At 67.7% G+C, this 54737-nt stretch carries 53 protein-coding genes and 3 pseudogenes (1 of these 56 running past the window's edge); 31 read left to right on the top strand and 25 right to left on the bottom strand.

Features of this window, described 5'->3' with window-relative positions; translation table 11 throughout:
- Nucleotides 1-1714 carry the 3' portion of a penicillin-binding protein 1A gene (locus VBO01S_RS10700; RefSeq protein ID WP_062473814.1) on the top strand. Its footprint begins 680 nt before the window's first position, so 1714 of the gene's 2394 nt are visible here — the last part of the coding sequence; the start codon falls outside the window, past its left edge; its stop codon occupies nt 1712-1714.
- A gap of 110 nt (nt 1715-1824) precedes the next feature.
- Nucleotides 1825-2430 (top strand): hypothetical protein, encoded by a 606-nt coding sequence (locus tag VBO01S_RS10695; RefSeq protein WP_062473812.1) that lies wholly within the window; start codon nt 1825-1827, stop codon nt 2428-2430.
- Nucleotides 2431-2435: 5 nt separating this feature from the next.
- On the opposite strand, the gene creC is transcribed toward VBO01S_RS10695, so the two are convergent.
- Both creC and creB read right to left on the bottom strand, forming a co-directional pair.
- Nucleotides 2436-3878, bottom strand: coding sequence for a two-component system sensor histidine kinase CreC (creC, locus tag VBO01S_RS10690; protein ID WP_062473809.1), 1443 nt, complete (start codon nt 3876-3878; stop codon nt 2436-2438).
- Nucleotides 3875-4669 carry a two-component system response regulator CreB gene (creB, locus tag VBO01S_RS10685; protein ID WP_062473807.1) on the bottom strand — a complete coding sequence of 265 codons (795 nt, stop codon included), beginning with the start codon at nt 4667-4669 and terminating at the stop codon, nt 3875-3877. The genes creC and creB overlap by 4 nt, the downstream gene beginning before the upstream one ends.
- Before the next feature lie 568 nt (nt 4670-5237).
- Here creB and VBO01S_RS10680 point away from each other — a divergent pair.
- Nucleotides 5238-6188 (top strand): YcjF family protein, encoded by a 951-nt coding sequence (locus VBO01S_RS10680; protein ID WP_062473806.1) that lies wholly within the window; start codon nt 5238-5240, stop codon nt 6186-6188.
- A 10-nt stretch (nt 6189-6198) separates the two neighbouring features.
- Here the strand turns inward: VBO01S_RS10680 and cueR are convergent, their stop codons facing one another.
- Nucleotides 6199-6618: a Cu(I)-responsive transcriptional regulator gene (gene cueR / locus VBO01S_RS10675; RefSeq protein WP_062473804.1), complete on the bottom strand. Its 420-nt coding sequence runs from the start codon at nt 6616-6618 to the stop codon at nt 6199-6201.
- Entirely contained in the window at nt 6618-6812 is a 195-nt protein-coding gene (locus tag VBO01S_RS10670) for a heavy-metal-associated domain-containing protein (RefSeq protein WP_062473802.1), read from the bottom strand. The genes cueR and VBO01S_RS10670 overlap by 1 nt, the downstream gene beginning before the upstream one ends.
- A 161-nt stretch (nt 6813-6973) precedes the next feature.
- Between VBO01S_RS10670 and VBO01S_RS10665 the strand changes: the two genes are divergently transcribed.
- Nucleotides 6974-9235, top strand: a complete 2262-nt coding sequence (locus tag VBO01S_RS10665) for a heavy metal translocating P-type ATPase (RefSeq protein WP_062473800.1) — start codon at nt 6974-6976, stop codon at nt 9233-9235.
- A gap of 12 nt (nt 9236-9247) precedes the next feature.
- Here VBO01S_RS10665 and VBO01S_RS10660 read toward each other — a convergent pair whose 3' ends face one another.
- The 4 genes from VBO01S_RS10660 to VBO01S_RS10645 all read right to left on the bottom strand — a co-directional run bounded on the left by VBO01S_RS10660 (nt 9248) and on the right by VBO01S_RS10645 (nt 12318).
- Complete coding sequence (locus tag VBO01S_RS10660; protein ID WP_255221095.1) at nt 9248-9736, bottom strand: GNAT family N-acetyltransferase; 489 nt, start codon at nt 9734-9736, stop codon at nt 9248-9250.
- Between the two features lie 94 nt (nt 9737-9830).
- Nucleotides 9831-11123 (bottom strand): beta-ketoacyl-[acyl-carrier-protein] synthase family protein, encoded by a 1293-nt coding sequence (locus tag VBO01S_RS10655; protein ID WP_062473798.1) that lies wholly within the window; start codon nt 11121-11123, stop codon nt 9831-9833.
- Complete coding sequence (locus VBO01S_RS10650; RefSeq protein ID WP_062473796.1) at nt 11120-11407, bottom strand: phosphopantetheine-binding protein; 288 nt, start codon at nt 11405-11407, stop codon at nt 11120-11122. The genes VBO01S_RS10655 and VBO01S_RS10650 overlap by 4 nt, the downstream gene beginning before the upstream one ends.
- A 29-nt stretch (nt 11408-11436) precedes the next feature.
- Nucleotides 11437-12318 (bottom strand): alpha/beta hydrolase, encoded by an 882-nt coding sequence (locus VBO01S_RS10645; RefSeq protein WP_062473794.1) that lies wholly within the window; start codon nt 12316-12318, stop codon nt 11437-11439.
- 114 nt (nt 12319-12432) lie between these two features.
- On the opposite strand from VBO01S_RS10645, the gene VBO01S_RS10640 reads away from it, so the two are divergent.
- Together VBO01S_RS10640 and VBO01S_RS10635 are read left to right on the top strand one after the other, a co-directional pair.
- Entirely contained in the window at nt 12433-13122 is a 690-nt protein-coding gene (locus VBO01S_RS10640) for a response regulator transcription factor (RefSeq protein WP_056574813.1), read from the top strand.
- An 8-nt stretch (nt 13123-13130) separates the two neighbouring features.
- A complete protein-coding gene (locus VBO01S_RS10635) occupies nt 13131-14516 on the top strand; it encodes a sensor histidine kinase (protein ID WP_062473793.1) in 1386 nt (461 codons plus the stop codon).
- A gap of 4 nt (nt 14517-14520) precedes the next feature.
- Here VBO01S_RS10635 and VBO01S_RS10630 read toward each other — a convergent pair whose 3' ends face one another.
- From VBO01S_RS10630 to gstA, 11 genes and pseudogenes are all read right to left on the bottom strand, one after another.
- Entirely contained in the window at nt 14521-14997 is a 477-nt protein-coding gene (locus tag VBO01S_RS10630) for a GNAT family N-acetyltransferase (RefSeq protein ID WP_062473790.1), read from the bottom strand.
- Nucleotides 14994-15479: a RidA family protein gene (locus tag VBO01S_RS10625; protein ID WP_062473788.1), complete on the bottom strand. Its 486-nt coding sequence runs from the start codon at nt 15477-15479 to the stop codon at nt 14994-14996. The genes VBO01S_RS10630 and VBO01S_RS10625 overlap by 4 nt, the downstream gene beginning before the upstream one ends.
- Before the next feature lie 117 nt (nt 15480-15596).
- The gene (locus tag VBO01S_RS10620; RefSeq protein WP_062473785.1) at nt 15597-15845 is read right to left on the bottom strand and encodes a hypothetical protein; all 249 of its coding nucleotides are present in this window, start codon (nt 15843-15845) and stop codon (nt 15597-15599) included.
- A 61-nt stretch (nt 15846-15906) separates the two neighbouring features.
- Nucleotides 15907-17121, bottom strand: coding sequence for a pentapeptide repeat-containing protein (locus VBO01S_RS32370; protein WP_157627339.1), 1215 nt, complete (start codon nt 17119-17121; stop codon nt 15907-15909).
- A gap of 3 nt (nt 17122-17124) precedes the next feature.
- On the bottom strand, nt 17125-20343 hold the full coding sequence (locus VBO01S_RS10610) for a metallophosphoesterase (RefSeq protein ID WP_062473782.1): 3219 nt from the start codon (nt 20341-20343) through the stop codon (nt 17125-17127).
- Between the two features lie 677 nt (nt 20344-21020).
- Nucleotides 21021-21494: pseudogene (locus VBO01S_RS33510) on the bottom strand (DUF4123 domain-containing protein); the annotation flags it as partial.
- Nucleotides 21495-21508: 14 nt separating this feature from the next.
- Nucleotides 21509-24012: pseudogene (locus tag VBO01S_RS10605) on the bottom strand (type VI secretion system Vgr family protein).
- A 140-nt stretch (nt 24013-24152) separates the two neighbouring features.
- Nucleotides 24153-25256, bottom strand: coding sequence for an alkene reductase (locus VBO01S_RS10600; RefSeq protein ID WP_062473778.1), 1104 nt, complete (start codon nt 25254-25256; stop codon nt 24153-24155).
- A gap of 86 nt (nt 25257-25342) precedes the next feature.
- On the bottom strand, nt 25343-27166 hold the full coding sequence (locus tag VBO01S_RS10595; protein WP_062473777.1) for an acyclic terpene utilization AtuA family protein: 1824 nt from the start codon (nt 27164-27166) through the stop codon (nt 25343-25345).
- Nucleotides 27163-27963, bottom strand: a complete 801-nt coding sequence (locus tag VBO01S_RS10590) for an enoyl-CoA hydratase/isomerase family protein (protein WP_062473775.1) — start codon at nt 27961-27963, stop codon at nt 27163-27165. Before VBO01S_RS10590 ends, VBO01S_RS10595 begins: the two co-directional genes overlap by 4 nt.
- Nucleotides 27964-28104: 141 nt before the next feature.
- On the bottom strand, nt 28105-28713 hold the full coding sequence (gene gstA / locus VBO01S_RS10585) for a glutathione transferase GstA (RefSeq protein WP_062473773.1): 609 nt from the start codon (nt 28711-28713) through the stop codon (nt 28105-28107).
- Nucleotides 28714-28903: 190 nt separating this feature from the next.
- On the opposite strand from gstA, the gene VBO01S_RS10580 reads away from it, so the two are divergent.
- The 9 genes from VBO01S_RS10580 (at nt 28904) to VBO01S_RS10540 (ending at nt 37054) form a co-directional block, all read left to right on the top strand.
- Nucleotides 28904-29089, top strand: a complete 186-nt coding sequence (locus tag VBO01S_RS10580) for a DUF1328 family protein (protein WP_013538518.1) — start codon at nt 28904-28906, stop codon at nt 29087-29089.
- Nucleotides 29086-29973 carry a transglutaminase-like domain-containing protein gene (locus VBO01S_RS10575; RefSeq protein WP_370680774.1) on the top strand — a complete coding sequence of 296 codons (888 nt, stop codon included), beginning with the start codon at nt 29086-29088 and terminating at the stop codon, nt 29971-29973. The genes VBO01S_RS10580 and VBO01S_RS10575 overlap by 4 nt, the downstream gene beginning before the upstream one ends.
- A gap of 197 nt (nt 29974-30170) precedes the next feature.
- On the top strand, nt 30171-32156 hold the full coding sequence (gene mnmG / locus VBO01S_RS10570) for a tRNA uridine-5-carboxymethylaminomethyl(34) synthesis enzyme MnmG (protein ID WP_062473769.1): 1986 nt from the start codon (nt 30171-30173) through the stop codon (nt 32154-32156).
- Complete coding sequence (gene rsmG / locus VBO01S_RS10565) at nt 32153-32797, top strand: 16S rRNA (guanine(527)-N(7))-methyltransferase RsmG (RefSeq protein WP_062473768.1); 645 nt, start codon at nt 32153-32155, stop codon at nt 32795-32797. Before mnmG ends, rsmG begins: the two co-directional genes overlap by 4 nt.
- 114 nt (nt 32798-32911) lie before the next feature.
- Complete coding sequence (locus tag VBO01S_RS10560; protein WP_062473766.1) at nt 32912-33526, top strand: LysE family transporter; 615 nt, start codon at nt 32912-32914, stop codon at nt 33524-33526.
- Between the two features lie 29 nt (nt 33527-33555).
- Complete coding sequence (locus tag VBO01S_RS10555) at nt 33556-34476, top strand: ParA family protein (protein ID WP_062473764.1); 921 nt, start codon at nt 33556-33558, stop codon at nt 34474-34476.
- A 48-nt stretch (nt 34477-34524) separates the two neighbouring features.
- On the top strand, nt 34525-35070 hold the full coding sequence (locus VBO01S_RS10550; RefSeq protein WP_062473762.1) for an RBBP9/YdeN family alpha/beta hydrolase: 546 nt from the start codon (nt 34525-34527) through the stop codon (nt 35068-35070).
- The gene (locus VBO01S_RS10545) at nt 35070-36023 is read left to right on the top strand and encodes a ParB/RepB/Spo0J family partition protein (RefSeq protein ID WP_062473760.1); all 954 of its coding nucleotides are present in this window, start codon (nt 35070-35072) and stop codon (nt 36021-36023) included. Before VBO01S_RS10550 ends, VBO01S_RS10545 begins: the two co-directional genes overlap by 1 nt.
- A gap of 131 nt (nt 36024-36154) precedes the next feature.
- On the top strand, nt 36155-37054 hold the full coding sequence (locus VBO01S_RS10540; protein WP_062473758.1) for a CsgG/HfaB family protein: 900 nt from the start codon (nt 36155-36157) through the stop codon (nt 37052-37054).
- 87 nt (nt 37055-37141) lie between these two features.
- Here VBO01S_RS10540 and VBO01S_RS10535 read toward each other — a convergent pair whose 3' ends face one another.
- On the bottom strand, nt 37142-38566 hold the full coding sequence (locus tag VBO01S_RS10535) for an FAD-binding oxidoreductase (protein ID WP_062473756.1): 1425 nt from the start codon (nt 38564-38566) through the stop codon (nt 37142-37144).
- A 76-nt stretch (nt 38567-38642) separates the two neighbouring features.
- Between VBO01S_RS10535 and VBO01S_RS10530 the strand changes: the two genes are divergently transcribed.
- From VBO01S_RS10530 to VBO01S_RS10515, 4 genes are all read left to right on the top strand, one after another.
- Nucleotides 38643-39143: a DinB family protein gene (locus VBO01S_RS10530; protein ID WP_062473753.1), complete on the top strand. Its 501-nt coding sequence runs from the start codon at nt 38643-38645 to the stop codon at nt 39141-39143.
- Between the two features lie 14 nt (nt 39144-39157).
- The gene (locus VBO01S_RS10525; protein ID WP_062473752.1) at nt 39158-39757 is read left to right on the top strand and encodes a cob(I)yrinic acid a,c-diamide adenosyltransferase; all 600 of its coding nucleotides are present in this window, start codon (nt 39158-39160) and stop codon (nt 39755-39757) included.
- Nucleotides 39754-40110, top strand: a complete 357-nt coding sequence (locus VBO01S_RS10520) for a hypothetical protein (RefSeq protein ID WP_062473750.1) — start codon at nt 39754-39756, stop codon at nt 40108-40110. The genes VBO01S_RS10525 and VBO01S_RS10520 overlap by 4 nt, the downstream gene beginning before the upstream one ends.
- Nucleotides 40111-40406: 296 nt before the next feature.
- Nucleotides 40407-40931: a class IV adenylate cyclase gene (locus VBO01S_RS10515; protein ID WP_062473749.1), complete on the top strand. Its 525-nt coding sequence runs from the start codon at nt 40407-40409 to the stop codon at nt 40929-40931.
- Here VBO01S_RS10515 and VBO01S_RS10510 read toward each other — a convergent pair.
- Nucleotides 40898-41275: a MerR family transcriptional regulator gene (locus VBO01S_RS10510; RefSeq protein WP_062473748.1), complete on the bottom strand. Its 378-nt coding sequence runs from the start codon at nt 41273-41275 to the stop codon at nt 40898-40900. The two genes, VBO01S_RS10515 and VBO01S_RS10510, sit on opposite strands and share 34 nt — an antisense overlap.
- A 95-nt stretch (nt 41276-41370) precedes the next feature.
- Between VBO01S_RS10510 and VBO01S_RS10505 the strand changes: the two genes are divergently transcribed.
- On the top strand, nt 41371-41829 hold the full coding sequence (locus VBO01S_RS10505) for a hypothetical protein (RefSeq protein ID WP_062473747.1): 459 nt from the start codon (nt 41371-41373) through the stop codon (nt 41827-41829).
- Here the strand turns inward: VBO01S_RS10505 and VBO01S_RS10500 are convergent.
- On the bottom strand, nt 41807-42451 hold the full coding sequence (locus VBO01S_RS10500) for a GDSL-type esterase/lipase family protein (RefSeq protein ID WP_062473746.1): 645 nt from the start codon (nt 42449-42451) through the stop codon (nt 41807-41809). The genes VBO01S_RS10505 and VBO01S_RS10500 overlap by 23 nt on opposite strands.
- 162 nt (nt 42452-42613) lie before the next feature.
- On the opposite strand from VBO01S_RS10500, the gene VBO01S_RS10495 reads away from it, so the two are divergent.
- The 6 genes from VBO01S_RS10495 to VBO01S_RS10470 are packed head-to-tail and all read left to right on the top strand — an operon-like array spanning nt 42614 to nt 48811.
- Nucleotides 42614-43804, top strand: coding sequence for an ABC transporter substrate-binding protein (locus VBO01S_RS10495; RefSeq protein WP_062473745.1), 1191 nt, complete (start codon nt 42614-42616; stop codon nt 43802-43804).
- Nucleotides 43805-45634, top strand: a complete 1830-nt coding sequence (locus tag VBO01S_RS10490) for an ABC transporter permease (protein ID WP_062473743.1) — start codon at nt 43805-43807, stop codon at nt 45632-45634.
- A 17-nt stretch (nt 45635-45651) separates the two neighbouring features.
- A complete protein-coding gene (locus tag VBO01S_RS10485; RefSeq protein WP_062473740.1) occupies nt 45652-46209 on the top strand; it encodes an OsmC family protein in 558 nt (185 codons plus the stop codon).
- Nucleotides 46193-47041, top strand: coding sequence for an ABC transporter ATP-binding protein (locus tag VBO01S_RS10480; RefSeq protein ID WP_062473738.1), 849 nt, complete (start codon nt 46193-46195; stop codon nt 47039-47041). The genes VBO01S_RS10485 and VBO01S_RS10480 overlap by 17 nt, the downstream gene beginning before the upstream one ends.
- Nucleotides 47038-47883, top strand: coding sequence for an ABC transporter ATP-binding protein (locus VBO01S_RS10475; protein WP_082818083.1), 846 nt, complete (start codon nt 47038-47040; stop codon nt 47881-47883). Before VBO01S_RS10480 ends, VBO01S_RS10475 begins: the two co-directional genes overlap by 4 nt.
- A 34-nt stretch (nt 47884-47917) precedes the next feature.
- Nucleotides 47918-48811, top strand: a complete 894-nt coding sequence (locus tag VBO01S_RS10470) for a VOC family protein (RefSeq protein ID WP_062473736.1) — start codon at nt 47918-47920, stop codon at nt 48809-48811.
- Between the two features lie 9 nt (nt 48812-48820).
- On the opposite strand, the gene VBO01S_RS10465 is transcribed toward VBO01S_RS10470, so the two are convergent.
- Nucleotides 48821-49243, bottom strand: a complete 423-nt coding sequence (locus VBO01S_RS10465; RefSeq protein ID WP_062473733.1) for a winged helix-turn-helix transcriptional regulator — start codon at nt 49241-49243, stop codon at nt 48821-48823.
- A gap of 110 nt (nt 49244-49353) precedes the next feature.
- Between VBO01S_RS10465 and VBO01S_RS10460 the strand changes: the two genes are divergently transcribed.
- Together VBO01S_RS10460 and VBO01S_RS10455 are read left to right on the top strand one after the other, a co-directional pair.
- On the top strand, nt 49354-49944 hold the full coding sequence (locus tag VBO01S_RS10460) for a dihydrofolate reductase family protein (RefSeq protein WP_062473731.1): 591 nt from the start codon (nt 49354-49356) through the stop codon (nt 49942-49944).
- A 146-nt stretch (nt 49945-50090) separates the two neighbouring features.
- Nucleotides 50091-50552, top strand: a complete 462-nt coding sequence (locus VBO01S_RS10455; protein ID WP_062473730.1) for an RcnB family protein — start codon at nt 50091-50093, stop codon at nt 50550-50552.
- 90 nt (nt 50553-50642) lie between these two features.
- On the opposite strand, the gene VBO01S_RS10450 is transcribed toward VBO01S_RS10455, so the two are convergent.
- A complete protein-coding gene (locus VBO01S_RS10450; RefSeq protein ID WP_062473728.1) occupies nt 50643-50909 on the bottom strand; it encodes a hypothetical protein in 267 nt (88 codons plus the stop codon).
- A 113-nt stretch (nt 50910-51022) separates the two neighbouring features.
- Complete coding sequence (locus VBO01S_RS10445) at nt 51023-51967, bottom strand: CysB family HTH-type transcriptional regulator (RefSeq protein ID WP_062473726.1); 945 nt, start codon at nt 51965-51967, stop codon at nt 51023-51025.
- A 177-nt stretch (nt 51968-52144) separates the two neighbouring features.
- Between VBO01S_RS10445 and VBO01S_RS10440 the strand changes: the two genes are divergently transcribed.
- The 3 genes and pseudogenes from VBO01S_RS10440 to VBO01S_RS10430 form a co-directional block, all read left to right on the top strand.
- Nucleotides 52145-52747, top strand: coding sequence for a TetR/AcrR family transcriptional regulator (locus tag VBO01S_RS10440; protein WP_062473724.1), 603 nt, complete (start codon nt 52145-52147; stop codon nt 52745-52747).
- A 216-nt stretch (nt 52748-52963) separates the two neighbouring features.
- Nucleotides 52964-53863 (top strand): alpha/beta fold hydrolase, encoded by a 900-nt coding sequence (locus VBO01S_RS10435; RefSeq protein WP_062473722.1) that lies wholly within the window; start codon nt 52964-52966, stop codon nt 53861-53863.
- Nucleotides 53864-53953: 90 nt separating this feature from the next.
- Nucleotides 53954-54737: pseudogene (locus tag VBO01S_RS10430) on the top strand (WG repeat-containing protein); the annotation flags it as partial.

Genomic DNA, 54737 nt, shown 5'->3' with positions numbered 1-54737 from the left:
CAACCCGGTGGCCAACCCGCGCCGCGCGCGGGCGCGCCAGCTCTACGTGATCGACCGCATGCACGAGACCGGCTTCATCACCGCCGAACAGGCGGCCGAAGCCAAGAAGGAAGAGCTGCACCTGCGCGACGCCGCCGACCCGAACCGGCTGCACGCCGAGTACGTGGCCGAGACGGTGCGCCAGATGATGTACGCGCAGTACGGCGACAGCATCTACACCAGCGGCATGAAGGTCTACACCTCGCTGGTGGCGGCCGACCAGGCGGCGGCGTACAAGTCGCTGCGCAAGGGCATCATGGATTACGAGCGCCGTCAGGTGTACCGCGGCCCCGAGAAGTTCGTCGACCTGCCGGCCAGCGGCCAGAAGGAGATCGACGAAGCGGTCGACGAAGCCCTGGCCGAGCACCCCGACAACGGCGACGTGATCTCGGCCGTGGTGCTGGAAGCCAGCGCGAAAGAAGTGACCGCGGTGCGCGCCAACGGCGAAGCCTTCGAGATCTCGGGCGAGGGCCTCAAGCCCGCGCAGTCCGGCCTGGCCGCGAAGGCGCCGCCCAACATCAAGATCCGCCGCGGCGCCGTGATCCGCGTCGCGAAGACGCCGAAGAACACCTGGGAGATCACGCAGCTGCCCGAGGTGGAGGGCGCCTTCATCGGCATGGACCCGCGCACCGGCGCCATCACGGCGCTGGTCGGCGGTTTCGACTTCGGCAAGAACAAGTTCAACCACGTGTCGCAGGCCTGGCGCCAGCCGGGTTCGAGCTTCAAGCCCTTCATCTATTCGGCCGCGCTCGAAAAGGGCTTCACGCCCGCCACCGTGGTGAACGACGCGCCACTGGTGTTCGATGCCGCCGCCAACGGCGGCCAGCCCTGGGACCCGAAGAACTTCGACGGCGGCTTCGAAGGCCCGATGCCGCTGCGCAACGCGCTCATGAAGTCGAAGAACCTGGTCACGCTGCGCGTGCTGCAGTCGATCGGCGCGCCCTACGCGCAAGACTGGGTCACCAAGTTCGGCTTCGACAAGGACAAGCACCCGGCCAACCTGCCGATGGGCCTGGGCGCCGGCTCGGTCACGCCGATGCAGATGGCGGTGGGCTATTCGGTGTTCGCCAACGGCGGCTACCGCGTGAACCCGTACCTCGTGACGCGCGTGACCGACCTCAAGGACAAGGTGCTGATGGAAACCGAGCCCCCGGTGCTCGACGAAAGCCGCCGCGCCATTCCCGCGCGCAACGCCTTCATCATGGAATCGCTGCTGCAGAGCGTGGTCAAGGGCGGCTCCGGCTTCAAGGCCTACCAGGCGCTCAAGCGCGACGACCTGTACGGCAAGACCGGCACCACCAATGACTCCTTCGACACCTGGTTCGCGGGCTTCCAGCCCACGCGCGTGGGCATCGCCTGGGTCGGCTACGACACGCCGCGCCAGCTCGGCGTGCGCGGCGAGACCGGCGGCAGCCTGAGCCTGCCGATCTGGATCGGCTACATGCAGTCGGCGCTGCGCGGCGTGCCCGTGACCCTGCCGGCCGAACCGCCCGGCGTGGTGAGCATCGACGGCGAGTGGTACTTCGACGACTTCACGCCGGGCCACAACGTGGCGAGCCTGGGCCTGGAAAGCGCCGAGCAGCCGATCCAGCCGGTGGAAGTGCTGACGGGCGCGCCGGTGGGGGCTCCGCCGCCGCCTGAAGAACGCAACCGCATCCTCGATTTCTTCCGCTAGCCAGCGGCGAGATCACCCAAAGACGCGGGGGACGCGCGGTGCCTACACTCGGTGCCGCGGCCCCCGCTTCTTTTTTTGTCTCTTCTCTTTTCTCCCCTTTTCTCGCATCCATGGAAATCCTCACCCTGGTGGCCCTGATCGCCGCCGGCTTCTACATCCTCAAGTCCAAGGAACAGCGCCAGCGCATCGCGCTGCTCGGTCGCCATCTGGGCCGCTACCAGATCGAGAAGCTGATGGAGAGCCTGACCCAGGGCTACCTGCGCTGCCTCGGCGAAGACGACGCCGAGCGCCGCCAGCAGATCTGGCACCTGCTCGACGCCACCGAGGAAAAGCTCGCGGGCCAGTTCGAGACCTTCGCCGCCGAACTGGCGCGCGAACCCGAAGCCGACACGCGCGTGAGCCGCCTGCCCGTGGCCTTGCCGTTCGCCACCACGCTGTTTCCGTCCGCGAGTTTCGACCTGCGCGAAGCGCTGCGCATTCATGCGCGCGGCATCGCGGGCGTGGCGAAAAATGCCGCCGGCCGCTCGCCGAAATCGAAGGCCTTCACGATGTCGGCCGAGCTGTTCCTGATGCAGCACACCTGCCACTGGTTCTGCAAATCGAAGGCCGTGGCGTCGGCGCGCATGCTGGCGCGGCACCAGACCTCATACGAGCAGCTGCTCGACGCGGTGAGCCCCGAGACGCGCGAGGCGTATCGCGCCCTGGTCGGTCAGTGATTCGGTCAGTGGTGCGTTGACAGCAGCGGCAGCGTGAGCGTCGCCACGGCGCCGCCGCGCGTCGCATTGCCCAGGTCGATGCGGCCCCGGTGCAGGGTCGCGATTTCCTTCACGAATGCCAGGCCCAGTCCCGTGCTCTTCTTCTGGCTGTGCGGCCGGGCGAGCGAATAGAACTTCTCGAAGACTTTTTCCTGCGCGTAGTCCGGAATGCCCGGGCCGTGGTCGCGCACGTTGATGCGCGCCAGGCGCGAGGTGGTTTCCAGCGTCAGCAGCACCTCGCTGTCGGGCGGTGAAAAGTCGAGTGCGTTGTCGAGCAGATTGCTGATCGCGCGGCGCAGCAAAAACGGATCGCCCTCGACGCGCGCAGGCTCTCGAATATTCACGATCAGGCGGATGTTGCGTCGCGACGCAGCGGGTTGCGCGCTGGCGGCAATGTCTTCGATGAGCGGCCCCAGCGCCACCGGTTCGGTGCGGTCCAGCGTGCGCCGCGTCTCGAGCGCGGTGAGCTCCATCATGCGGTCGACGATTTCCTGGATGCGCTGGGTTTCGCGTTCGATGTTCTTCAGGAAACGCTCGCGCTGGTCGTGCGGCATCTGCGGCTCCTGCAGGAGCTCGGCCGCGCCGCGGATGGCCGAGAGCGGGCTCTTCACTTCGTGCGTGAAGGTCTGCACGTAGTCGGCCACGTAGTTGCGCCCGGTGAGCGCATCGCGCATTTCGCCGAAGCCGGTGCGCACGGCATCGACCGCGCGCCGCGCCATGCGAGACAGGCTCAGGCTGCGCTGCGCGCGCACCCAGGTCCAGTAGTCGCGGATCAGGCCGAAGGGCCGCACCAGCCACACCGAGACGATCACGGTGAGCAGCAGCAGCGCCAGCGCCGAACCCACGCCGACCCAGATGGTGCGCACGCGCGCGTCCTCGACGAACTGGCCGAAGCTCTGCACCGGCTTGCCGACGCTGACGACGCCGACGATCTCGTCGTTCCAGCGGATCGGTGCGCCGACGTACATCACGGAAGTGCGCGGGTCGCCGTCGACGTCGCGCGAGGTGCGCGCGCCGTACAGGCCGCCGAGCGTGCGCTTCACGTCGCTCCACTGCGAGTAGTCGTTGCCCAGGTGGCGGCCGAGCGAATCGAACATCACGCGGCCGGTGCGGTCGGTGACGTACACGCGCAGCTCGACCCGGCTCTTGTGCAGGTTGTAGATCTGGGCCGAGAACTCGCGCGTGTAGACGCTGCGAAACAGCGGCTCCAGCCGCGCGGTGTTGATGGCGCCGGCGATCACGTCCTGCTCGACCAGGCTGGCCATGAGCTGCGAGGTCTCGACCAGCGATTCCTCGGCCGACTCGCGGTAGCGCGGGTCGATGTCGGAAACGACGCGGTACAGCAGGAAGGCGATGCCCGCCGTGTAGATCAGCAGGATGCCAATGAAGATCCGGGTCCGGCGCGTCATTCCCTGCTGGCAGGCAGATCTTCGTGCAGCGCGTAGCCGGTGCCGCGCAAGGTGCGGATCGGCTCCACCTCCGGCGCGATGGTCTTGAGCTTGGCACGCAGCGTCTTGATGTGCGCGTCGACCGTGCGGTCGAAGCTGTCGCTGGCGTCGTCCCAGACGAGTTGCAGCAGTTCGTCGCGCGTGAACACGCGCCCCGGGCGCTGGACCATGAGTTTCAGCAGGCCGTATTCGTAACGCGAGAGTTCCAGCAGCCGTCCGTAGTAACGGATTTGCATGCGCTCGCTGTCGAGCGCAAAGGGGGTTGCGGGGGTCTGTGGCGCCGCTGAAGGCGGCGCCGGCGCGTTTTGATGGGGTACCCCATGAATCGGCGCTGCGGCCGCTGGCGGGCTTCCTGGGCCGTTTCTGGCGCTGCGCCGCAGGATGGTCCGCACGCGAGCGACCAGCTCGCGGGGTGAAAACGGCTTGGCAATGTAGTCGTCCGCACCCAGTTCGAGGCCCACCACGCGGTCTATTTCGTCGCTGCGGGCCGTCAAAAACACCATCGGTACCTCCGGGCCGCCCATCGACTGATTCAGCGCCTGGAGGCGTTTGAAGAGCTCGAAGCCGTTCAGGTCGGGCAATCCGATGTCCAGGATCGCGAGGGCGGGGCGCTCCTGCGCGAACTGCGCGATGGCTTCTTCGGCCGTGGCGCACCAGATCGGCTGGAAACCGTCGCTGCTCAAAACGTACTGGAGCGTGTCGGCGATGCCCGATTCGTCTTCGGCAATCAGGATCCGGGGTTTGAAGCTCATCCGGCGATGTTAGCGAGGGCCACGGACCACCCGTGCCCGGTTTTTCGCCCGAGGCGCCGGCGACCGGCGCGGCCTTTCGCGGCTTTTTTTTCGGGCGCGGCTTTTCCTCTTCCTGTCTTCTTATTCTTCTTATTCAAATTAGTAGTAGTAGATAAGGGTCGCACCCGTCTGTGGAAAGGTCGCTTTTTCCTTGACGTGACAACGACTTGTCATGCCCGCGTCACTGTGCGCACCCGCGCTTCCGTGGTGTACCCGCAACTTGGACAACATGGGGTAACCCGCCGGCCCTGTGGATAACCGATGGCTTGTGCAAAAACTCTCCCCAGAGTTGTCCTTTGACAGCCTTCGGGAATTCTGCGAAAGGCGGTTTTCGGGTCGAGAAATTCATTGCCTGTTAATTGAGCAGGTTGTAGATTTCCCTTGAAAATCAATGACTTGCAACGCCCCTACAGAGCAGTGCCGGGGTTATCCACAGAGTTGCCCCAGTTTTGTGGGGAGAACGCGTGGAGGAACCTTCGGGCGCTGCGCGGACCCAATCGGCTCCTTCACATGACGAAAAAACTCGAACATGACACCTTCTGAAACAAAAGCGATCGTCACCTTGAGCCTGCTGGCGGCCTTCGTCGATGGCGAAAAGCACGAGCGCGAGCGTGCCGAGATCAAGCGCATTGCCGAGGGCCTGTCGCAGGCCGACGGCGTGAACCTGCCGACGATCTACCAGGACGTGCTGATGAAGCGGGTGTCGCTGGCCTCGGTGGCCGGCGAGCTGAAAAGCGCCGAGTCGCGGCAGCTGGCGTACGAGATGGCGGTGTGCATGTGCGACGCCGACGGCGTGCAGTCGGAGCCCGAGCGGCTCTTCCTGATGGACGTGCGCAGTTCGCTCGGCCTGGACGCCTCGGCGGCGCAGTTCTCGCAGCGGGCGGAAGACATTGCCGCCGCGGTGCCGGCGGCTGTGGCGGTAACGGCTGCAACTGCGGCGACCCCCGCGGCGCCGCAGGCGCCCGACAGCACCGAACTCGACCGCGCGATCCTCAACGCCGCCATCCTCAATGGCGCGCTCGAGCTGCTGCCCGAGACGCTGTCGACCATGGCGATCATTCCGCTGCAGATGAAGCTGGTCTACCGCATCGGACAGGCGCACGGCTACCAGCTGGACACCGGCCACATCAAGGATTTCCTGGCCACCGTGGGCGTGGGCCTGACCTCGCAGTACCTGGAGCAGGCCGGGCGCAAGCTGCTCGGCGGCCTGCTGGGCAAGGTCGGCGGCGGTTTGCTGGGCGGCCTCGGCAAGCAGGCCGTGAGCTCGGGCATGAGCTTCGCGTCGACCTATGCGCTGGGCCACGTGGCCAAGCGCTACTACGCGGGCGGCCGCACGCTCTCCACGCAGATGCTGAAGGACGCGTTCTCCAGCGTGGTGAAGGAAGGGCAGGGCCTGCAGACGCAGTACCTGCCGGCGATCCAGGAACGCGCGCGCACCCTCGACACGAGCCAGGTGCTGTCGCTGGTCAAGAACGCCTGAGCCTCGCGGCTCAAACCTGACTCAGATCGTCGAGGATCGGGCAGTCGGGCCGCGCATCGCCATGGCAGCAATGCACGAGGTGCGCCAGCGTGCTGCGCATCGACTGCATGTCGGCGATGCGCTGTTCCAGTTCACCCAGGTGCTTTTGCGCGATGCGCTTGACGCTCGAGCTGGCGCGGCGGCGGTTGTGCCACAGGCCGACCAGTTCGGCGATTTCCTCCATCGAGAACCCCAGGTCGCGCGAGCGCTTGATGAAGCGCAGCGTGTGGATGTCGGCGTCGTTGTACTGGCGGTAGCCGCTCTCGGTGCGCGCCACCGCGGGCAGCAGGCCCAGGCCTTCGTAGTGGCGCACCATGCGCGCCGACACACCCGACAGCCGCGCGGCCTCGCCGATGGCGACCTGGCGGCCGTGGGCGGAGGTCGCCGTCATCATTGAACGGTGTAGCCGGCGTTCTCGATCGCGACCACGATGTCCTGGCGCGGCTGCTGGCTCAACACGTCCACATGACCGGTTTCGAGATCGACCGTGACCTGCGCGTGCGGGTCGACCGTCTGTACCGCGTCCTGCACCGCCTCCACGCAGTGGTTGCAGCTCATGCCGGAGACCTGGAATTTCTGGCTCATCGTCGTTGCTCCTTGTCGGAATGAATGAAGGGTGGAAGGATTGAACACCCGAATCGGGGACAACGCCAGTTTCAACCCTCTCACGATGTCAACGTCCAGCCAAGGGCTTTGAAGCCACCGCGCTTGACCTTGCCATGGTGTCAGGCTTTAGCCTCGGGACCATGGAACACATTCAGCCTCAACCTTCCGCGGCCGCCGCCACGCTGGACCTCTCGGTCGGCGGCATGACCTGCGCCTCGTGCGTGATGCGCGTGGAGCGCGCGCTCAAGAACGTGCCCGGCGTGCAGAACGTGAGCGTCAACCTCGCCACCGAGTCGGCCCGCATCGTGGCCACCGGCGGCGAGGACATGGCCCTGCTGCTGCGCCGCGCCGTGCGCGCCGCCGGCTACGAGCCGCGCGCCGAAAGCACCGCGCAGGACGAGGCCGCCGCGCTGTCGCCCTGGCACGGCTTCATGCCCGTGGCCATCGGCCTGGCGCTGTCGATTCCGTTGATGGCGCCGATGCTCGGCGACCTGGTCGGCCAGAGCTGGATGCTGCCGCCCTGGGTGCAGCTGCTGCTGGCGACGCCGGTGCAGTTCTGGCTCGGCGCGCGCTTCTACCGCGCGGGCTGGCATGCAGCCAAGGCCCGCACCGGCAACATGGACCTGCTGGTGGCGCTGGGCACCAGCGCGGCCTTCGGCCTGTCGCTGTGGCTGTGGTGGCGCGCCGCCACCGGCGAGCATGCGGAGCACGGCATGGTGCCGCACCTGTACTTCGAAGCCTCGGCGGTGGTGATCACGCTGGTGCTGCTGGGCAAGTGGCTCGAGGCGCGCGCCAAGCGCCAGGCCACCTCGGCGATCCGCGCGCTGCAGCAGCTGCGGCCCGAAGTGGCGCACCTGATCAACGCACGCGGCAAGGAAAGCGACGTGCCGCTGGCCGAGGTGATGGTCGGTGACCGCCTCGCCGTGCGCCCCGGCGAACGTGTGCCGGCCGATGCGCGCGTGCTCGAAGGGCAGTCCGAAGTCGACGAATCGATGCTCACGGGCGAACCGCTGCCGGTGGCCAAAAACCCCGGTGATGCGCTGACCGGCGGCGCCGTGAACGGCGACGGCCGCATGGTGATCGAGGTGCGCGCGGTCGGCGCCGAGAGCGTGCTGGCACGCATCATCCGGCTGGTCGAGGACGCGCAGGCCGCGAAGGCGCCGATCCAGCGCATGGTCGACCAGGTGGCGGCGGTGTTCGTGCCGGTGGTGCTGGTGATCGCGCTCGTCACCTTCGCGGGCTGGATGGTCGCGGGAGCCGGCGTCGAGACCGCGCTGATCCATGCGGTGGCGGTGCTGGTCATTGCCTGTCCCTGTGCGCTGGGCCTCGCGACGCCGGTGGCGGTGATGGCGGGCACGGGTGTGGCCGCGAAGCACGGCATCCTCATCAAGGACGCGCGGGCTTTGGAAATTGCACACCGCGTCGACACCGTGGCCTTCGACAAGACCGGCACGCTGACGGTGGGCCGGCCGGTGCTCACGGCGCTGCTGCCCGCGGCCGGTGCACTGGCGAAGGAGAACGACCTGCTCGCCACGGCCGCCAGCCTGCAAGGCGGCAGCGAACATCCGCTCGCACGCGCCGTGTTGTCTGCCGCCGCCGAACGCGGCGTACAGGCGCCGCCGCTCGGTGCGATGCAGGCGATGCCGGGGCGCGGCGTGCGCGGTGAAGTCAACGGCACGACCTGGGCCATCGCCAGCCTGCGCTGGTGCCGCGAACTCGACGCGATGCCGGCCGAAGCCTACATCGAACGCCTGCAGTCGCAGGGCGCCACGGTGTCTGCGCTGCTGCGCTTCGATGATGCGGGTTCCGCGCATGTGCAAGCGCTGCTGGCTTTCGCCGACGAGCCGAAGCCGCAGGCCGCCGAAGCGATCCGCACCTTGCGCGGGCGCGGCCTGCGCGTGGTGATGATCTCGGGCGACAACCTGCGCGCGGCGCAGGCGATGGCCGCGCGCCTGGGCATTCCGGCCGAGGACGTGCGCGCCGACGTGCTGCCGGCCGACAAGGCCGAGCAGGTGAGTGCATTGCGCAAGAACGGCCACGTGGTCGCGATGGTTGGCGACGGTGCCAACGACGCGCCCGCACTGGCCGCGGCCGACGTGGGCATCGCGATGGCGCCGTCGGGCGGCGGCACCGACGTGGCGATGGAAGCGGCCGGCATCACGCTGATGCGCGGCGACCTCGCGCTCGTGGCCGAAGCGCTCGAGCTCTCGGGCCGCACGGTGGCGAAGATCCGGCAGAACCTGTTCTGGGCCTTTGCCTACAACGTGGCCGGCATCCCGCTCGCGGCCTTCGGCTTGCTGAGCCCGGTGGTGGCCGGCGCGGCGATGGCGCTGTCGAGCGTGAGCGTGATGGCGAATGCGCTGTTGCTGCGGCGCTGGAAGCCGAAGCACCAACAACATTGATCCGACAGCGGATCAGTCGAACAGCAGCGCCATCAGGTGCTCGTCGATGAAGTCCGCCTCACCGGCCCGGCGGTAGAACTGGCGCAGCGTGCCTTCCTGCACGAAGCCCAGCCGGGCATAGAAACGCAGGGCCGTGGCGTTGTCGCTCTCGGCCATCAGCTCGACGCGGCGAACGCCTTCGGCCTTCAGCCGCGCGAGCACGTCGGTCACCATGGTCTGCGCGATGCCACGGCCATGCAATGTGGGATCGACCGCGAGCGTGCCCAGGCTCGCCACATGCTGTGCACGGCCTGGGTAGCGCGTGACGCGGTAGAAGCCGGCGAGCCGGCCATCGACTTCGAAGATGAAGAAGCCACCGCTGTCGAGCAAGCCCTGGAAGATCGGGCGAAAGTTATCGCGTGGCATCGGGTCGTAGCCCAGGTAGGGCACGACCCGCTCATGCATGTAGAGATCGAAGACGGCGTCGAAGTCCGAGGGGGCGGCAGGGCGGTGCAGGGGCATGTCGCGCTTCTTCCGTGAGGTCTGCAGGGCAGGATGCGGCCGAGCATAGCAAGGCGGTGCCGACGACCGCACCGCTTTTGTCCTCCCCCGAAGCTCAGCCCTCCGAGACGCGCCGGCTCGCAACGATCACCGCGTTGGTGCCGCCGAAGGCGAAGGAATTCGACAGCACATGGCGCAGCCCCCGCGCCTCGCGTGCCGCGCCGCGCACGAAGTCGACGTTGCCGAACCTAGCATCCGGCGTGTGCAGGTGGGCGATGGGCGGCAAGGTCTCGCGGGCCAGTGCGCGCAGTGCGGCCACGAGTTCGATGGCACCGCCGCCGCCCAGCACGTGGCCGTGGATCGCCTTGGTCGCGCTGACCGGTGCGGCGTCGCCGAACAGTTCGCCGATCGATGCGGCCTCGGCCGCATCGCCCGCGCTCGTCGCCGTGCCGTGGGCGTTGATGTGGCCGATGTCCGAAGGCACGAGCCCGGCGTCGCGCAGCGCGGCACGCATCGCGCGCACCTGGCCGGCCGGGTCGGGATTCGTGATGTGCGTGCCGTCGCAGTTGCTCGCGTAGCCGCTGAGCACGAAGGGCTGCGCGCCGGCGCCACGGGCGCGTGCATGGGCTTCCGATTCGAGCACCAGTGCCGCCGCGCCCTCGCCGATGGCAAAGCCCGCGCGGTCGCCCGAGAACGGACGGCAGGCGGTGGCGGGCGCATCGGCCGGCGGCGGGGCCATGACGCGCATCGCGTGCCAGCTGGCCATCACGCCGGGCGTGAGCATCGCGTCGTGGCCGCCGACGATGGCGATGTCGATCCAGCCGCCGCGGATGGCGCGCATGGCTTCGCCGATGGCCACTGCGGACGAAGCACAGGCGCAGGCATAGGCCAGCGCCGCGCCGCGCGCGCCGAAGTGCAGCGCCAGTTCGGCGACCGCGGCGTTGGGCATCACGGTGAGCACGGTGGTGGGGCGCATGCGGCGCTGTTCGCCGTAGAGCGCGCGCGTGGTGGCGTCGAAAGTGCCGGCGCCGGCCAGGCCGCTGCCCCAGAAGACGCCGAGGCGGTCGCGGTCGATGGCGTCGAGGTCCAGACCGGCATCGACCGCGGCGTCTTGTGCTGCGGCCAGGGCCATCGCGGTGCCACGGTCGAGCGGCAGGCGCGAGGCGCTGCGCACGCTGCTGGCGTCGAAGTCGCAGGTGGCGGCGGCGATCGCCATCGGGTCCATGCCGGGGATCTCGAGGGCCTGCGCGCGCACCGCGGAGCGGCCGGCGAACAGCGCGTCGTCGAAGGCCTCGATGCTGCGTCCGAGCGGCGTGATGAACCCGAGCCCGCTCACGTGCACGGGTGCGGCGGCGGTGTGGGCCGTGGCGGTGGCCGCCAGCACGGCATGGGCGGCGCCGCTGCTCATGCGGCCGCTGCCATGGGTTCGGCGCGTGCGGCGGCGGCTTCGCCCTCGGCATCGATCACCTCGCACAGCCGCTGCAGCGTGATGCCGGCCTCGCGCGGGTCGAGCCGGTCTTCGGGAATGCGCAGGTGGAAGGCGTCTTCCACCGCGAAGACGAACTCCATGAGCGCGAGCGAATCGAGACCGAGGTCCGACAGCGCGGTGGCCGGCGAGATGTTTGCGCGCGCGACGCGGAAGTCGGTCTCGAGGATGGTGGCGATGCTGTTGAAGGTGGGAGAGGACGACATGGGCGGGTTCCTTTCGGTCTGGCCTGGGGTCAGGCGTGGAGAACAAGTCCGCGGACGCGGAACACGGGTTCGGGCACCGGGCCGTGGGCCACGGTCTCGGCGAAGGCGAGGGTCTCGCGCACGACCTGCTGGCGGTCGTTGTCGATGCTGATCATGTGGTAGCTGTTGTTCAGGACCACGGTGCGCAGCGAGGCGCAGCGCAGCCCGCGCACCAGCAGGTCGAGGTTGGACAGGCTGGCCACCTCGTCCTCGCGCGCATGCAGCGCCAGCACCTGCTCGCACTGCACGTCGTTCAGGCGTCGCCGCACGTGGCGGATCAGCCGGTCGTGCTCGCGCAGGTGGCCCACGCCGATCACCGCGCTGCCGGCACGCGAGACCTGGCGATGGCGCAGCTCGCGCTCGATCCAGGTGCGCACGCGCTCATTCTTCACGCCGTAGGGCGGGCGCTCGCGGTACTGCCAGAAGCGGCCCAGTGGCGTGTAGAAAGCCAGCGGCAGCAGGAAGCGCGTGCGCGGCACGGCCCAGCCGTCGAAGCGCAGCGTGGTCGACATGAGCACCAGCGCGTCCACCTCGCGGCCGCAGCGGATGGCGCCGCCCAGGGCCAGCGAGGCGCCGGCCGAGATGCCGACCAGCATCACGCGGTCGTGCGTGCGCCGCAGCGCCTTCACGTGCGCCTCGAGGGTGTCGAGCCAGCGCTCGAAGGGCACGGCCTGCTGCAGCGGCGCGGCGGCGTCGAACGAGTAGCCGGAGATGCAGAGCGGCTGCACCGCATACCCGTGGCGCTGCAGGGTCGATTGCACGGTCAGCAGCTCGTCAGGCGTGCTGCATAAACCATGCAGCAGAACCACCGCGGTGCGCTGCACGGCGGGGGACACCAGGCTCAAGGGATCGGAGGGATCGCGTGCACTCATCGGAAGGTGTGTCGTATGCTCATGTCGCGTTTATCGCGGTGAGCGACTGACCGGCCGCTGACGCGTCCATCGCCAGGGCAGACCCACAAATCACCCACCACTCATTCACTCACCATGCGAATCCTGCTTGTGGAAGATGACACCGTGCTGCGCGACGTGATGCTGCGCAGCCTCGCCGACGCGGGCCATCGGGTCGACGTGTCGACCAACGTCGAGGACGCCGACCACCTGTGGCGCGTGCAGCCCTTCGATGCCGTGCTGCTCGACCTCAACCTGCCCGCCACCGCCAGCCCCACCAGCGGCCTGGCGAGCGGCCTCACGGCCTTGCGACAGGCGCGTGCGCGCGGCGACCGCACGCCGGTGCTCGTGCTCACGGCGCGCGGGCGCACCGAAGAGCGCATCGCCGGGCTCGACGCCGGCGCCGACGACTACCTGGGCAAGCCCTTCGATCTCGCCGAGGTGGAGGCACGGCTGCGTGCATTGGTGCGGCGCGCCAAGGGCACCGAAGACATCGTGGTGCTCGGCCAGCTCAAGCTCGACCGCAAGGCGCGGCGCTTCGCGGTCGCGAACGCACCGCTTGATCTGCCGGCGCGCGAGTTCGAGGTGCTGTGGGAACTCATGAGCCCGCCGGGGCGCACCGTGAGCAAGCGGGCGCTGTCGGACAAGCTCTCGGGCTTTGACGAATCGCTGGGCGACAACGCGCTCGAGGCCTTCATCTCGCGCCTGCGCAAGAAGCTGCTCGGCTCGGGCGCGGGCATCCGCACGCTGCGCGGCATCGGCTACCTGCTCGAAGCCGAGGTGTGAGGCCGCCCGTGAGCGAGGCCACCCCACCGGTCACGCGCACTGCACCTTCGCTCACGCGGCGCGTGCTGCGCAACGTGCTGGTGCCGCTGGCGCTGACCTGGATGGCCGGTGCGGTGATCGCGCTGGTCATCGCCAACTACTTCTCCGAGCAGGCCTTCGACCGCGGCATGCTCGACGACGCCTATGCGCTGTCGGCCAACGTGCAGGCCGGCGAACGCGGCATCGAGCTGCTGCTGACGCCGCGCGAAGTGGCGACCGTGCTGTTCGACCAGACCGACAAGGTCTACTTCTCGGTGCAGCGGCTCGACGGCACGCCGATCTCGGGCAGGGTCGACCTGAAGGCACCGCTGCCCGACGAAGGTTCGCGCTACCGTTTTTCCGATATCGATTACGACGGGAACGTGCTGCGCGCCGTGGTGCTCGATCACGACGCCGAGCCCGGCCTGCACATGCCCTACCGCGTGATCGTGGCGCAGACCACGTTGAGCCGCGCCGCACTGGTGCAGCGGCTGCTGTTCTATGCCATGGCGCCGCAGGTGCTGCTGCTCGTGCTGCTGGCCGTGTGGCTCTGGCACGGCATCCGACGTGACCTGCGTCCGCTCGGCGAGTTGCAGCGTGCGCTCGACACCCGCGACGTGCGCGACCTCTCGCCGGTGACCGTGGCGCAGACCTCGAAAGAACTGCAGCGCCTGGGCGATGCCGTCAACGCGCTGTTCGACCGGCTGCGCCACAGCGTGCGCGCGCAGCGCGAGTTCGTGGGCAACGTGGCGCACGAACTGCGCACGCCCCTCGCAGGCATTCGCGCGCTGGCCGAGTACGGGCTCGCGCAGCACGACACCGAAGTGTGGCGCGAACAGCTCACGCGCGTGTCCGAACGGCAGGCGCGCGCGAGCCACCTCATCGACCAGCTGCTCGCGCTGGCATTGGCCGACGAGGCGCGCACCGACCTGCAGCGCACGCCCGTGTCGCTCGACATGCTGGCCGAGCAGACCGTGCTGCGCCACCTCGCACGCGCCGATGCACGCGGCGTCGACCTGGGCGCGCGTGGCCTCGACGACGGCGTGACGGTGCTTGCAAACGAAGCGCTGGTGGAGGGCATCCTCGACAACCTGATCGACAACGCGCTGCGCTACGGCGGCCGCACCATCACCGTCGAACTCGCCGGCCGCACGCTGAGCGTGATCGACGATGGGCCCGGCATTCCGCTCGAGGCGCAGCGCGACCTCATGCAACGTTGGGCGCAAGGGCCCGCGGGCCAGAAGCTGGGGCAGGGCGCGGGGCTGGGGCTGTCGATCGTGGCGCGCTATGCCGAGCTGCTGGGGGCCGAGTTGCGTCTCGACGCCGCGGAGCCCAATGGCCTGCGCGTGAGCGTGACCTTCGGGGACGACGCCTGACCATTCACGCGCTTGTCAGTGGCTTGCGCAGATAGATGCGCGTGCGCCCGTCGAGCGATTCGCGCCGGAACTCGACATAGCCGATGCGCTGGTAGAGCGCGAGGTTCTCGGTCATCTTCTCGTTCGTGAACAGGTAGATCGATGCGTGGCCCTGGCGCAGCGCTTCGCGCTCGGCCAGTTCGAGCAAGGCGCGACCCGCGCCGCTGCCTTGGTGGTCGGGGTGCACCGCGATCACGTCGATGAGAAAGCCCTCGTCAGTCACGTCGAGCAACAGCGCCGCACCGATCTGCGAACCCTTGCGCTCGGCCACCCACACCTGCAGATGGGCGATGGCCTGCGCGTAGTCGCGCGTCATCGGCCGCGGCGTGAGGCCCAGGCGCGGGATGTAGGTGCGGAAGGCCTCGACCGCGCATGCGGTGACAGCCGCCACGTCGTCGGCGGTGGCACGGCGCAGATGCCAGGGTGCAGCGTTGTCGCTCACGCGTCGAACTCGACCTCGCCCTCGATCTCCACCGGGATGCCGAAAGGCAGCTCGGCCATGCCCACGGCGCTGCGCGCATGCGCGCCGGCCTCGGGACCGAAGAGCTCGAGGATCAGATCGGAAAACCCGTTGATGACCGTCGGCTGCTGCTGAAAGCCGGGTGCCGAAGCGACCATGCCGAACACGCGCGTCCATGCGGTGATGCGGTCCAGGTCGCCGAGCGCGCGCTGCAGGCTGCCGAGCATCGCGAGCCCGGTGAGGCGCGCGGCGGTGTAGCCCTGCTCGACGGTCAGCTCTGCGCCGAGCTTGCCCAGCGGTGCAGCGATGCGGCCGTCGGCCGTGAGCGGGCCGTGGCCCGAGACGATCGCGCGCCGGCCGATGAGGCGGACGAACTGGAAGGGGAGGATGACGCCGGGAGGTGGCGTCACGGCAGGAGGAAGGACGAGGCCCAGGGCGTGGAGGCGTTCGGCAATGCGCGTCATGGTGAAGATGCGTGCGGCAAATGACCAAGGGTACGCGCGGCGTGCTGCGAAGGCAATTTGGGCGTTTTGCGGCTCACGGCGGGGAGACACTGCCGTGGGTGCGGCCAAGAGCACCGGCTATCGAGTGCCCATCCAGTTGCTGCCGAGTGACAGGTCCTTGCTGAAGATCAGGAGGGTGCCCCAAAGAAGAAAAGAGGCACAAAGCAGGCAGATGATGAAGATCAGAGCGCCTGCGAAGCTCGCAAATCCTGCCTTGTCTCGTGCCATCTTGAACCCGAGCACGATGCCACCCACTAGCAACCCAAGAAGAAGCCATGGGATGCCGCATAGAAGAAGGAAAAATGGATCTGCAAAGCAGCCAGTCATGTCGGTTCGATGTGGCAGCCGTCGAGCTTGCACATGCCTATTTTTTTGGCGTGGGGGCGGTTCATTGCGGCAGCTTGATGTTGGAGCCGTCGAGCTTGAGACCGCTCAGCTTCTTCAGGTCGGTGCCACCGGTTTTCTTGAATTCATGGACCTGGGTGTTGGACAGGTCCAGGGTCAAGGCAAAGGCGGCCGAGCTCAGTTCCAGCTTGCCGATGCGGGCATCGTTCAAGCGCACGGAGTTCGCTTCGAATTCCTCCAGAAGCAGATGCGCCGCATGGGCGTACTGCAGGTCAAGCCGGGTGAACTTGCTCTTACGAAAAAAAAGGGACTCGGTATGTGGGCCGCCGCCGATGTCCACGAGGATGTTGCCGCCAAGGATGGAGGTGTTCTCGATCAGCACCTCCTGGGCGTCATTGCTGGCGAGGCTGAAAGCGAACTTTTCGCCTGATGCGGGAGGAGTGAATTGGCTATCTCGCACTGCGAGGCGCTTAGCGCCCTTGATGATCGCCTCGACGCTGCCGCCACGCACGCGCTCGATCAGTAGTTCGTCCTTGATGGTGGCGCCAGCCAAGTCGAGCATTTCGATGACGGTGTCGCGGATGGTGAGAGATCGGATGAGCGCAGGAGCCAATCGAAAGCGACCCCGTAGCTTGCAGTTCTCGATCAGGACGAGAGAGCCTCCTCCGTCTTTGCTGATGCCGCAGTGAATGTCTTCAAACTCGCACTCGCGCATCAAGTGCTCCGTTTCTCCTGAAAGATTGGTTCGTCTGGCCTTGCATCGAATAAACGAGACGTCTCCGTAGGCACCAAAGCTTCCCCAATGATTCGGTTCGGGATCGCTGCCCATCATTTCACATGAATCGAACACCACGCCAGTGCTACCAACGTCGCCTACAACATGACTGGTATCGGCGATCAGACATCGGACAAATCGAACGTTTTTCAACGTGCCCAGGTTGAAGATTCCAGAGAACCGACACCCCTCGAAAACCGCTTCTTCAATCGATGCTGGCCTAACTTCGTAGGCACCGACGAAGTCGCAGTTTCGAAACGCTATCTTTTTCCAATCGATGCCGTCGAAGTGTGCACCACTGAATTCGGCGCCTTCGACGACGAGCGGGATATCGCCGCTCTCCCTTGTCCTCAGCAGGGGATCGTTCAAGTAGGCGAAGGTCTTGCCAAAGCTGCGAACATTTTTCTTGCCGTTCATTTCACATCCAAGTAGAGAGATGCTCGCGGCCGAGCCGAGCAATTTGACGAGGAGACGACGATTCATGCGCTACCTGTCGACCAATACTGGCTTCTTGCCAGTGATTGCTTCCTTGGCTTCGATGTAACCCTTGGTTGAGAAGGTATTCGAAAGAAAGTCCCAGTCCGGCACTTCCCCACGTTCTCCCATCGGTCGTCCAAAGTGCCACACCGCGTTCTTCGGACGCGCCGGGTCCGACTTGTCCAGGCTGAACCCGCCCATGTTCACATTGCCGTCGATGAGTGCGATGTCCAGAGGAAACACCCACGGGTCTGCATGGAGCACGTCTTTGCCCCAGTTTTCGCCCGCGTCGGTCAGGCTGGGTTCTTTCAACGTCACTTCACAGAAGGCCTGAACCAGTCGTTGACGGAGCGTCACGTACTCGGTATTGGGGTAGTTCTCGACCACTGATCGGGGACTCCACGCCATTGCCAACGCACCGTTGGAACTCACAGTCTTGGAACTCATCATCGACAACAGCATTGCCGTGTCTTCATCCTTGAAGCTCAGTGTGGTGCCTTTCAAGCTGGGCGTGATGGGATGCCAGGTCTTGGTTTCGCCACGCGAACCGTCGGGACGCTTTGGGTTGTTCTTCTCGAACACCCACAACTTCACTTCTGTCACACACCCCAGCTTGCGCACTTGCTCGCTCAAGACCAGTTCCAGCTGGCCGCTCTTGCCGAAGTACCCAGGCTTGAAGCGCAATGGCACGCGGATGTTGCCTTTCTTGGGCAAGCCGCTCATGGCGTGCAGGTAGTCGAGTGCTACCGCCAACCGCGGCTTTTCATTGAAGCCCTTGCCCTGGAATTCGCCCAGGACATGACACCGATCGGTCTTCACCTGCCGGATCTCGCCCGTCGTGGGATCGAGCGCGGTCCCCGCGGGCGGCCGGCCGGTCCAGGCGCTGAGTTCGCCGTCCAGGTTTTGGTAGCCGATGGGCCCGCCACAACTGGAGACGATCAGCGCCGTCACGGTGTTCGGTTTGACTGTTTGCGTGTTGTGGATGCCCGGGTCTTTGGCTTCTCGCACCTCGACGCGCCAGCCATCTGACGCATAGATGCCACGGGGGTCCCAACCGAGCTTGTAGACACCCGAGCGATGGCTGTGGCCCGACAGGTGCCAATCCACCTTGGGGCGGCTGGGGCTGGTCTTTGCCTGATCCATCGGCTGAACGTATTGGGCCAGGTAGGTGGCCTGGTTTTTTTCGCAAGTGCCCACGTTGACGTGGTTCAGCGCAGCCTTCATGCCCCAGACACCGGTGGCGCCGTCGCGCGGGTGAAAGAAGACCCGGTCCTTCTTCTTGGCCACGTTGCTGTAGGGCTCGGGTTCGTCGAAGCTCACGATGGTGAAGTGCGTTGCGACGGTGAGCGTGCCCTCGCTCGCAGCCTTGTAGCTTCGAGCCTGCGTCAGCAGCTTGAGCTGGTCATGGCTGAACGACTCGGTGGCGCGAGGGAGTATTCCCGGCCCCTGGCGGTCCACGCCCCAATCGGCAACGCCCAGCAGGTTCTTGAAGTTCTCGTCGATCCCCCAGCCGAGCGCCGCAATCACCTGTCCAGCCTTGGCGCCCGGCTTGTCAGTGCTCTCCGCGCCGTAGGCATACACCACGTCCGCAAGCGGCGTGAACAGCGCATAGAACCAGTCGAACTGGCCGCCGTCGAAGTTGTAGCCAGTCAATGCGTGGCCGTAGGTGGGACCATAAGCGAGACAGGCCTCGTAGATGGTCATGTTGTGGTCGCGGCTCATGCCTTCATTGGCTTTGCCGCGCGTCCAGGCGCTGGCGGCCTCGAACTGGGTGCGGTGGCGCTCCACGGCATCGGGCTGCGCAAGGGCTCGTTGCGCCCGTCGGGCCTCTGCCGGAACGTTGCCATCGAGCCAGGACTTTTGGGCGTTCTCTTCCATGCGCTTGCGTGCGTCGCGGCTGTTGGGCGTTGTCGTCTCGAGTACGCCGAGCATGAACGCCCAGTTGTGCTGGTCGCCAGCCTCCACGCGTGCGCTGATGCCGTAGGGCACCTGGTAAGCCTCGTGGTTGCCGCTGGTCATGATGATGGGTAACTGGTACTTGGGATTGCGGTACATCTCGCGCACTAGGCTGAAGACCATCATGTCGTCCAGGCCCCTCGGATAGAGGCGGCGGCCTTTTTCCTTGTCGAAAACATTGCCCAGCAGGTTGAAGGCTTTCCACTGCTCGCCAATCCTGCCCGGGCCGCCGGGTTCTGCCATGGGATTGAAGTTGCGGTTGTAGTCGATCAAGTCTCCCGTGAGCAGCACGGCATCGACCTGGTCGCTGCCCGTGGCCATCGTCTCGAACAGCTTCTTGAGAGCCTCGAAGCTGTTGCAGACTTTGCTGCCGACGGGCCGGTTCCAAGCCGCGTCGGCTTCTTCAAGCACTTTGGCATCGCTGCGGCCCATGGCGTTCTGACGCACGTTGATGTGAACGTCGGAGAGATGCCCCAGCTTGAGGCGCGGCTTGGTCATGCGCTTGACGGGGTGCCAGCTCTTGAGGAGGGTATCCAGCTCGGGTTTCTGGCCGGGCTTGCTCCAGCTGAACGGGACATCGGGTGGCGGCATGGCGAATTCGTGGAGCTTGTCGAAGTGCCAGGGATCGCGTGCGGCCTGCTGTTGCAGGAAGCGTGTGATGGCAAGGTCTTGAGCCTCGGCGTACTTGACGCCCTTGAAGGCTTCGAGCTTCCTGTCTGCGGTGCTCAGCCGGGTCATCCAGGCAAGGCTTTTCATGGCACCGGGCTTCTGCAGACCGGCGAAGGGCGGGGCCGACAAATCGATCTCGATCTCGTAGACGTCCTGCACCTTGGTGTAGATCCGGGCCGCTGCGGGGGCGATCGTGGCGAAGGGGCGGCCGTGCCGATCGCTGACGAGTGCCCCAGGCCCGAAAGGGCCGACGAGCCAGGCCTTGATGCAAGGTTTGGCGAGAGCACATGTCGTGCCGTCTCCGAAGAGGGTGCCAGTTTGTGTCGACCCTTCGGCTTGCTTAGTCTCCTGTTTGCTTGCGAGGTCGACCACACGCAGATGCTGGTCGACCAGCCTGTACATTTCGACGGCCTCACCGGTGGGGACGGCTGCCTTGGCCTTGCCACGCATGCTCGAAGGCGCGGCGATGAAGATGCTGGCCTTGACCTGGCCGGGGGCCAGCAGCAACGGCGTGCCCAGGCTGGGGAACAGGATGATGGCTTCTTCTTCGAGCACCGGCGTTTCGGAGCAGTCGCAGACGCTGGGCTTGGGTTGATAGGGCATGGCGGATCGATCCGGGGCGAGTGGGTGAGATGCCCGCGTCTGGTGGCGGGCGACGCAGCTGGAAACAGGGTGGCAAAGACGTGGGCTGCATCGGAGGCACCACGTCGTGCATGCAACGGCGCCAGAAAGCGATGAGCCCACTGGGCCCACGTGTGGGAGGCGGCATTCCGTTGTTGTCGCCACCACTCGGCCGGCTGCGCTTCGAACACGTGGGCGAGCGTGCGCCCTGCACTTCGCGCGTCGGCGAGGTCTTCTGCAAGGCCGGGCAGGCGCGACAGTTCGGGGTGCAGGCTCAGCGACTGCTGCAGCAACGTGATCCAGTCCTCGAAATCGGTCAGGCCGAGCCGCTGCACGGCTTGCCGCTGATCGAGGGCGATCCACCGCTGCAAGGCAGGGGCGATGTGCTGGAATGCCTGCGACCCGAAACGCTCGTGCACATGGGCCAGGAGCGCATCGGCCCGGTTGAGTGGAGCCATGGCGAGCAGCAGGTCCTTGTTCAGTCGCATGGGCTCGGTGCGTGCGGCACCTTGTGGTGTGTGTGGCTTGCTGCACCGAAGACCCTGCGGATGGAATTCGGCGTTCCATCCTGCCCAGGTGAAAGCGCTCAGGAAGTCTTGCCGAACTTCGTCAGGCCAGCAGGTCACCATGTCGAAGCCGATGCGCGGATCGAACCAGCGGAGTACTGCGCCGACGGCCTCGTCGTCATCGAGGCCAGGGTCCGGGGGAATCACGGCGTCGAGCCAAGTGCGAAGGTGTGTGGCCAGCGTGATCGACCGCAACGGCGAAGCCACGAGACTGAGGGCATGCGCAGCACCTGCGCCACGTGCGAGGTCGTGCAGCCATGGCGCTGCGTCCGCTGCATCGGGCATGGATGGCAGTTCGACCAGCCAAGGGCCGACACCGGCCGCAGCGGCTTCCGGCGTGTGAAGGAACAAAGGGGTTGCGTCGAGTGGGTATCGCGCCACCAGACGCGCCACCCATCCGTCTTCCTGCCTGTCTTCTTCGACCCTTCCGCATCGGCCGGCGTCCACCAATGCGTGACAACGTTGACCGTTCTGGCGCGAGAGGCGGGCGAAAGTACCGATGTCTTGTGCGATGGTCTGCGAGATCTCATGCTCGATCGCCTCACGCTCGTGCGCTTGAATTTCCATCGGTACCGGCCTTGTCAGATCCGGGGAGCCACAGGCGAGGCCTGACGTGCAGCACGTGCCAGGCATTCCCAGCACACGCTCTGTGCCGTGGGTCCTGGCTTCTTGTCGGGTCCCGGCGTTCCGTGCATTGCCGCGTGTTCGATCCACGTGCCCAACGTGCCATGCCGGATGCCGCCTTCGCTCCATTCGCTGAAGCTGGTGCCGCCGTTGATCGTGACCTTCTTCTTGGCGGAGATGTAGACCGTGTTTCGGTGCTCACGATGTCGATGTCCTTCAAGGCGGTGGCCTCGATGGCGTCGCTTTGGGCCTCGATGCGGATGTCGCCTTGCGAGGCAAAGGCCTTGATGCCGCTCTTGAGCGTGAAGATGCGCATGCCCTTGGCCACGCTGGCGAGGATGCGTTGCGCGGCGCTCAAGGAGGTGTGACCGGAGCTGGTGAGCTGGATGTGCGTGCCGGTATGCGCGTGCAGATGAGTGGTCGCCGTGGCTGCAATGCCTGCGGGGCTGGCGAGCACGAGATGCGGTGCGGCCAGTTCGGGAAAGCAGCCTTCGGCCGATGGGCTGCCGTGGCCCCGGAGGTCTTCGTTCTGCTGCTTGATGGCTTGGGCAACGGTGGACTGGTCGTCGTTGCCGTCTTGGGCCTCGGCTGTGCGGGCCGCTTCGGCCAAGCCTTCGATCTGGTCGCGTGCGCTCGTCAGGCGCTGGATGGTTTCGCCCATGTCCTTGGCGTGGCGAGCGGCATCGGGGCGGCCTTCAGTGGTGATGAGCATGCCGTCCTGCGCCCTGAGCACGCCATGAGCATCCGTCCTCAACTCGAAGCCCTCACCCCTGGGGTCCCTTCTGCCCGCGTTGTCCTCGATGCGCGTGATCGCCCCCAGGCTCAGGCTGGAACTCTGGTGATCACTCTTGAGCTGCACCTGGATTTTCTCGGCCGTGTCATCCAGGATCAGATGGTTCGACCTTCCCGCCGCACTGTTGCCCCCACTCTCGGTCAGCTCCCGGCTCCTGAACCCGCTCAATGCGCTCTGGCCAGGGAGTTGCCACGGCGGCAGGTTCACCTGGTTGTGGACTCTTCCCATGCAGATGGGCAGGTCCGCGTCTCCCGCGATGAAGCTCACGATGACTTCCTGCCCGATGCGCGGGATCTGGATGCCCCCGAGCTGGTTGCCCGCCCAGGGCGAGTTCACCCGCACCCAGCAGCTGCTGTGCTGGTTCTTCTGTCCCTGCCGGTCCCAAGGGAACTGCACCTTGATGCGCCCCAGCTCGTCCGTCCACAGGTTCTGGCCCTCGGGGCCCACCACCAGCGCCACCTGGGGGCCGACCATGGCGGGCTTGGGCTGGGTCGGCTCGGGTCGCAGGGGCTCTGTGACCGGGTGGGCCGTGAAGTCCACCTGCACGCGCCATTGCTGCTTGCGGTCGGCAGTGGCTTCGCGGTTCTGGCTGTCTTCGGCCACGTCTTCGATGAGGAGGCGGGTGTCCAGGATCAGGTATTCGGCGTTGGCCGACTCCCTGGGGTGCTTCTTCAGCTGGAAGGTGCACCCGGGCACCATGCCTCTGAGGTTGCCGCTGGCCTGGGCGCGGGCTCCGTGGGTGCGCAGTGCCTGCATGCGCAGCAGGGACAGCAAGTGGCCTTCTCCGTGAGGATCAGTGCTTGCATCAGTTCCCGCATTGGGCTGGGCGTAGTGACTGCCCCCCGCTCCCGAGGCATGCCACTGGTAGACCTCGCCCTCGGCCTGCCCGGTCGGGCGTGGGTCGCTTCGAGAAACACTCAGATCAGCTCTGGGCCGGGTGTAGTCGTAGTCCCGGGTGGCGTACTTCCCGCTGGTGAGCTGGTGCTGGGGAACGAAGCTGTGGATGTACTCGGCATCGATCTTCCAGCCCGGGGCGTGGTACTCGATCTCCTGGTACAGGGTATCGCCAGCGCCATAGGCGCCCATGGCGTCCGAGAGCACCAGGCGGTGCTTGCCGTCCGAGTGCTCGAAGTGGTAGCTGATGCCCCATTCCTGGCACAGGCGGGCAAGGAAGGCGAAGTCGCTCTCGTTGAACTGGGTCTGGTAGTCGCGCACGGGGTAGTGCTCGATCAGGCGCTTGTCCACGGGGAAGGCGTAGCCGCCCAGAAGTTCGTCCAGGATCTGGACGACGCTGAGGTTCTGGAAGATCCTGCAGTCGGTGCGCAGGGTGGCCAGGTGCAGCCAGGGACGCAGGGTGAGCTTGTACTGGGCGTGGCGCCCTTCCTCGCCCCACAGGGCTGCGTCGGTGATCAGGGCGTTGATCTGGCGGGGGGAAGAGCCATCGAGCTCGATCTCGCAGCTGATCTCCTGGCCGATGAAGGCATCCAGGTCGAAGTCGGCGCCGGAAGAGACGCCGGACAGAGCCAGCGCATCCGGGGTCTTGAGAAGCAGCTCGTAGGTAAAGAGGCTGTTGAGCCCCTCATGCCCCGACAGCCGCACGGGCTCCAGTGCAGCCTGACCAAGAACAACAGGGATCGCAGCAGAAGAAAAAGACAGCGTGCGCGGCATCGACGACTTCCTTGAGAGGAGGAGAGGTCGGCGCAGTCTGCAGGGACTGCGCGGCGCACACTGCGAACAATCGTCACCTTACGCGCTGCCCGTCAAAAAGGGCGAAGCAAGCGCGAAGAAGTTGACGCCGAAGGGCCGACTCAGCCCAACGCCGGATAGTCCGTATACCCCTTCACCCCACCCCCATACATCGTCGCTTTGTCGAGCTCGTTCAGCGGCGCGTGCTCGCGCAGGCGGCGCACCAGGTCGGGGTTCGAGATGAAGGGCTTGCCGAAGGCCACGAGGTCGTCGCCTTCCTTCACGGCTTCTTCGGCCAGGGGGCGGTCGTAGCCGTTGTTGACCATCCAGGCGGCCTTGCCGCCGGCGGCGCGGTAGGCGGCCTTGAGGGCTTCGTAGTCGAAGGGGCGGTCGGCGATCTCGCGCGGGCCGCCGGTGGCGCCTTCGATGATGTGGATGTAGGCCAGGTTCAGCGGCGCGAGCTGCTGCACGACGTAGGTGAACAGCGGCTGCGGGTCGCTGTCGTGCACGTCGTTGGCGGGCGTGACGGGCGACAGGCGGATGCCGGTCTTGCCGCCGCCGACGGCGTCGACCACGGCGCGCGTGGACTCGAGCAGCAGGCGTGCGCGGTTCTTGATGGCGCCGCCGTAGTCGTCGGTGCGCTTGTTGCTGCCGTCTTTCAGGAACTGGTCGAGCAGGTAGCCGTTGGCGCCGTGCAGCTCCACGCCGTCGAAGCCCGCGGTCTCGACGGCGTTGCGTGCGGCCGCGGCATAGGCGTGGACGATGCCGGGCAGTTCGGCCGCGTCGAGTGCGCGCGGCTCCGACGTTTCAACGAAGGTGGGCACGCCGTCCTTGATGAGCACGGTCTTGGTCTTGGCGGTGATGGCCGAGGGCGCGACGGGCTTGCCGCCACCGGGTTGCAGTTCGGTGTGCGAGACGCGGCCCACGTGCCACAGCTGCACGACGATCTTGCCGCCCTCGGCGTGCACGGCGTCGGTCACGCGCTTCCAGGCGTCGAGCTGCTCGGTGCCGTAGAGGCCGGGCACGTCGGCGTAGCCCTGGCCCTGGTGGCTGATGGCGGTGGCTTCGGTGATGAGCAGGCCGGCGCTGGCGCGCTGGGCGTAGTAGGTGGCGGCGATGTCGGGCGGGATCGCGTTGGGCGAGCGGTTGCGCGTGAGCGGCGCCATCACGATGCGGTTGGCGAGCTGGAGGTCGCCGGCCTGGACGGGGTCGAAAAGGGTGGACATCGTGGATTGAGGGGGCAGAGTTGAAACAGGCGCAAGGCTAAGCCGCCCGTCTCAACCCTGCTGTCGCACGGTTGTCCCGATTGGTGCTAAGGAAGCAGCCGCGCCAGCAGCGCCGGGCTCACGCGCACGGGCAGCGCCAGCAGGATCTGTCCCATGCCCTTGCCGAGAGGGTCGTTGCGCAGCGAAGCCATGCCGCCGCCGCCCAGCGCCTGCTCGCAGACGAAGTTGAAGGCGTGGATGCCGGGCACCTCGTGGCGCGTGACGCGGCCCTGCACCAGGTGCGCGAGCCATGCGGCCACGCGCGCCTCGGTGAGTTGCGCGCGCAGCAGCGGCAGCAGTTCGGGATGGCGCGCAATGACGCCGATGTTCGAGGTGTCGCCCTTGTCGCCGCTGCGGGCCCACGCGAGGCGGATCAGTGGGACCTCGATGGCGTCGTCGCCGGGCGTGGCCAGGGGCAGTTCATCGTTGGTGCGCACAGCGGGCGGGTCGTCGCTGGTGGCGTGCGTTGCGGGCACATCGACGGCCTGCCCATCGACGCGCACCTGCGGGCTCACGCGTGCCTTGTCGAGCAGGAATGCGTACTGCCGGATCGACGGCGACACCGAGGCGCGCCCGCCGCCCGCGCCCGTGGTGCCGGGCGCCCACGAGGTGCCGGCTGGCGCGACCTCGCGCGCGAACAGCTCCAGCGCGTCCTTGCGCGGATGCGTCACGGCGAGCCGCAGCACGGCCTCGCGGATCTGCTGCGCCTGCGTCTGCGCATGCGGGCCGTAGCAGGACTCGGCGCCGAGCACTTCGAGCTGCGTGCCGCTGTAGGGCCCGAGGCCCTGCTGCGCGAAGAGGGCGCCGGTGCGCGCGAGGATCGCTTCGCCGGTGCGCCGCGCCTTGGCCACCGCGTCGAAGCCGACGATCGTGAGCTGCGCCGCGGTCTTGAAGCCGTCGACATACGTGGCGCAGACCTTGTAGCGGCCGGTGGGTGCGCGGCCGCGCGCGCCGTGCACGCGCACGCGGTGTTCGCTCGCCTGTTCGATGCGCACCTGCGTGAAGTCGGCCACCACGTCGGGCAGCAGGTAGGCGGCGGGGTCGCCGATTTCGTAGAGCATCTGCTCGCCGACCACGGCGGGCGTGAGCTTGCCGCCGGTGCCCGCGGGCTTGGTGACGACGAAGCTGCCGTCGGCGTTGCATTCGACGATGGGATAGCCGATGTTCGGCCAGTCGGGAACGGTGTCCCAGTCGGTGTGCAGGCCGCCGGTGGCCTGGCAGCCGCACTCGATGATGTGGCCCGCGAGGCTGCCCGCGGCAAGCAGGTCGTGGTCGCCGGGCTGCCATTGGAATTCGTGCATGAGCACGCCGAGCGTGACGGCCGAGTCGACGCAGCGGCCGGTGATGACGACCTGCGCGCCCGCGTCGAGCGCGGCCTGGACCGGGCGCGCGCCGAGGTAGGCGTTGGCGCTGAGCACGCGCTCGGGCAGCGGCGCGCCGCTCTGCAGTTCGCGCACGGGCGGTTGCGAGGCGCGCAGCTCGGGCAGCAGCGGCGACACGTCGTCGCCGCTGACCACGGCGATCTTCAGCGTGATGCCTTGCTCGGCGGCCAGTGCCGCGAGCGCATCGGCGCAGCCTTGCGGGTTGACGCCGCCCGCGTTGCTCACGACGCGGATGCCTTGTTTCACGACGTCTTTCAGCACGGCCTTCATCGCGACCGCCACGAAGTCGGTCGCGTAGCCCAGCTCGGGCTTCTTGAGCCGTGCGCCCGCGAGGATCGACATGGTGAGCTCTGCGAGGTAGTCGAACACGAGGTAGTCGATCTGCCCGCTGGCCACGAGCTGCGGCGCGCCCACGCTGCTGTCGCCCCAGAAGCCGGAGGCGCCGCCGATGCGGACGACGCGATTGTTGTTGTGGTTGCTGCTGTTCATCGGCCACTCCATTGCGGTTTGCGCTTCTCGCGGAAGGCGAGCTGGCCTTCGGCCGCGTCTTCGGTGAGCGCGAACAGGCCGATCTGGCTTTCGGTGAAGGCCATCGATTCCTCGAAGGCCATGGCCTCGATCTTCTTCATCGTGTACAGGCCGCGGCGGATGGCGGCGGGCGACTTGTCGAGCAAGCGACCCAGCAGCCAGTCGACGCTGTCGTCGACGTCGTCGCTCACGCGGTTGATGAGCTTCAGCTCGAGCGCCTGCGCGGCGTCGATCGGCTCGCCGGTGATGCACATCTCGGCCAGCACGCGGCGCGGCAGCAGGCCGCCGAGCACGCTGAGCACCTGCGCGGGAAACACGCCGACCTTCACCTCGGGCAGGCCGAACACGGCCTGGCGGCTGGCCACGGCCAGGTCGCACATCGCCATGAGGCCCATGCCGCCCGCCATGCAGGCGCCGTTGACGCGCGCGATCAGCGGCACGGTCGATTGCCGCGCCTGGCGAAAGAGGTTGGCCATGCCCTGGTAGGGCGCGGCGTAGTCGAACTTGAAGGAGGTGCCGCTTTGCAGGTCGGCGCCGGCGCAGAAGGCGCGCGTGCCGGCGCCCGTGAGGACCACGGCGCGCACGGCGGTGTCGCGGTTGGCGCGGGCCAGCGCATCGGACAGGCCCTCGAGCACGGCTGCGTTGATGGCGTTGCGGCGTTCCTGGCGATCGATGGTGAGCCACATGACGGGCCCGCGCATCTCTTCGCGCAGCTCGACGGGGGACGGGGAAGAAGGAGGGGGAGGGGATTCGGACATGGGCGGCTCGGCTTCCTGGTGACGGATGCCGTAGCGTCGCCCGAAAAAAAAGCCGCGGCATGCGGCTTGTGGCTGCGGTGATTCGGGTTTTCCCTTGGGTGGCCCGGATCGTCGCTGGCGTCGCGTTCTGCGTGCTTTTGCTTACTTCAGCAGGCCTTCGGCCTTCATCGCTTCCTGAACGGCGGGGCGGGCGGCGACGCGGGCGTGCCAGGCCAGCACGTTGGGGAAGTCCGAGATGTCCACGCCGGTGGGCTTGGTCCAGTTGGTCACGGTGAACAGGTAGCCGTCGGCCACGCTGAAATGCTCGCCCATCAGGTACTGCTTGGCGGAGAGTTCGCCGTCGAGCCACTGGAAGCGGGCCTTGAGCTTGTCCTTGGAGATGGACTTGGCTTCCTCGGGCATGGCCGGGTTGAACAGCGGGCTGAAGCCCTTGTGCATCTCGGTGCCGATGAAGGTCAGCCATTCCTGCAGGCGGTAGCGCGGCATGGTGCCGTTGGCGGGCGCGAGGTTCTTGGTGGGGGCGAGGTCGGCAATGTATTGCACGATGGCCGGGCCTTCGCGCAGGCGGGTGCCGTCGTCGAGCTCGAGCATCGGCACGTAGCCCAGCGGGTTGATGCCGTAGTAGTCGGTGCCGTCCTGCAGCTTGTGGCTCTTGGTGCTGGCCAGCACGGGCTCGAAGGCGATGCCCGCTTCGTGCAGCGCGATGTGGGGGGAGAGCGAGCAGGCGCCGGGCGAGTAGTACAGCTTCATTCGAAAAAACTCCAATGGATAGAAGGAAAAGATCTGTGCGACCGAAAGGGATGCTAGCGGGTTTGGTCGCATCGCGTTTTTGTCCTACGGCGGCTCGCGCGCGCCGACTATCGGGCGGCACGGTGGGCCTTCCTACAGTCCGGACACGGCGGCGCATGCCCGCCGCAAAGCAACCAAGGAGTGGTTCACCATGCTCAAGTACGCGATCATTTTTGCGGTCATCTCGCTCGTGGCGGGTCTGCTGGGATTCGGCGGCGTGGCGGCCGGCGCGGCGGGCATCGCCAAGCTGCTGTTCGGCCTGTTCCTCGTGCTGGCGGTGCTGTTCGTGGTGCTGGCCGCACTCGGCGTGGGTGCGGTGAAGAAGGCGCTCGATTGACCGCCTTGCCCCATGCCATGCACCTGTCGCACGTCGACCTGCGCCTGGACTACGAGGTGGACGCCCCGGCGCACCTGCGGCTGAACATCGAGGCCGCGCGCACGGGTGCGCAGGCGGTGCTGGCCGAGACGCTGACCATCGAGCCGCCCGCGCGGCTGCGGGTGGGCTGCGAGGCCGACAGCGGCAACCGTTTCGTGCGTTTCGACGCGGCGCCCGGGCCACTGACCATCGCCTACCGCGCGACGGTGCGGCGACCGGTGGTGCATGTGCCGGCCACCTTGCCCGAGGTGCCGGTGAGCCAGCTGCCCGACGCGGTGCTGGGCGACCTGCTGCCCACGCGCTACTGCGAGTCGGACTTGCTGGCGCGCTGCGCGCAGCAGCTCTTCGGCGACCTGCCGCCGGGCATCGGCCGCGTGCAGGCGATTGCCGACTGGATCCACGACAGCATCGTCTACGTGCCGGGCAGCAGCGACTCGACCACCACGGCGCGCGAAGTGTTCGTGCAGCGCGCTGGCGTGTGCCGCGACTTCGCGCACCTGGGCATCACCTTCTGCCGCGCGCTCAACATTCCGGCGCGGCTGGTGGTGGGCTATGTGTGGTTCGACGAGCCGCCGCAGGATTTCCATGCCGTGTTCGAAGTGTGGCTGGGCGGGCAGTGGGTGCTGTTCGATCCGACCCGCATGGCGCCCGTCGACCGGCTGGTGCGCGTGGGCACGGGGCGCGACGCGAAGGACGTGGCGTTCTCCACGATCTTCGGGGCGGTGCGCATGACCGACAAGAAGCTCGCCGTGCGCGAGCTGCAGGACGAGCGGGCCATTGCGCCGCGCACGCCGGCGCCCAGCGGCGAGCTGCGAGGCATCGAGAAGCCCGAACCGGTGCTCTGACCCTCCCAGGCGACCGCCTGATGCGGGTTGTTTGCTATTAAATATATAGCATCCAGCGCAATATCGATAAGGCTCCGGGCCGATTTTGGCGCGGCTCCCTAGCTTGTCCACACAGGGGTTGCGGCAGGGCATCGCCGCTTAAAATTAGTGCCCTTTTTTGCGCCGCGCACGCGTCTGTGGTGCGCCCCCTTTTTCCAATGCTGTACCCCGAAGAATTCGATGTGATCGTCGTCGGCGGTGGCCATGCCGGCACCGAAGCCGCGCTCGCTTCCGCACGCATGGGCGCCAAGACGCTGCTGCTCTCCCACAACATCGAGACGCTGGGGCAGATGAGCTGCAACCCGTCGATCGGCGGTATCGGCAAGGGCCACCTCGTGAAGGAGGTCGACGCGCTCGGCGGCGCGATGGCCATTGCCACGGACGAGGCGGGCATCCAGTTCCGCATCCTCAATTCGAGCAAGGGCCCGGCCGTGCGCGCCACGCGGGCGCAGGCCGACCGCGTGCTGTACAAGGCCGCGATCCGCCACCGCCTGGAAAACCAGCCGAACCTCAGCCTGTTCCAGCAAGCCGTCGACGACCTGATGATCGAAGGCGATCGCGTGGTCGGCGCCGTCACGCAGGTGGGCATTTCTTTCCGCGCACGCACCGTGGTGCTGACCGCGGGCACGTTCCTCGACGGCCGCATCCACGTCGGCCTCGACAACTACCAGGCCGGCCGCGCAGGCGATCCGCCGGCAATCAGCCTGTCGGCGCGCCTGAAGGAACTCAAGCTGCCGCAGGGTCGCCTCAAGACCGGCACGCCGCCGCGCCTGGACGGCCGCAGCATCGACTTCTCGAAGTGCACCGAACAACCCGGCGACGGCATGCCCGGCGGGGCAGGGCCGATGCCGGTGTTCAGCTTCATGGGCAAGGTCGAGATGCACCCGCAGCAGATGCCGTGCTGGGTGACGCACACCAACCAGCGCACGCACGACATCATCCGCTCGGGCTTCGACCGCAGCCCGATGTTCACCGGCAAGATCGACGGTGTCGGTCCGCGCTACTGCCCGAGCGTCGAAGACAAGATCAACCGCTTCGCCGACAAGGACAGCCACCAGATCTTTCTCGAGCCCGAAGGCCTGACGACCAACGAGTACTACCCGAACGGGATCTCGACCAGTCTGCCATTCGACATCCAGTACCAGCTGGTGCGCTCGATGCCGGGCCTGGAAAACGCCCACATCCTGCGTCCGGGCTACGCCATCGAGTACGACTACTTCGATCCGCGCGAGCTCAAGAGCAGCTTCGAGACGCGTGCGATCCGCGGCCTGTTCTTTGCCGGCCAGATCAACGGCACCACCGGCTACGAAGAGGCGGCGGCCCAAGGCCTGTTCGCCGGCATCAACGCCGCGCTGCAATGCCGCGGTGAAGACGCCTGGCTGCCGCGCCGCGACGAGGCCTACCTCGGCGTGCTGGTCGACGACCTGATCACCAAGGGCGTGACCGAGCCGTACCGCATGTTCACCAGCCGCGCCGAGTTCCGGCTGCAGCTGCGCGAGGACAACGCCGACATGCGCCTGACCGAAGCAGGGCGCAAGCTGGGCCTCGTGGACGACGCACGCTGGGACGCTTTCAGCCGAAAGCGCGACGCTGTTTCACGTGAAACAGAGCGGCTCAAGTCGATCTGGGTGAACCCGCGCAACCTGCCGGCGACCGAGTCGGCCCGGGTGCTGGGCAAAGCCATCGAGCACGAATACAACCTGGCCGACCTGCTGCGCCGGCCCGACGTGAACTACGAAACCCTGATGTCGCTGGACGGCGGCAAGTACGGCCCGTCGTCGGCGCTGAGCGCTTCCGAGATCGAGCAGATCGAGATCTCGGCCAAGTACTCCGGCTACATCGAGCGCCAGCACGACGAAGTGGAGCGCGCCGCCCACTTCGAGAACCTGAAGCTGCCGGCCGACTTCGACTACGGCCAGGTCAAGGCCCTGAGTTTCGAAGTGCGCCAGAAGCTGGACAAGCACCGGCCCGAAACGCTGGGACTGGCATCGCGCATCTCGGGCGTGACGCCCGCCGCGATCTCGCTGCTGATGATTCACCTGCGCAAGGGCGGGCACAAGGCCTTTGCCCGCGACGCCGCCGATACCGCCGCGACCACAGAAACCACCGAAGCTGCTGCCACCGAGCCGCACACCGCACCATGAGCGCGACGCCCCTCGACACGCTGCGCGCAGGCGCAGCCGCCCTGGGCGTGGCCCTGTCCGACACGCAGGGCGAACAGCTGCTGGCCTACGGCACGCTGATGCTCAAGTGGAACAAGGTCTACAACCTGACGGCCGTGCGCGACCCGGCCGGCGTCATGACGCACCACCTGCTCGACAGCCTCGCGGCCGTCGCACCGCTGCAGCGCGAGTGGGCAGGGAAGGGCAGGCTGCTCGACGTCGGCTCCGGCGGCGGTCTGCCGGGCGTGGTGATCGCCATCATGCGGCCCGACATCGAGGTCAGTTGCCTCGACGCCGTCGCCAAGAAGGCGGCCTTCGTGCAGCAGGTGGCGGCCGAACTGGAGCTGCCGAACCTGCGCGGCTTGCATGCGCGGGTCGAATCGCTGGCCGGCAGCTACGAGGTGATCAGCTCGCGCGCCTTCGCGTCGCTGCCCGATTTCTTCAACGGCTCGGTGCATCTGCTGGCACCGGGCGGCGTCTGGCTGGCCATGAAGGGCAAGGTGCCGACCGACGAACTGGCCGCTTTGCCGGCCGGCGTCGCAGTGTTTCACGTGGAACAACTGACGGTGCCGGGCCTGGATGCCGAGCGCTGCATCGTCTGGGCGCGCAAAGAGGCCGCCTGATTTCGTAAAAGATGCGCCGGCGCCGGCAAAAGCCGGTGCCGGAGCAATCTTCCCGGCGCTGGCCTGCCTTAGACTCGAAGCCTCCCCCTGGCTCTCTTTTTCGAGGCACATCCCATGTTCGGCATCGCTGACTACGGCGCATTCGTCGCCGCCATCGTCCTGTTCCTTCTGATTCCCGGTCCGGGCAATCTGGCGCTGATCACCTCGACCAGCAAAGGTGGCATTCGTGGCGGCCTGGCAGCGACCTTCGGCGTGATCCTGGGAGACCAGGTCCTGATGTGGGCGGCGGTGGCGGGCGTGTCGGCCGTGCTGGCCGCCTACCCGGCGGCCTTCAAGGCGGTGCAGTGGCTGGGCGCCGCCTACCTGGCGTGGCTCGGCCTCAAGATGCTCCTGGCCAAGCCCGGCGCGGCACCGATCCTGAACATCCGCCCGAGCCATTTCCTGCGCCAGGCGCTGACGATCACCTTGCTGAACCCCAAGGCGATCGTGTTCTACATGGCCTTCTTCCCGCTGTTCGTCGATCCGGCGCGCCACCAGGGCGTCGTCACCTTCGGCGCCATGGCCGTGACCATCGCCGCGCTGACCTTTCTGTACGGCCTGACCTCGACGCTGCTCACGCACTTCCTGGCCGAGCGCATCCGCGCCAATCCCCGCATCTCGGCCACGCTCGAAAAGCTGGCCGGCACCTTCCTGATTGCCTTCGGCATCAAGCTCGCGATCTCGCGCTGACCGACCCCGACGACCCGCACTGACGACACATGGCCAAGATTTTCTGCATCGCCAACCAGAAGGGCGGCGTCGGCAAGACCACCACCACCGTCAATCTCGCCGCCGGCCTGGCCAAGGTGGGCCAGCGGGTGCTGATGATCGACCTCGACCCCCAGGGCAACGCCACCATGGGTTCGGGCATCGACAAGCGCCAGCTGGAGCTCACGGTGTACGACGTGCTGCTCGAATCGGCCTCGGTGGCCGAGGCGCGGGTGAAGTCCGACAAGCTCGTGGAGGCCGAAGCCAGCTACGACGTGCTGGGCGCCAACCGTGAACTGGCCGGTGCCGAAGTCGAAATGGTGGCGCTCGACCGCCGCGAAAAACGCCTGCGCACCGCGCTGGCCGCGGTCGGCGCCGAGTACGACTTCGTGCTGATCGACTGCCCGCCGAGCCTGAGCCTGCTCACGCTCAACGGTCTGTGCGCGGCCCACGGCGTGATCGTGCCGATGCAGTGCGAGTACTTCGCGCTCGAAGGGCTCACGGACCTGGTCAACACCATCAAGCAGGTGCACGCCAACCTCAACAAGAACCTGCAGATCATCGGCCTGCTGCGCGTGATGTTCGATCCGCGCATCACGCTGCAGCAGCAGGTGAGCGAGCAGCTCAAGTCCCACTTCGGCGACAAGGTGTTCGACACCGTGATCCCGCGCAATGTGCGCCTGGCCGAAGCACCGAGCTACGGCCTGCCGGGCGTGGTGTTCGATCCGTCCGCCCGCGGCAGCCAGGCCTTCATCGCCTTCGCCGAAGAGCTGGTCGCCAAGATGCCGCCCGCGAGCGCCTTCGCCTCGGGTGCGGTGGCACCGCCGGTCACGCCCCCGCCGCGCGTGGTGCCCGACCTGCCGATTCCCGACGATGTGCTGGCCGCCGCGCCTTCCGCTTCCGTCGCCGATACCGACCAAAACCCCGTCTGACGCCCGCCCGAAGGGCGGCAGGCGCTATCAAGTTCGTAGCAACCAGCCATGAGTGAACCCCGCATCCTGCTGCTGCCCGGATGGCAGAACAGCGGCCCCGGCCATTGGCAGACCCGCTGGGAGTCGGTCTACGGCGACCACCGCGTCGACCAGCACGAATGGATGCGCCCGCTGCGCGGCGACTGGTCGATCCGCCTCGAAGAAGAAGTGCTGGCCGCGCCGGGCCAAGTGGTGTTGGCTGCCCACAGCCTCGGCTGCATCCTCACCGCCGCCTGGGCGGCCCACTCGCGCCACACGCACAAGGTGCGCGGCGCGCTGCTGGTGGCGCCCGGCGACCTGGAGCGCGACGACCTGCGCCAATTGATTCCCGGCTGGGCGCCCATCGTGCGCCAGCCGCTGCCGTTTCCGGCCGTGCTCATCGCCGCCAACGACGACCCGTACTGCGAAGCCTCGCGCTCGAAGCAGCTGGCCCGCGACTGGGGCGCACGCTTCATCGATGCCGGCACCGGCGGCCACCTGAACGCCGAATCCGGCCTGGGCGACTGGCCCGAAGGCCGGAAACTCCTGAACGACCTCTCGAAAGACACGCACTGATGGCGACCAAGAAACCCAAGGGCCTGGGCCGCGGCCTCGAAGCGCTGCTCGGCCCGACGGCCGCACCCTCCGCCGATCCGCTCGGCAATGGCGGCGACCGCGCCACGGAAGAGGGCGGCGCCCCGCAGAACCCCAACACCCTGAAGCTCGACCAGATGGTGGCCGGCGTCTACCAGCCGCGCACCCGCATGGACGAGGGCGCGCTCTACGAGCTGGCCGAGAGCATCAAGGTGCAGGGCATCATGCAGCCGATCCTGGTGCGCCGGCTCGACGCCGAATCGGCCGCGGCCAAGAACGCCGAGTACGAAATCATCGCGGGCGAGCGGCGCTTCCGTGCCGCCCGGCTCGCCGGCCTGGACACCGTGCCGGTGCTGGTGCGCGACGTGCCCAACGAGGCCGCGGCGGCCATGTCGCTCATCGAGAACATCCAGCGCGAAGACCTCAATCCGCTGGAAGAGGCCCAAGGCCTGCAACGCCTGGTGACCGAGTTTGGGCTCACTCACGAAATGGCGGCCCAGGCCGTGGGCCGTTCGCGCAGCGCCGCCAGCAACCTGCTGCGCCTGCTGAACCTGGCCGAGCCCGCGCAGCTGATGCTGATGGCCGGCGACATCGACATGGGCCATGCGCGCGCGCTGCTGTCGCTCGATCGCGGCACGCAGATCACCGCCGCCAACCAGATCGCCGCCAAGAAGATGTCGGTGCGCGAGGCCGAGGCGCTGGTGAAGAAGCTCGCGGCCGAGTTCACGCTCACGCCCTCGCGGCGCGGCAATGCCGGCGAGAAGTCGCGCGACCTGCAGCGCGTGGAAGAAGAGCTGGCCGACCTGCTCACGGCCGAGGTCGAGGTGCGCATCAAGAAGCGCACGAAGCGCGGCGAGAGTGGCGAGCTGGCGATCCACTTCGGCTCCATCGAAGCGCTCAACGGACTCATCGAACGCATCCGCCGAACGGCCTAGTTCGACCTGTGTTGCGAAGACGGACCCCTGCGTTCGTTTGATTGATTCCTGCAATCCTTTGCGCGTATCCTCGATCGCGGTTTTTCTTTCAGCCCTGCAAGACCACCACCATCGAAACGAGGGAGTCGACCATGCCGTTCTTCGCCACCAAGTTCCCGCTCGCCGCAGTCGCCGTCGGCGCACTGCTGCTCACGGGCTGCGCCACCACCGACATGCAGATGGGCAGCCAATCGGCCAAGACCATGGCCACGGGCAGCGCCGCCGGCGGTGCCACCTCGGGCGAGAGCAGCCAGCTCGAGCGCTGCGAATCGCCGCTCGGGACCGTCTCGCTGGTCGAGAACGTCAACGCTGGCTGGTACACCATCCTCACGGGCGAGTACCGCTTGCCGCCTACTGCAAATCTGTTGCGTTTGCTGGTGCAGCAATCGAACTGCTTCGTGGTGGTCGAGCGTGGCGCGGCCGGCATGAACGCGATGACGCGTGAACGCGCGCTGCAGCAGTCGGGCGAGATGCGCGGCGGCAGCAACTTCGGCCGCGGCCAGATGGTGGCGTCCGACTACGGCCTGTCGCCCGAGATCGTGTTCAGCAACAGCGATGCCGGCGGCATCGGCGGCGCGCTCGGCGGTCTCGTGGGCGGCGGCCGTGGCCGCGCCATCGCGGCCGTCGGCGGCAGCCTGCAGACCAAGGAAGCCAGCGCCTTGCTGACGCTCATCGACAACCGCTCGGGCGTGCAGGTCGCGGCAGCCGAGGGCAGCGCCTCCAAGACCGACTTCGGCGCCTTCGGCGGCCTGGCCGGCCGCAGCGGCGCCGGTGGCCTTGGCGGCTACACCAACACGGCGCAGGGCAAGGTGATTGCCGCAGCCTTCATGGACGCGTTCAACCAGATGGTCCGTTCGCTGCGCAACTACAAGGCACAGACCGTGCGCGGCCAGGGCCTGGGTGGCGGTGGCCGCTTGGGCGTCGACGGTGGCGCCGCGCCTTCGCAGACCTACGTGCCGCCGGAGCCGGCACCGGCACGTCGCCGCAGGTAAGAACAAAACGCGGGCCTTCGGGCCACGAAAAAGCCCGGCGCTCTTGCGAGCCGCCGGGCTTTTTCATTGATGCGTGATCGCGAGGGATCAGAGGCTGAAGATCTTGCCCGGGTTCATGATGTTCTTCGGATCGAGCGCGCGCTTGATGGTGCGCATCATGTCGATCGCGCCCACACCGGCTTCGGTCACCAGGAAGTCCATCTTGTGCAGCCCCACGCCGTGCTCGCCCGTGCAGGTGCCTTCGAGTGCCAGCGCGCGGCTCACCAGCGCGTGGTTCAACTCCTCGGCCTTCACGCGCTCTTCGGGGATGTTCGGGTCGAGCAGGTAGCCGAAGTGGAAATTGCCGTCGCCCACGTGGCCGACGAGGAAGTAGGGGATGCCGCTGGCATCGGCTTCGGCCACCGAGTCGAGCAGGCAGTCGGCCAGGCGCGAGATCGGCACGCAGGTGTCGGTCGAGATCACGCGGCAGCCCGGGCGCGACTGCACGGCCGCGAAGTAGCTGTTGTGCCGCGCGGTCCACAGGCGCGTGCGTTCTTCCGGCGTGCTGGCCCATTCGAAGGCGTTGCCGCCGTGGCCGCTCGCGAGTTCCTGCACCGTCTCGGCCTGCTCCTTCACGCCCGCAGGCGAGCCGTGGAATTCCATCAGCAGCATCGGCTCTTCGCGCAGGTTGAGCTTGGCGTAGGCGTTCACCATGCGCACCGTGTTCACGTCGATCAGTTCCACGCGCGCGATCGGCACGCCCAGCTGGATGGTCTCGATGGTGGTGCGCACCGCGGCCTCGATGCTCGGGAACGAGCAGATCGCCGCCGACACCGCCTCGGGCAGCGGGTAGATGCGCAGCGTGACCTCGGTGACCACGCCCAACGTGCCTTCGCTGCCCACCATGAGGCGCGTGAGGTCGTAGCCGGCCGACGACTTCTTGGCGCGCGTGCCGGTGCGGATGATGTCGCCGCTGGCCGTGACCACTTCGAGCGCCAGCACGTTCTCGCGCATCGTGCCGTAGCGCACCGCGTTCGTGCCGCTGGCGCGCGTGGCCGTCATGCCGCCGATGGAGGCGTCGGCGCCCGGGTCGATGGGGAAAAACAGGCCCGTGCTCTTGATCTCTTCGTTGAGCTGCTTGCGCGTGACGCCCGGTTGCACCGTCACCGTGAGGTCGTCGGCGTTGATCGACAGCACCTGGTTCATGCGCGACACGTCGATGCTGATGCCGCCTTGCACCGCGAGCAGGTGGCCTTCGAGCGAAGAGCCCACGCCGAAGGGGATGACCGGCACGCTGTGCTCGCTCGCGAGCTTCACGGCATCGGCAACATCTTGCGTGCTTTCGGCGAACACCACGGCGGAGGGCGGCGGTGCGTCGAACGACGACTCGTCGCGCCCGTGCTGCGTGCGCACCGCCATCGCCGTGGAACAGTTGTCGCCGAAGCGCGCCTTCAGCCCGTCGATCAGGGCCGCGGGAACGTCGCGCAGATGGAGCGCCGGCATCAGGTGCGAGGTGGAAGTCGGGGCGTTCATCGGGCGTCTCCTGGAGGGGCTGAGGGGGATCGGTCATTTTACGGAGCGCGCACCATAATGCGCTTCGGTAAAAGACATGAACCCCACGACCCTTGCAGCCCTCGCGGCCTTTCCCTCGCAGCTCGAAGCCCACTACGCGGCCATTCCCCACGCCTTCCGGCACTGGGCGCCGCCGTCGTGGGAAGGCGTGCCCAGCGAAGCCTTCACCGCCATCGAGCAGCTGTGCCATGTGCGCGACATCGAGATCGAGGGCTACCACGTGCGCTTTCGCCGCACGCTGGCCGAGACCCATCCGACGCTCGCATCGATCGACAGCGAGCCGCTGGCCATCGAGCGCCACTACGGCGCGGCCGACCCTGCCACCGTGCTCGCCGAGTTCCGCTTGGCGCGCGTGCAGACGATGGAAATCATCTCGCAGCTGAGCGACGCGCAGCTCGCGCGCTCGGCCGTGTTCGAGGGCTACGGCCCGCTCACGATGCGCAGCCTCATCCATTACCTGTGCAGCCACGACCACCAGCATCTGGCCGGGCTGCAATGGCTGGCCGGCAAGATCGACGCCGCCGGCCTCACGACCTGAACCGAGGAGCGCCCATGGGCAACCGACTTTCCCAGATCGCCACCCGCACCGGCGACGACGGCACCACCGGCCTGGGCGACAACACCCGCGTGCCCAAGGACCACCTGCGCGTGCACGCGATGGGCGACGTGGACGAACTCAACTCGCACATCGGCGTGCTGCTGTGCGAACCGCTGCCAGAGCCCGTGCGCGAGCTGCTGGTCGATGTGCAGCACCAGCTCTTCAACCTCGGCGGCGAACTCTCGATGCCCGGTTTCACGCTGCTCAAGCCCGAGGCGCTGCTGCAGATCGACAACGCGCTGGCCGACCACAACGCCGCCTTGCCACGCCTGGCCGAATTCATCCTGCCCGCCGGCACGCGCGCCGCCTCGCTGGCGCACGTGTGCCGCACCGTGGCGCGGCGTGCCGAGCGCGCCGTGGTGTCGCTGGGCGCCACCACCGAACTCAACGATGCGCCGCGCCAGTACCTCAACCGGCTCAGCGACTTGCTCTTCGTGCTCGCACGCGTGCTCAACCGCATGAACGGCGGCGACGACGTGTACTGGAAGAGCGAGCGCATGGCCCGCGCGGCCGCCGCCGAATCCGAAGACCACTCCCAGGGGACGACGCCATGAAGAAGCTTCACATCACCACCGCATCGCTCGCCGCCATCGCTGCCGCGCTCTGCCTGCCCGTCACCGCGCAGGCGCAGAGCGCCGACAACCCGCCCCAGGCCGAACGCGCCCACACGATCAAGTCGCCCTCGCGCAGCGGCAAAGTGGTGGGCAGCGTGCAACGCGGCACCAACGCCGCCGGCCGCGGCGTCAACCGCGCCGATGCGGCCACGCGGCGCGGTGTGAGCAACGTGTCGGAAAAAGCCAGCCGGCCTGTGCGCAACGTGGGCGAGTCCTTCGGACGCAAGCTGGCACCGGGCTCGAGTGGGCGCGCGGCGCCACCGCCTGTGGGGCCGCAGGGCAACGCGCCCTGATTCAGCGCTGCTGTTCAGGGCGACGCTCCCGCCGACGGGGAGCCTTGCTCCGCGAATGTCCCCCGGCCTGCGGCCTCCTCCTTGATTTCGCTGCGCAAGGCACTGCATCGGCGTGAGCGTTGGGCGGTGCGGTCGTTGATCGGCCGCACGACGACCGCGCCCATCGTGCGCAGGACACTGGGTGCTTCCCGCAGCGAAATCAAGGAGGAGGGCGAAGCCCGGGGGACATTCGCGGAGGGAAGTACCCGGTGGCCTGTGCACGCGCCCCGAACCCACCGAAAGGAAAGCCCACAGACATGGCAAGAAACATAGAGATCAAGGCCCAGATCGACAGCGTCGACCGCATCGCAGAAATCGTCGCAACGCTCACCGACCAGGGCCCCATCGAGATCGCCCAGGACGACACCTTCTTCCGCTGCGAGCACAGCGCCGACCGCCTCAAGCTGCGCACCTTCGCGCCCGACCGCGCCGAACTCATCTTCTACCGCCGCGCCGACAGCACCGGCCCGAAGGAATCGTTCTACCTGATCACGCCCGTTACCACGCCCGACGCGTTGCGCGAATCGCTCACGCTCGCCTGGGGCCAGGCCGGCCGCGTGCGCAAGCAGCGCCGCCTGTTCCTCGTGGGCCGCACGCGCGTGCACCTCGACCGCGTCGAAGGCCTCGGTGAATTCCTCGAACTCGAAGTGGTGCTGCAAGACGGCGAGCCCGCCGACGCCGGCGTGGCCGAAGCCCATGCGCTCATGGCCCGGCTCGGCGTCGCTGAAGACCAGCTGGTGCAGGGCGCCTACGTCGACCTGTTGCGCGCGCAGGCCGCCTGAGCCATCGGACAGCCCGCGGGCACGCGCGCCAGCAGGTCTTGCCGCAGCGTGTTCAGCTCGGCGATCTTCTGGTCGATGACCGAGACCTTGTCGGCCAACAGCGCCGCAATCGCCTGGTCGGGCGCGGCCGACTCCCACACCGCGGGCAGGTTGTCGCCGATCTCGTGGAGGCTGAAGCCGAGCTTCTGCGCGGTGCGGATGTAGCCCACCATCTGCACGGTTTCCTTCGCATAGACGCGGTAGCCGTTGCTGCCACGCTCTGCACGGATCAGGCCGCGCTCTTCGTAGAAACGCAGCGTGTCGCGGCTCAAGCCCGTTGCCGAAGCCAGCTGGCCGATCTGCATGGTCGTGGTTCCTTTGCCGAAGAATGTGCTTGACCCTGGAGCGTACCCGAGGCTTTAGCTTCCGGGGCTTCTTCACTCCCGCAGGGCTCTTCTTCATGATCGCGCTTCCCACCTACCAACGCATCGTCCGCGCCAGCGCCTGGTACGACCTCGTGGTGACCATCGGCTTCGCCACGCCGTGGACCTTCGCCGCCGTGCACACCCTGCTGCTGTGGACCATCCAGACGCTGCAGCTGCCGGGCAGCTTTCCGGCCTTCGACCCCGTGCACATGCTGATGGCCAACCTGCTCGGCTCGGTGGTCACCGTCTGGGCCGTGCTGCGCATCCGCGATCCGCGCCTGCGCTATGGCCGCTACGACGCCGTGGCGCGCTTCCTGTTCGCCACCTGGCAGATCTACGCCGTGACGCAGGGCGCCAGCCTGATCATCCTCGGTTTCACCGCGATGGAACTGCTGTTCGGCGTGCTCGAGAGCCTGCCGGTGCGCAGTGCCACAGCAGGCGCACCGATGCGCTCCAACAGCGCAACAAACCTCAGCGCCAGCCCGCAGCCTTGAGCTGCTCGGCCAATTGCTCCGCCACCTTGGCGTAGCCTTTCGCGTTCGCATGGATGCGGTCCGAGCGCAAGGCCGCATCCGACAGCACGCTTGAATACACACCCGCGACCAGCAACGCCTGCCCCGACTTGCCCACCACCTCTTCGTAGAACGGCGCGTCGCTGAGCGAGCCGACCACCGCGCGCATCGCATCGGGCGCCGGCGTGGCCAGCACCGCCACATGCGACGTGTGCGCGCGCGCCTGCTCGATCAATGCCGCAAGGTTCTCGCGCGTGCTGGCGGGCGACACGCCGCGCAGCATGTCGTTGCCGCCGATGCCGATCAGGATCGCGTCGTAGCTGCCGGCGGACAGCAGCGCGGGCAGGCGTTCCAGCGCACCTGCCGAGGTGTCGCCGTTGACGCCCGCGTTCTCGACCTGCCAGCCCGTGAGCTCGCCCAGCTTCGCGGGCCACGCCGTCTCGGGCGACGCACCGTAGCCGAAGGTCAGGCTGTCGCCCAGCGCCAGCACGCGGGCATCGGGCTTCAACGCGTTGGCTGAGGCCTTTCGTTTGCCGCACGCGGAGAGCAGCAGGGCGGTGGCCGGCACGCCGGCGAGCATCTGGAGGAGGTGGCGTCGCTTCATGTGGCGCGCAGCTTAAACGAGGCCGCGCGGCCGTTGGCGCTTGCCCCTTCGCTTGCTCGGAAAGCGCATAAGCCTCTCCGTTTTCGTTCCTTCCCGGCACGAGGACAGCGGCGAAGAATCGCGGCCCTGCACATCCCTTCACTGCCACCGAGGTCCGACGCCATGCTGCCGCCGCTGTTCACCCGCCATCGTTTCCTGCGCCATGCGTTCGCACTGTCCGCCGTCTTGCTCACCGCGCCGCTCGCGGCCTGGGCCGCGCCCGCCAGCGGCGAGCCCGTGTGGTTCGGCGTGAGCGGTCCACTCACCGGACAGAACGCGCAGTACGGCGCGCAGTGGAAGGCCGGCTTCGACCTTGCGCTGGAGCACATCAACGCGCAGGGCGGCATCCACGGCCGGCCGCTGGCCTACAACTTCGAGGACAGCCAGAGCGACCCGCGCCAGTCCGTCGCCATCGCGCAGAAGCTCGTGAACGACAAGCGCGTGCTCATCGAGCTGGGCGACTTCTCCAGCCCCGCCTCGATGGCCGCCTCGCCCATCTACCAGCGCGCGGGCCTCGTGCAGCTGGGCTTCACCAACTCGCACCCCGATTTCACCAAGGGCGGCGACTACATCTGGAGCCCCTCGATCAGCCAGGCCGACGCGCAGCCGCTGCTGGCCGACCTGGCCGTGAAGACGCTGGGCTTCAAGCGCATCGCCGTGCTCTTCCTGAACACCGACTGGGGCCGCACCAGCAAGGACGTGCTCGTGAAGGCCGCGCAGGAGCGCGGCGCGCAGCTCGCCATTGCCGAGGGCTACCAGCCCGACGAGAAGGACTTCCGCTCGACCCTGGTGCGCGTGCGCGACGCCAACCCCGACGGTGTGGTGCTCATCTCGTACTACCCCGACGGCGCGCTCATCGCGGGCCAGGTGCGCAGCGTGGGCCTGAAGCAGCCGATCGCCGCCGTGGGCTCGGTCTACTCGCCCAAGTTCATCGAGCTCGGCGGCGCGGCCGTGAACGGCATCCACACCAACACCGCCTTCTTTCCCGAGGAGCCGCGCACCGAAGTGCAGGCCTTCGTGAAGAGCTTCCGCGCCAAGTACAGCAAGGAACCCGACGCCTTCAACGCCTATGCCTACGACGCCGTGGTGTATGCGGCCGCCGCGCTGCGCGAAGCCGGCCCCAAGGCCGACCGCAAGGCCGTGCGCGACGCGTTCTACAAGATCAAGGACGTGCCCAGCGTCATCTTCGGCAAGGCCACCTTCGATGCGCAGACGCGCCGCGTGATCGGCGTGAAGAGCGTCAACCTGGTGGTGAAGGACGGCAAGTGGGCGCAGATCGACGAGAAGGCGGCGGCGCTGGCATCGGCCAAGTAGATGAGCTTCACCTCCTTCTTCGACCACACGGTCAACGGCCTGATCATCGGCAACATCTATGCGTTGCTGGCGGTCGGGCTCGCGCTGATCTTCGGCGTCTCGCACCTCATCAACTTCGCGCACGGCTCGGTGTACACCGTGGGCGCGTACATCGGCTGGGCGAGCATCACCTATCTGCACACGCCGCTGCCCATCACTATCGCGCTGGTGGTGATCGGCTCGGGCGCACTCGGCATGCTCATCGAGCGCGTGGGGCTGCGGCCGCTGCAGGGCGCCGCGCGCATCGCGCCACTGCTGGCCACCATCGGCATCAGCTTCGTGCTCGACATCCTCGTGCAGCTGGTGTTCAGCCCCGACCCGCGCGCGCTGCCCACGCAGCTGCCCGACTGGCGCCTGCAGATCGGCACCGGCACCATCGGCGCGCTCGACCTGCTGATCGCAGGCATCGGCATCACCAGCGCGGCCGTGCTGTTCGGCTTCCTGCGTTTCACGAAGCTGGGCTGGGCCGTGCGCGCCACCGCGCAGGACCGCGACGCCGCACAGCAGATGGGCGTGGACGTGAACCGCGTGAACCAGACCGTGTTCGCCATCGCGGCCGCACTGGGCGGGCTCTCGGGCCTGCTGGTGGGCATGTACTACAACAACATCAGCCCGGCGATGAGCTTCCAGGCCACGCTCAAGGGCGTGGTGGCCACGGTGGTCGGCGGCGTGGGCAACGTGCCCGGCGCCATCGTCGGCAGCCTGCTGCTGGGGCTCATCGAAAGCTACGGCGTGGCCATTCTCGGCACGCCGTACCGCAACCTGTTTGCCTTCGCGCTGCTGCTGGTCATCCTGGTGTGGAAGCCCAATGGCTTGTTCGGCCGCCAGCGCGCGCTGCCGCCCGAGCCGCTCACCGGCACCTTCATCGCACCGAGCAAGCCGTGGCGCGTGCCGCCGCGCCTGCTGCTCGCGCTGTTCGCCGCGGCCGTGCTGCTGCCGCTGTTCGATCCGTCGCCCTATGTGCTGCAGACGCTCACCAACGCGTGGCTCTACGGTGCGCTCGCGTTGAGCCTCACGCTGGTGGCCGGCACCATCGGCCAGATCTCGCTGGGCCACGCGGGGCTGCTGGCCATCGGCGCGTATGCCTCGTCGCTGCTGGTGCTCGACCTGCACCTGCCCGTGGGCACGGGCATCGTGGTCGCGGGCGTGCTCACCTCGCTGATCGGCACGGCGCTGATCTTCCCGGCCTTCCGGCTGCGCGGGCACTACGTGTCGATCGCCACGCTGGGCATCGGCGAGATCGTGGCGCTCACCATCCTCAACTGGGAAAGCCTCACGCGCGGGCCGATCGGCGTCTCGGGCATTCCGCCGCTCTCGCTGTTCGGCCGCGATGCGTCGTCGAACGAAGCGATCTATTGGGCCTCGTTCGGTGCGCTGGTGCTGCTGGCCCTGCTGCAGTGGCGCCTCTTGCGCTCGCACCTGGGCCGCACCTTCCGCGCCGTGCGCGAAGACGAGGTGGCCGCGCGCGCCTACGGCGTGAGCCCCGACCGCTACAAGGCGCTGGCCTTCGGCTTCGGCGGCTTCGCGGCGGGCGTGAGCGGCGCCTTCACCGCGCACATGTACTCGTACATCAACCACGAGACCTTCGGCTCGCAGATCTCGATCCTCGCGCTCACGATGGTGATCCTCGGCGGGCTCGGGAACATCAGCGGCGCACTGCTGGGTGCGGTCGCGCTCGTGAGCCTGCCCGAGCTGTTCCGCGTGACGGCCGAGTACCGCATGTTGATCTACGGCGTGGCGCTCCTGCTCCTCATCCGTTTCCGTCCCCAAGGCCTGCTCGGCACCGTCTGAAAGAACCACCAAACACCATGAGCCACCTCAACGACTACCTCGCCGAGAAACGCGCCGCCGTGCTGGCCCGCAACGCCGCCGTCGCGACCGGCACCGCACAGCCCTCGCAGCTCAAGGCCAGCGTGCGCGCCGAAGGCCGCAGCGGCGTGCGCCGCCTGCGCATCCGCGAGCACCAGGTCATCAGCGACAGCCCGCCCGATTTCGCGGGCTACAACCTCGGCCCGAGTTCGCCCGAGCTGCAGCTGGGCGTGCTCGGCACCTGCGTGACGCACATCTTCCTGATCCAGGCGGCCGAACGGCAGGTGCCGCTCGAGAGCCTCGAGGTCGAGGTGACCGGCGTCATCGACCCGCGCGGCGGCAAGCCGGGCCACGAGCAGACACCGATCTGGCCGCACGAGATCGGCTACACCGTGCACATCGATTCGCCCGCCAGCCGCGATGAGATCGACGCGCTGTTCGAAGCGGTGGAGCGCAACTGCCCCATCCTCAACCTGCTGCGCAACCCGCAGGCCATTCGCGCCGAGGTGAAGCTCGTGAACTCGAAGGCGAAGGTCGCCGATGCCGTCGCTGCTTGAGGTCCGCGGCCTCGTGCGCCGCTTCGGCGGGCTCACGGCCGTCAACGCCGTCGACCTGCAGGTGGGCGAGGGCGAACTGCTGAGCGTGATCGGCCCGAACGGTGCCGGCAAGACCACGCTGTTCAACCTCGTCACCGGCCTCGACAAGCCCGATGCCGGGCAGGTGCGCTTCGACGGCCAAGACATCACCGGCCTGCCCGCGCAAGAGCTCGCACAGCGCGGCCTGGCGCGCACCTTCCAGCACGGGCGCGTGTTCGCGAACCTCTCGGTGCTCGACAACGTGCTGGTCGGCGCGCACACGCGGCTGCGCGCCGTGAAACCGCGCGTGGGCGGCGTGCCGGGCCTCGGCGCGCTGGCCGAGCTGGCGCTCGCGCTGGTGCAACCGAGTGTCGTGCGACGCGAGGAAGAAGCGCTGCGCGACGAGGCGCGCGAGATCATCGCGCTCTTCGGCGAACGTCTCACGCCGCGCACCGACCATCCGGCCTACAGCCTTTCGTACGCCAACCGCCGCCGCGTGGAGATCGCGCGTGCCCTCGCATTGCGACCGCGCCTGCTGCTGCTCGACGAGCCCACGGCCGGCATGAACGAGAGCGAGACGGCCGAGATGCTGGAGATCATTCGCGGCCTCAAGGCGCGCGGCCAGACCATCCTGCTGATCGAGCACAAGCTCGACCTCGTGATGCAGCTGTCCGACCGCGTGGCCGTGCTCGACGACGGCCGCAAGATCGCCGAAGGCCTGCCGGACGACGTGCGCAACGACCCCGCGGTGATCGAGGCCTACCTCGGCCATCGCCACGTGGGCGAAGCGCAGGAAGAAGCGGTGCCCGCATGATCGCCACCGTCGCGCGCACCGGCCTGTCGCCTTCCTCCCTCTGGGGAGAGGGGAGAAACGACGACCTGCCTGAACGCGCCCTCGCGCAAGCACCGGCGAGTGCGGTGGCGCCCCTGCTGCAGCTCCAGAAGGTCAACAGCTTCTACGGCCCCGTGCAGGCGCACTTCGATCTCGACATCGAGGTGCGCAAGGGCCAGATCGTCAGCCTGCTCGGCGGCAACGCCAGCGGCAAGTCGACCACGATGAAGATCGTGCTCGGGCTGCTCAAGCCGCGCTCGGGCGAGGTCCGCTTCAACGGTGAATCGACGCTCGGCCTGAGCACGCCGCAGATCATCCGCAAGGGCATCGGGTCGGTGCCCGAGGCGCGCCGCCTGTTCCCCGCGATGACCGTGCGCGAGAACCTGCTCATGGGCGCCTATGCGCGCCGCGACCGCGCGGCCGTGGCCGACGACCTGGAACGCATGCTCGAACTGTTCCCGCGCGTGGCGCAGCGCCTGGGCTTCCTGGCCGGCACGCTCTCGGGCGGCGAGCAGCAGATGGTGGCCATGGCGCGCGCGCTCATGGGCCGGCCGCAGCTGCTGTGCATGGACGAGCCCACCATGGGCCTGTCGCCGCTGTACGTCGACAAGGTGCTCGAGCTCATCGCGCGCATCAACGCGCAGGGCGTCTCGGTCTTCATGGTCGAGCAGAACGCCAGCCTCGCGCTGCAGATCGCGCACCACGGCTACGTGCTGCAGACGGGCCGCATCGTGCTCTCGGGCCCGGCGCGCGCGCTGCTGGCCGACGCGCGCATCCGCGATGCCTACCTGGGCGGCGAGGGCGCCGCCCGCACCGCCTCCTGACGACGACCCTTTTGCTGCGAAGAAGACCTTCACCATGCCCCTGACCCTCGACCACGTCGTGATCGCCGTGCACGACCTCGAACGCGCCATCGCCGACTACGCCGCGCTCGGCTTCCATGTGCTGCGCGGCGGCGACCATCCGGGCCGCAGCACGCACAACGCGCTCGTCGTGTTCAGCGACGGCAGCTACTTCGAACTCATTGCATGGCGAGAACCGGCGCCCGCCGAGCGCTGGTGGCAGCTGCTGCAGCGGCACGGCGAAGGCATCGTCGATTTCGCCTTGCTGCCGCGCGACACCGCCGTCACCGTGGCCGACGCGAAAGCGCGCGGCCTCGTGCTCGAAGGCCCGCTCGACGGCGGACGCGTGCGCCCCGACGGCGAACACCTGCGCTGGCAGACCGCGCGCCCCCCATCGGCCGACCTGCCGTTCCTGTGCGGCGACCTCACGCGGCGCGCCCTGCGCGTGCCCGAGGGCGCCGCGCGCGTGCACCCCAACGGCGTGCTCGGCGTGGCCAGCCTGGCCATTGCCGTGCGCGACCTCGACGCCACGCTGGCGCGCTACCGCGCCTTGCTGGGCACGGTCTCCGACGACACGAGCACGCACATCGGCGAACCCGTGGCCGTGCCTGCCAGCCAGGTGCGCGTGGCCGTGATCGCCCTGGGCAGCAGCGTGCTCGTGCTGTCGTCGCCGCGCGACCGTGCCCCGGCGGCGGAGCTGGGCGGCGACGCGCTCGCACAGCGCCTCGCCGTGCGCGGCGAGGGCCCTTACGCGTTGGTGCTGCACACCGACCGGCCGCAATCGACCGGCACCTTCGACCTTGCACGCGCGCACGGCGCGTGGATCGAACTCGACCTGCCGCCGGTGGACGCACTGGAGGCGCAGGGCCGCGTGCGCGTCGACGCGGCGAACAGCACGGTGGGCGGGTAGGGCGCAGCCTCAGCGGCCGCCCAGGTGCGCCTTGCGCAGCGCGGCCCGCATCTTCTTCTGCAGCGCCGGCCCGCCCTTTTCCAGCGCGGCCGCAGGCGCGCCGCTCTCGGCCGTCACCGGTCGGTGCTTGCGCCCCCAGATGCCGAGCTGCGTGATCACCGGCAACAGGTCGATGCCCACGGGCGTGAGGCTGTAGAGCGCCTTCTGCTTGTGCGTGGGGTCGTCGGTCTTGCTGAGCACGCCGTGTTCGACCAGCGTGTTCAGCCGCTCGGTGAGGATGTTCGAGGAGATGCCTTCCTCGGACTGCAGGAACTCGCGAAAGTGGCGCTTGTCCGCAAACATCAGGTCGCGAACGATCAGCAGGCTCCAGCGGTCGCCGACGACTTCGAGCGCGAGGTTGATCGGGCACAGGGACTTCTGCTGGATGGCCATCGGGATTCCGCGGGTTCTAGAAACTGCTTGCATTTTCGCATCGGTTTGAGAATACTGAAACTGCTTGCATTTCGAGATCGGTTTGCGCAAGCGGCCTGAAGGAGACTCCGATGCGAAAGCTCATCGTGCAAATGCAGATGTCGGTCGACGGGTTCGTGTCGCCGGCCAACGGCGACCTCGACTGGCAGCTGTGGGGATGGGGCGACCGGTGGCGCTGGGATGCGGCGCTCAGGCGTGACTTCAACGCCGTGTTTGCGGGTGTCGACACGCTCCTGCTGAGCCGCAAGATCATCGAGGAGGGCTATCTCGATCACTGGGGCCGCGCCGCGACGCGCTTTCCGGCGAACCCCGACTACGCCTTTGCCCAGCGGATCGTCGAGGCGCGCAAGGTCGTGCTCACGAACAAGCTGCAGGCCTCGCGCTGGGAACGCACCGACATCGCGCGCGGTGCCATGGCCGACGAAGTGAACGCGCTCAAGCGCGAGCCGGGCCAGGACATCCTCAGCATCGGCGGTGTCGGCTTTGCGTCGTCGCTCACGTCGGCAGGGCTGGTCGACGAGTTCCAGTTCTTCGTGAACCCCATGGCCGTCGGCGCGGGCCGCTCGGAGTTCCACGACACGCGCCATGGCCATGCGCTGCGCCTGCTCGGATCGAGGGCCTACGATTGCGGCATGGTGGTGAACCGCTACGCGCCCGCGTGAAGTACGTCACGCGCGTGCAGGACAACACGCCGTGGAGATACCTGCGCTTACCGGATTTCATCTGACGGTGACCTGACGCACCCGAAGCAGACACACGCGCTGCACAGAATGGAGGCGTCATCACAGACACACAAAAGGAGTTCCAGATGATCTTCCGTACCAAGCGCTTCACCACTGCCGCCGTTGCGGCGCTCGCAATGTCCCTGGCAGCAGGCAGCGTGCTGGCGCAAGATCGCCGGGGCGACGACCACCGCCCGGGCGGCGGCCGCTACGAGCAGCGCGATGACCACCGTCCTGGCGGCGGTCGTTATGACCAGCGCGACGACCATCGCGGGCATCGCGGCCCTCACGCCGGCTACCGCGGCGACCAGGACTTCCGCGACGGCCGCCAGTTCGACCGCCGGGGCTTCCCGCAGCCGCACACCGAGTGGCGCCGTGGCGGCCGCGTGCCGACCGAATACCGGGGCCGCAACTACGTGGTGAACGACTGGCGCGCCTACCGCCTGCAGCAGCCGCCGCGCGGCTACCAGTGGGTGGGCGTGGGTGGCGACTACGTGCTCGCAGCCATTGCCACCGGCCTCATCGCGCAGATCATCGCGGGTCAGTAAGCCTTCGCACTGCGCTCGCACCGCGCACATGCAAAAACCGCCACAGGAGACTGTGGCGGTTTTTCTTTGGGGAACTGGGGGAGGGGCTTGTCAGGCCACCGCGGTGGCGGCCGATTGGGCGCACACGTTGCGCCCGGTGATGGTGAGGCGCAAACCGCCGCCATGCCATTCGAGCCAGTTGAGATCGACGTAGGCGTCGATGTCGCGATCGTCGATGCGATCGGCCTGGCGGCTTTGCAGCAGCTCGACCGTGGCGGGCAGGGCACGTTTCAGGCGTTCGCGCTTCTCCGCTGCATCGGCCGCCTTTTGGGCGGCCCGGGTGGCCTGTAGTTGCTGCTGCTGCGAAGTCGATGCCATTGCTGATCCGTTCCGGAAGCCAAGGAATTAACCCGAATGTACGCCGCTTGTGTGAAGCTGCGCGCATTCTTTTCAACCCTGGAGCCGGAAGTGTCGATTTCGTTGCGCTTGAGCTAAATCTCGTAGTGAGACACCTTGACCTCGTCGCCCAAGGCCTTCTCGACAATCGCGCGCGTCAATGTCGGCGCAAACGACTCGATGAACGCGTAGACATATTTGCGGAGGTAGGTGCCGCGCCGCACCGCGAGCTTGGTGAGGTTGATGCCGAACAGCCGCCCCGCATCGAGCGCGCGCAGCTGTGTGTCGCGCTCGGCCTCGTAGGCCACGCCGGCCACGATGCCCACGCCCAGGCCCAGCTGCACATAGGTCTTGATGACGTCGGCGTCCATCGCGGCCAGCACGATGTTGGGCTGCAGGCCGCGCTGTTCAAAAGCCTCGTCGATGCGCGAGCGGCCCGTGAAGCCGGTGTCGTAGGTGATCAGCGGATGCTGCGTGAGCGCCTCCAGCGTGAGCGGCGCGTCGAGCAGCGGATGGCCGGGCGGCACGATCACCGAGTGCGTCCAGCGGTAGCAGGGCAGGGCGACCAGCTGCGGGTAGTCGCCCAGCGCCTCGGTGGCGATGCCCACGTCGGCCTCGCCGTCGAGCAGCATCTGCGCGATCTGCTTGGGCGAGCCCTGGTGCAGGTGCAGTTTCACGTTCGGGAACTGCGCGCGAAATTCCTGCACCGCCACCGGCATCGCATAGCGCGCCTGCGAGTGCGTGGCCGCCACCGAGAGCAGGCCGCTTTGCTGCGCCACGAACTCCTGGCCCGCGTGCTTGAGGTTGCTGCTTTCCATCAGCATGCGCTCGATGATCGGCAGCACGTGGCCGCCGGGCTCGGTGAGGCCCGTGAGCCGCTTGCCGGCGCGCACGAAGAGCTCGATGCCGAGTTCTTCCTCGAGTTCGCGGATCTGCCGGCTCACGCCGGGCTGCGAGGTGTGAAGGGTGTGGGCGACCTCGGTCAGGTTGAAGCCGCAACGAACGGCCTCGCGTACCGAGCGCAGTTGTTGAAAGTTCATCGGGCGCGCAGGAGGTGAAAAGAGGTCCGGACCCCGAGTGGGGCCGACCGGCGATTCTCGGCAGAAGGGCTTATGCAGGGAACGATGCGTTTGTTGGTTCCACATGAGCAAAACATCTATGAGGCCCTTCTGCGTGGGGAGGTTGATATTTCGCACGACTGTGCTAAAGTCCGCCGCATGGACGCCAAGACCCAGAAAAGCGAACTCACCCGTGCCGCCATCGTCGGCGCGGCGATGCATCTCGCGCTGGCGGAGGGGCTGGAGGCGATCTCGCTGCAGGCCGTGGCGAGCCGGCTGGGGCTGTCCAAGAGCGGCGTGTTCTCGCGCGTAGGGTCGCGCGAGGCGCTGCAGAAGGCCGTCATCGAGGAGTACGGCCGCGGCTTCCTGGCCGAGGTGTTCGTGCCCGCCATGCAGAAGCCCAAGGGCCTGCCCCGCCTGAACGACATCGTCGCGCGCTGGATCGCCCGCACGCGCGACGTCGAAGCGCAGAACGGTTGTCTCTACGTGGCCGGCGCCTTCGAGTTCGACGACCGCGAAGGCGAGCTGCGCGACCTGCTCTTCGACGAGATCACGCGCTGGCGTGCCGCGCTGCGCCGCACGGTGCTGCAGGCGGTCGAGACCGGCGAGCTCCAGGCCGACACCGACCCGGCCCAGCTCGTGAGCGAGATCAACGGAATCATGATGAACCAGCTGCACGACGCGCGCTTCCTGCGCGACGGGCATGCGGCCGAGCGCGCGGGCCAGACCTGGCAGCGCCTTCTTTCCAGCTACCGCGCCTGAGGCGCATCCGCAGACGACGGCCACCGCCGCTTCGTTTGCCTTAATTTCGCACAACCGTGCGATAAAAAGGAGAAGCACCATGCTGATCATCGCCCTCTTTCTCGCCGCTTATGCGGTCCTCCTCGGTGTGCGCGGCGTGCAGGACACGCTGCGCAGCCTGCCGCGCAGCAACCAGGACTGGGTCTGGTACTGAGCCCCTGAACGAAAGCCTTCCCCATGACCACCACCACCCACACCACCGCCCCCGTGGGCTACTACAGCGCCAGTCCATTGATGCGCGCGATGCGCTTCGGCCTCGGCGCCTCGCAGCGCCTGTGGCCCGCGCTCGGCGTGCGCGCGGCCTACCGCGTGTTTGGCACGCCGCTGCCGCCCAAATGGCTGTACCGGGGCCAGCAGCCCGGTGCCGACTGGCGCCGCGAGGCTTGGTCGTTCGAGGACGCGAACCTCGGCATCTACCACCTCGCCGCGCAGGACTCGGGCGCCGAGTCGGCGCCGGTCGTGCTGCTGGTGCACGGCTGGGGCGGCCACGCGGGCCAGATGCTGCCGCTGGCGCAGGCCGTCGCTGCGCAAGGCCTGCGGCCCGTGCTGCTGGAGATGCCGGCGCACGGCCGCAGCGCGGGCACGGCCAGCAACCTGCCGCAGTTCGCGCGCGCCATCGACTACGTGGCGGCGCGGCTGGGCGCCGACGGGCACGTGCTGCGCGCGGCGGTCGCGCATTCGCTGGGGGCCAATGCGCTGGCCTATGCGGCGGGGCGCGGGTTGCCGGCGCAGCGGCTGGTGCTGCTGGCACCGCCCGCGTCCCCGCGCGAGTACACGCGCTACTTCGCGCAGGTGTTCGGCCTCAGCGAGCGCACGCGCGCGGGCATGCAGCGCCTGATCGAGGCGCGCGAAGGCATCCTGATGCAGCAGCTGGAGCCCGCCGCCGTGGGCCCGCGCATCGCGCAGCCGACGCTCATCGTGCATGACCGCGACGACCGCGTGAACCGCTTCGCCGATGCCGAGGCCTTTCGCGATGCGATCGCCGGCGCGCGGCTCTTTCCCACGCAGGGCTGGGGCCATCGCCGCATCCTGAAAGAGCAGGCCGTGCTCACGCAGGTCACGCAGTTCCTGGCGTAGCGGCCGGCGGTCACGTGCGCGTGAAACGGCGCCCCTAAACTGGGCGCCACCCATGGCCTTCGCCATGGACGACACACGCACCGACCACACATGGGCAATCGTTCCTGGCTCTATCTCGAACACAGTCTTCCCGACACCGAAGAAGCATCGGCCGACGAAATCGCCGAAGCCAACAACAACTTCCCCGTGCTCTGGCAGCTCCTGCTGGCCGATGGCGCGGCCGGCGACGCCATCGACCACCAGCGCGTCTTCGGCGATGCCGGCACCGACAACCTCGCCAGCGACGCGCACGCCGCGCTCGCGCGCATCCGGCAGCTGCACGCTTTTGTCGAGCGGCACCCGATGCTGCACACGCTGCCGCAGATCGCGCTGCAGTTCGAGGCCGTGGCGCTGCACCTGGCCGAGCTGATCGACGACACGCCGGAGGGCAGCGCGCCGCGCTTTTCCGCCAACCTCGACGAGCTGTCCTGGCTGGGCGGAGACACGGAAGGCGAGGGCTTCATCGAACGCAACCGCCGCGAGTGCAATGAACTGTGGGCCGAGGTGCGCCGCTGCATCGACAGCGGCAACCACCCGGGTGTCGACGCGGCGCTGGGCATCAAGCGCTTCGCAGACTGGGAGGCCTGGGCCTGGCAGTTCGGCTTCGGCAGCCTGTCGCATCCGTACTTCGACGGCTACGAGGCGCCGCGCGACGAGCGCTTTGCCGACTTCGAGCCCGAGGAAGAAGACGAAGACGACGGCGAACGCCCCGATTACGACAACCACCTGGGCGAGGACCTCTGGCGCTTCGAGGTCGACGGCCGCTGGGGCGTGATGCGCGTGGTGTACGACGACGACGGGCGCAGCCAGCGCACCACCGTGGTCGAGCCCGCGT

Source organism: Variovorax boronicumulans NBRC 103145 (assembly GCF_001591345.1).
Lineage (GTDB): Bacteria > Pseudomonadota > Gammaproteobacteria > Burkholderiales > Burkholderiaceae_C > Variovorax > Variovorax boronicumulans.
This window is presented reverse-complemented; position numbering and strand designations above follow the sequence as displayed.

What these genes read in the sequence shown, in the direction of transcription:
- VBO01S_RS10695 (WP_062473812.1), top strand. Translation starts at nt 1,825, where the DNA reads ATGGAAATCCTCACCCTGGTGGCCCTGATCGCCGCCGGCTTCTACATC.
- creC (WP_062473809.1), bottom strand. Translation starts at nt 3,878, where the DNA reads ATGACGCGCCGGACCCGGATCTTCATTGGCATCCTGCTGATCTACACG.
- creB (WP_062473807.1), bottom strand. Translation starts at nt 4,669, where the DNA reads ATGAGCTTCAAACCCCGGATCCTGATTGCCGAAGACGAATCGGGCATC.
- VBO01S_RS10680 (WP_062473806.1), top strand. Translation starts at nt 5,238, where the DNA reads ATGACACCTTCTGAAACAAAAGCGATCGTCACCTTGAGCCTGCTGGCG.
- cueR (WP_062473804.1), bottom strand. Translation starts at nt 6,618, where the DNA reads ATGACGGCGACCTCCGCCCACGGCCGCCAGGTCGCCATCGGCGAGGCC.
- VBO01S_RS10670 (WP_062473802.1), bottom strand. Translation starts at nt 6,812, where the DNA reads ATGAGCCAGAAATTCCAGGTCTCCGGCATGAGCTGCAACCACTGCGTG.
- VBO01S_RS10665 (WP_062473800.1), top strand. Translation starts at nt 6,974, where the DNA reads ATGGAACACATTCAGCCTCAACCTTCCGCGGCCGCCGCCACGCTGGAC.
- VBO01S_RS10660 (WP_255221095.1), bottom strand. Translation starts at nt 9,736, where the DNA reads ATGCCCCTGCACCGCCCTGCCGCCCCCTCGGACTTCGACGCCGTCTTC.
- VBO01S_RS10655 (WP_062473798.1), bottom strand. Translation starts at nt 11,123, where the DNA reads ATGAGCAGCGGCGCCGCCCATGCCGTGCTGGCGGCCACCGCCACGGCC.
- VBO01S_RS10650 (WP_062473796.1), bottom strand. Translation starts at nt 11,407, where the DNA reads ATGTCGTCCTCTCCCACCTTCAACAGCATCGCCACCATCCTCGAGACC.
- VBO01S_RS10645 (WP_062473794.1), bottom strand. Translation starts at nt 12,318, where the DNA reads ATGAGTGCACGCGATCCCTCCGATCCCTTGAGCCTGGTGTCCCCCGCC.
- VBO01S_RS10640 (WP_056574813.1), top strand. Translation starts at nt 12,433, where the DNA reads ATGCGAATCCTGCTTGTGGAAGATGACACCGTGCTGCGCGACGTGATG.
- VBO01S_RS10625 (WP_062473788.1), bottom strand. Translation starts at nt 15,479, where the DNA reads ATGACGCGCATTGCCGAACGCCTCCACGCCCTGGGCCTCGTCCTTCCT.
- VBO01S_RS10620 (WP_062473785.1), bottom strand. Translation starts at nt 15,845, where the DNA reads ATGACTGGCTGCTTTGCAGATCCATTTTTCCTTCTTCTATGCGGCATC.
- VBO01S_RS32370 (WP_157627339.1), bottom strand. Translation starts at nt 17,121, where the DNA reads ATGAATCGTCGTCTCCTCGTCAAATTGCTCGGCTCGGCCGCGAGCATC.
- VBO01S_RS10610 (WP_062473782.1), bottom strand. Translation starts at nt 20,343, where the DNA reads ATGCCCTATCAACCCAAGCCCAGCGTCTGCGACTGCTCCGAAACGCCG.
- VBO01S_RS10600 (WP_062473778.1), bottom strand. Translation starts at nt 25,256, where the DNA reads ATGTCCACCCTTTTCGACCCCGTCCAGGCCGGCGACCTCCAGCTCGCC.
- VBO01S_RS10595 (WP_062473777.1), bottom strand. Translation starts at nt 27,166, where the DNA reads ATGAACAGCAGCAACCACAACAACAATCGCGTCGTCCGCATCGGCGGC.
- VBO01S_RS10590 (WP_062473775.1), bottom strand. Translation starts at nt 27,963, where the DNA reads ATGTCCGAATCCCCTCCCCCTCCTTCTTCCCCGTCCCCCGTCGAGCTG.
- gstA (WP_062473773.1), bottom strand. Translation starts at nt 28,713, where the DNA reads ATGAAGCTGTACTACTCGCCCGGCGCCTGCTCGCTCTCCCCCCACATC.
- VBO01S_RS10580 (WP_013538518.1), top strand. Translation starts at nt 28,904, where the DNA reads ATGCTCAAGTACGCGATCATTTTTGCGGTCATCTCGCTCGTGGCGGGT.
- mnmG (WP_062473769.1), top strand. Translation starts at nt 30,171, where the DNA reads ATGCTGTACCCCGAAGAATTCGATGTGATCGTCGTCGGCGGTGGCCAT.
- rsmG (WP_062473768.1), top strand. Translation starts at nt 32,153, where the DNA reads ATGAGCGCGACGCCCCTCGACACGCTGCGCGCAGGCGCAGCCGCCCTG.
- VBO01S_RS10560 (WP_062473766.1), top strand. Translation starts at nt 32,912, where the DNA reads ATGTTCGGCATCGCTGACTACGGCGCATTCGTCGCCGCCATCGTCCTG.
- VBO01S_RS10555 (WP_062473764.1), top strand. Translation starts at nt 33,556, where the DNA reads ATGGCCAAGATTTTCTGCATCGCCAACCAGAAGGGCGGCGTCGGCAAG.
- VBO01S_RS10550 (WP_062473762.1), top strand. Translation starts at nt 34,525, where the DNA reads ATGAGTGAACCCCGCATCCTGCTGCTGCCCGGATGGCAGAACAGCGGC.
- VBO01S_RS10545 (WP_062473760.1), top strand. Translation starts at nt 35,070, where the DNA reads ATGGCGACCAAGAAACCCAAGGGCCTGGGCCGCGGCCTCGAAGCGCTG.
- VBO01S_RS10540 (WP_062473758.1), top strand. Translation starts at nt 36,155, where the DNA reads ATGCCGTTCTTCGCCACCAAGTTCCCGCTCGCCGCAGTCGCCGTCGGC.
- VBO01S_RS10535 (WP_062473756.1), bottom strand. Translation starts at nt 38,566, where the DNA reads ATGAACGCCCCGACTTCCACCTCGCACCTGATGCCGGCGCTCCATCTG.
- VBO01S_RS10530 (WP_062473753.1), top strand. Translation starts at nt 38,643, where the DNA reads ATGAACCCCACGACCCTTGCAGCCCTCGCGGCCTTTCCCTCGCAGCTC.
- VBO01S_RS10525 (WP_062473752.1), top strand. Translation starts at nt 39,158, where the DNA reads ATGGGCAACCGACTTTCCCAGATCGCCACCCGCACCGGCGACGACGGC.
- VBO01S_RS10520 (WP_062473750.1), top strand. Translation starts at nt 39,754, where the DNA reads ATGAAGAAGCTTCACATCACCACCGCATCGCTCGCCGCCATCGCTGCC.
- VBO01S_RS10515 (WP_062473749.1), top strand. Translation starts at nt 40,407, where the DNA reads ATGGCAAGAAACATAGAGATCAAGGCCCAGATCGACAGCGTCGACCGC.
- VBO01S_RS10510 (WP_062473748.1), bottom strand. Translation starts at nt 41,275, where the DNA reads ATGCAGATCGGCCAGCTGGCTTCGGCAACGGGCTTGAGCCGCGACACG.
- VBO01S_RS10505 (WP_062473747.1), top strand. Translation starts at nt 41,371, where the DNA reads ATGATCGCGCTTCCCACCTACCAACGCATCGTCCGCGCCAGCGCCTGG.
- VBO01S_RS10500 (WP_062473746.1), bottom strand. Translation starts at nt 42,451, where the DNA reads ATGAAGCGACGCCACCTCCTCCAGATGCTCGCCGGCGTGCCGGCCACC.
- VBO01S_RS10495 (WP_062473745.1), top strand. Translation starts at nt 42,614, where the DNA reads ATGCTGCCGCCGCTGTTCACCCGCCATCGTTTCCTGCGCCATGCGTTC.
- VBO01S_RS10490 (WP_062473743.1), top strand. Translation starts at nt 43,805, where the DNA reads ATGAGCTTCACCTCCTTCTTCGACCACACGGTCAACGGCCTGATCATC.
- VBO01S_RS10485 (WP_062473740.1), top strand. Translation starts at nt 45,652, where the DNA reads ATGAGCCACCTCAACGACTACCTCGCCGAGAAACGCGCCGCCGTGCTG.
- VBO01S_RS10480 (WP_062473738.1), top strand. Translation starts at nt 46,193, where the DNA reads ATGCCGTCGCTGCTTGAGGTCCGCGGCCTCGTGCGCCGCTTCGGCGGG.
- VBO01S_RS10475 (WP_082818083.1), top strand. Translation starts at nt 47,038, where the DNA reads ATGATCGCCACCGTCGCGCGCACCGGCCTGTCGCCTTCCTCCCTCTGG.
- VBO01S_RS10470 (WP_062473736.1), top strand. Translation starts at nt 47,918, where the DNA reads ATGCCCCTGACCCTCGACCACGTCGTGATCGCCGTGCACGACCTCGAA.
- VBO01S_RS10465 (WP_062473733.1), bottom strand. Translation starts at nt 49,243, where the DNA reads ATGGCCATCCAGCAGAAGTCCCTGTGCCCGATCAACCTCGCGCTCGAA.
- VBO01S_RS10460 (WP_062473731.1), top strand. Translation starts at nt 49,354, where the DNA reads ATGCGAAAGCTCATCGTGCAAATGCAGATGTCGGTCGACGGGTTCGTG.
- VBO01S_RS10455 (WP_062473730.1), top strand. Translation starts at nt 50,091, where the DNA reads ATGATCTTCCGTACCAAGCGCTTCACCACTGCCGCCGTTGCGGCGCTC.
- VBO01S_RS10450 (WP_062473728.1), bottom strand. Translation starts at nt 50,909, where the DNA reads ATGGCATCGACTTCGCAGCAGCAGCAACTACAGGCCACCCGGGCCGCC.
- VBO01S_RS10445 (WP_062473726.1), bottom strand. Translation starts at nt 51,967, where the DNA reads ATGAACTTTCAACAACTGCGCTCGGTACGCGAGGCCGTTCGTTGCGGC.
- VBO01S_RS10440 (WP_062473724.1), top strand. Translation starts at nt 52,145, where the DNA reads ATGGACGCCAAGACCCAGAAAAGCGAACTCACCCGTGCCGCCATCGTC.
- VBO01S_RS10435 (WP_062473722.1), top strand. Translation starts at nt 52,964, where the DNA reads ATGACCACCACCACCCACACCACCGCCCCCGTGGGCTACTACAGCGCC.